Annotated in this window: 50 protein-coding genes and 1 tRNA gene (2 of these 51 only partly in view); 29 read left to right on the forward strand and 22 right to left on the reverse strand. The window is 72.6% G+C overall.

All coding sequences use genetic code 11. The annotated features are described in order from the left end of the window. Together ABZ956_RS14855 and ABZ956_RS14860 are read right to left on the reverse strand one after the other, a co-directional pair. A protein-coding gene (locus ABZ956_RS14855; protein WP_361892276.1) for an ABC transporter permease crosses the window boundary here: on the reverse strand, positions 1-231 show its beginning. 2,289 nt of this gene lie to the left of the window's left edge; only the first 231 of its 2,520 coding nucleotides appear in the window; it begins with the start codon at positions 229-231; its stop codon lies off the left edge, out of view. A 34-nt stretch (positions 232-265) separates the two neighbouring features. Further along, positions 266-1,048: an ABC transporter ATP-binding protein gene (locus tag ABZ956_RS14860; protein WP_361892279.1), complete on the reverse strand. Its 783-nt coding sequence runs from the start codon at positions 1,046-1,048 to the stop codon at positions 266-268. 401 nt (positions 1,049-1,449) lie between these two features. Between ABZ956_RS14860 and ABZ956_RS14865 the strand changes: the two genes are divergently transcribed. Both ABZ956_RS14865 and ABZ956_RS14870 read left to right on the forward strand, forming a co-directional pair. Further along, positions 1,450-1,532 (forward strand) — tRNA-Leu (locus tag ABZ956_RS14865). Positions 1,533-1,808: 276 nt separating this feature from the next. Then, the gene (locus ABZ956_RS14870) at positions 1,809-2,693 is read left to right on the forward strand and encodes a Bax inhibitor-1/YccA family protein (protein WP_361892282.1); all 885 of its coding nucleotides are present in this window, start codon (positions 1,809-1,811) and stop codon (positions 2,691-2,693) included. Positions 2,694-2,799: 106 nt separating this feature from the next. Here ABZ956_RS14870 and ABZ956_RS14875 read toward each other — a convergent pair whose 3' ends face one another. Then, positions 2,800-3,030, reverse strand: a complete 231-nt coding sequence (locus ABZ956_RS14875) for a DUF4287 domain-containing protein (RefSeq protein WP_361892284.1) — start codon at positions 3,028-3,030, stop codon at positions 2,800-2,802. 98 nt (positions 3,031-3,128) lie between these two features. Between ABZ956_RS14875 and ABZ956_RS14880 the strand changes: the two genes are divergently transcribed. Then, entirely contained in the window at positions 3,129-3,455 is a 327-nt protein-coding gene (locus ABZ956_RS14880; protein WP_361892287.1) for a hypothetical protein, read from the forward strand. Between the two features lie 26 nt (positions 3,456-3,481). Here the strand turns inward: ABZ956_RS14880 and ABZ956_RS14885 are convergent, their stop codons facing one another. The 3 genes from ABZ956_RS14885 to ABZ956_RS14895 form a co-directional block, all read right to left on the reverse strand. Next, the gene (locus ABZ956_RS14885) at positions 3,482-4,306 is read right to left on the reverse strand and encodes a hypothetical protein (RefSeq protein WP_361892289.1); all 825 of its coding nucleotides are present in this window, start codon (positions 4,304-4,306) and stop codon (positions 3,482-3,484) included. 252 nt (positions 4,307-4,558) lie between these two features. Next, complete coding sequence (locus tag ABZ956_RS14890) at positions 4,559-5,779, reverse strand: acetyl-CoA C-acetyltransferase (RefSeq protein WP_361892292.1); 1,221 nt, start codon at positions 5,777-5,779, stop codon at positions 4,559-4,561. 146 nt (positions 5,780-5,925) lie between these two features. Then, a complete protein-coding gene (locus tag ABZ956_RS14895) occupies positions 5,926-6,945 on the reverse strand; it encodes an SGNH/GDSL hydrolase family protein (protein WP_361892479.1) in 1,020 nt (339 codons plus the stop codon). Positions 6,946-7,169: 224 nt separating this feature from the next. On the opposite strand from ABZ956_RS14895, the gene ABZ956_RS14900 reads away from it, so the two are divergent. After that, a complete protein-coding gene (locus ABZ956_RS14900; protein ID WP_361892295.1) occupies positions 7,170-8,567 on the forward strand; it encodes a cystathionine beta-synthase in 1,398 nt (465 codons plus the stop codon). 330 nt (positions 8,568-8,897) lie between these two features. Here ABZ956_RS14900 and ABZ956_RS14905 read toward each other — a convergent pair whose 3' ends face one another. Next, positions 8,898-9,338 (reverse strand): hypothetical protein, encoded by a 441-nt coding sequence (locus ABZ956_RS14905; protein ID WP_361892298.1) that lies wholly within the window; start codon positions 9,336-9,338, stop codon positions 8,898-8,900. Between the two features lie 109 nt (positions 9,339-9,447). On the opposite strand from ABZ956_RS14905, the gene ABZ956_RS14910 reads away from it, so the two are divergent. Both ABZ956_RS14910 and ABZ956_RS14915 read left to right on the forward strand, forming a co-directional pair. Then, positions 9,448-10,809, forward strand: coding sequence for an acyl-CoA synthetase (locus ABZ956_RS14910; RefSeq protein WP_361892301.1), 1,362 nt, complete (start codon positions 9,448-9,450; stop codon positions 10,807-10,809). An 87-nt stretch (positions 10,810-10,896) separates the two neighbouring features. Beyond that, complete coding sequence (locus tag ABZ956_RS14915; RefSeq protein WP_361892304.1) at positions 10,897-11,748, forward strand: MurR/RpiR family transcriptional regulator; 852 nt, start codon at positions 10,897-10,899, stop codon at positions 11,746-11,748. A 25-nt stretch (positions 11,749-11,773) separates the two neighbouring features. Here the strand turns inward: ABZ956_RS14915 and ABZ956_RS14920 are convergent, their stop codons facing one another. Next, positions 11,774-13,087, reverse strand: coding sequence for an esterase (locus ABZ956_RS14920; protein ID WP_361892307.1), 1,314 nt, complete (start codon positions 13,085-13,087; stop codon positions 11,774-11,776). Between the two features lie 233 nt (positions 13,088-13,320). Between ABZ956_RS14920 and ABZ956_RS14925 the strand changes: the two genes are divergently transcribed. After that, positions 13,321-13,926, forward strand: coding sequence for a hypothetical protein (locus ABZ956_RS14925; protein ID WP_361892310.1), 606 nt, complete (start codon positions 13,321-13,323; stop codon positions 13,924-13,926). Here ABZ956_RS14925 and ABZ956_RS14930 read toward each other — a convergent pair. Beyond that, complete coding sequence (locus tag ABZ956_RS14930; protein ID WP_361892313.1) at positions 13,904-15,283, reverse strand: diaminopimelate decarboxylase; 1,380 nt, start codon at positions 15,281-15,283, stop codon at positions 13,904-13,906. The genes ABZ956_RS14925 and ABZ956_RS14930 overlap by 23 nt on opposite strands. A 112-nt stretch (positions 15,284-15,395) precedes the next feature. Between ABZ956_RS14930 and hutU the strand changes: the two genes are divergently transcribed. The 4 genes from hutU to hutI all read left to right on the forward strand — a co-directional run bounded on the left by hutU (position 15,396) and on the right by hutI (position 20,909). Next, positions 15,396-17,054 (forward strand): urocanate hydratase, encoded by a 1,659-nt coding sequence (hutU, locus tag ABZ956_RS14935; protein ID WP_361892316.1) that lies wholly within the window; start codon positions 15,396-15,398, stop codon positions 17,052-17,054. A gap of 155 nt (positions 17,055-17,209) precedes the next feature. Then, positions 17,210-18,397: an allantoate amidohydrolase gene (locus ABZ956_RS14940; RefSeq protein WP_361892482.1), complete on the forward strand. Its 1,188-nt coding sequence runs from the start codon at positions 17,210-17,212 to the stop codon at positions 18,395-18,397. After that, positions 18,388-19,722: a formimidoylglutamate deiminase gene (locus ABZ956_RS14945; protein ID WP_361892319.1), complete on the forward strand. Its 1,335-nt coding sequence runs from the start codon at positions 18,388-18,390 to the stop codon at positions 19,720-19,722. The genes ABZ956_RS14940 and ABZ956_RS14945 overlap by 10 nt, the downstream gene beginning before the upstream one ends. A 20-nt stretch (positions 19,723-19,742) precedes the next feature. Then, complete coding sequence (gene hutI, locus ABZ956_RS14950) at positions 19,743-20,909, forward strand: imidazolonepropionase (protein WP_361892322.1); 1,167 nt, start codon at positions 19,743-19,745, stop codon at positions 20,907-20,909. A gap of 87 nt (positions 20,910-20,996) precedes the next feature. On the opposite strand, the gene ABZ956_RS14955 is transcribed toward hutI, so the two are convergent. After that, positions 20,997-21,938, reverse strand: coding sequence for an RNA polymerase sigma factor SigF (locus ABZ956_RS14955; protein WP_361892325.1), 942 nt, complete (start codon positions 21,936-21,938; stop codon positions 20,997-20,999). 260 nt (positions 21,939-22,198) lie between these two features. On the opposite strand from ABZ956_RS14955, the gene ABZ956_RS14960 reads away from it, so the two are divergent. The 5 genes from ABZ956_RS14960 (at position 22,199) to ABZ956_RS14980 (ending at position 26,043) form a co-directional block, all read left to right on the forward strand. Next, complete coding sequence (locus ABZ956_RS14960; protein ID WP_361892327.1) at positions 22,199-22,567, forward strand: STAS domain-containing protein; 369 nt, start codon at positions 22,199-22,201, stop codon at positions 22,565-22,567. Positions 22,568-22,718: 151 nt separating this feature from the next. Continuing rightward, complete coding sequence (locus tag ABZ956_RS14965; protein ID WP_361892330.1) at positions 22,719-23,213, forward strand: ATP-binding protein; 495 nt, start codon at positions 22,719-22,721, stop codon at positions 23,211-23,213. Between the two features lie 130 nt (positions 23,214-23,343). Beyond that, positions 23,344-24,171 carry a peptidase gene (locus ABZ956_RS14970; RefSeq protein WP_361892333.1) on the forward strand — a complete coding sequence of 276 codons (828 nt, stop codon included), beginning with the start codon at positions 23,344-23,346 and terminating at the stop codon, positions 24,169-24,171. A gap of 31 nt (positions 24,172-24,202) precedes the next feature. Further along, the gene (locus tag ABZ956_RS14975; RefSeq protein WP_361892336.1) at positions 24,203-25,045 is read left to right on the forward strand and encodes a hypothetical protein; all 843 of its coding nucleotides are present in this window, start codon (positions 24,203-24,205) and stop codon (positions 25,043-25,045) included. A gap of 38 nt (positions 25,046-25,083) precedes the next feature. Further along, positions 25,084-26,043 (forward strand): neocarzinostatin apoprotein domain-containing protein, encoded by a 960-nt coding sequence (locus ABZ956_RS14980; protein ID WP_361892339.1) that lies wholly within the window; start codon positions 25,084-25,086, stop codon positions 26,041-26,043. Positions 26,044-26,107: 64 nt separating this feature from the next. Here ABZ956_RS14980 and ABZ956_RS14985 read toward each other — a convergent pair whose 3' ends face one another. Then, positions 26,108-27,643 carry an oligopeptide:H+ symporter gene (locus tag ABZ956_RS14985; protein WP_361892342.1) on the reverse strand — a complete coding sequence of 512 codons (1,536 nt, stop codon included), beginning with the start codon at positions 27,641-27,643 and terminating at the stop codon, positions 26,108-26,110. Between the two features lie 469 nt (positions 27,644-28,112). On the opposite strand from ABZ956_RS14985, the gene ABZ956_RS14990 reads away from it, so the two are divergent. Then, the gene (locus ABZ956_RS14990; protein ID WP_361892345.1) at positions 28,113-28,793 is read left to right on the forward strand and encodes a response regulator transcription factor; all 681 of its coding nucleotides are present in this window, start codon (positions 28,113-28,115) and stop codon (positions 28,791-28,793) included. Positions 28,794-28,828: 35 nt separating this feature from the next. After that, complete coding sequence (locus ABZ956_RS14995; protein WP_361892348.1) at positions 28,829-30,073, forward strand: ATP-binding protein; 1,245 nt, start codon at positions 28,829-28,831, stop codon at positions 30,071-30,073. 41 nt (positions 30,074-30,114) lie between these two features. Here ABZ956_RS14995 and ABZ956_RS15000 read toward each other — a convergent pair whose 3' ends face one another. Continuing rightward, complete coding sequence (locus ABZ956_RS15000) at positions 30,115-30,627, reverse strand: GtrA family protein (RefSeq protein WP_361892351.1); 513 nt, start codon at positions 30,625-30,627, stop codon at positions 30,115-30,117. 170 nt (positions 30,628-30,797) lie between these two features. Between ABZ956_RS15000 and ABZ956_RS15005 the strand changes: the two genes are divergently transcribed. The 3 genes from ABZ956_RS15005 to ABZ956_RS15015 are packed head-to-tail and all read left to right on the forward strand — an operon-like array spanning position 30,798 to position 33,702. Beyond that, positions 30,798-31,967 carry a 5-(carboxyamino)imidazole ribonucleotide synthase gene (locus ABZ956_RS15005; RefSeq protein WP_361892354.1) on the forward strand — a complete coding sequence of 390 codons (1,170 nt, stop codon included), beginning with the start codon at positions 30,798-30,800 and terminating at the stop codon, positions 31,965-31,967. Then, a complete protein-coding gene (purE, locus tag ABZ956_RS15010; protein ID WP_361892357.1) occupies positions 31,964-32,491 on the forward strand; it encodes a 5-(carboxyamino)imidazole ribonucleotide mutase in 528 nt (175 codons plus the stop codon). Before ABZ956_RS15005 ends, purE begins: the two co-directional genes overlap by 4 nt. 5 nt (positions 32,492-32,496) lie before the next feature. Further along, positions 32,497-33,702, forward strand: coding sequence for a dipeptidase (locus ABZ956_RS15015; RefSeq protein WP_361892359.1), 1,206 nt, complete (start codon positions 32,497-32,499; stop codon positions 33,700-33,702). A 66-nt stretch (positions 33,703-33,768) separates the two neighbouring features. On the opposite strand, the gene ABZ956_RS15020 is transcribed toward ABZ956_RS15015, so the two are convergent. Continuing rightward, positions 33,769-35,109: a UDP-glucose/GDP-mannose dehydrogenase family protein gene (locus ABZ956_RS15020; RefSeq protein WP_361892485.1), complete on the reverse strand. Its 1,341-nt coding sequence runs from the start codon at positions 35,107-35,109 to the stop codon at positions 33,769-33,771. A 196-nt stretch (positions 35,110-35,305) separates the two neighbouring features. On the opposite strand from ABZ956_RS15020, the gene ABZ956_RS15025 reads away from it, so the two are divergent. Together ABZ956_RS15025 and ABZ956_RS15030 are read left to right on the forward strand one after the other, a co-directional pair. Continuing rightward, complete coding sequence (locus ABZ956_RS15025; RefSeq protein ID WP_361892362.1) at positions 35,306-36,463, forward strand: acyl-CoA dehydrogenase; 1,158 nt, start codon at positions 35,306-35,308, stop codon at positions 36,461-36,463. Between the two features lie 130 nt (positions 36,464-36,593). Continuing rightward, the gene (locus ABZ956_RS15030; RefSeq protein WP_361892365.1) at positions 36,594-37,379 is read left to right on the forward strand and encodes a VOC family protein; all 786 of its coding nucleotides are present in this window, start codon (positions 36,594-36,596) and stop codon (positions 37,377-37,379) included. Positions 37,380-37,401: 22 nt separating this feature from the next. On the opposite strand, the gene ABZ956_RS15035 is transcribed toward ABZ956_RS15030, so the two are convergent. Then, entirely contained in the window at positions 37,402-38,691 is a 1,290-nt protein-coding gene (locus tag ABZ956_RS15035) for an LCP family protein (RefSeq protein WP_361892368.1), read from the reverse strand. Between the two features lie 121 nt (positions 38,692-38,812). On the opposite strand from ABZ956_RS15035, the gene ABZ956_RS15040 reads away from it, so the two are divergent. After that, positions 38,813-39,361, forward strand: a complete 549-nt coding sequence (locus tag ABZ956_RS15040) for an acyl-CoA thioesterase (RefSeq protein ID WP_361892371.1) — start codon at positions 38,813-38,815, stop codon at positions 39,359-39,361. Positions 39,362-39,376: 15 nt separating this feature from the next. On the opposite strand, the gene ABZ956_RS15045 is transcribed toward ABZ956_RS15040, so the two are convergent. After that, positions 39,377-40,870 carry an LCP family protein gene (locus ABZ956_RS15045; RefSeq protein ID WP_361892373.1) on the reverse strand — a complete coding sequence of 498 codons (1,494 nt, stop codon included), beginning with the start codon at positions 40,868-40,870 and terminating at the stop codon, positions 39,377-39,379. Between the two features lie 221 nt (positions 40,871-41,091). Between ABZ956_RS15045 and ABZ956_RS15050 the strand changes: the two genes are divergently transcribed. Next, positions 41,092-42,111, forward strand: a complete 1,020-nt coding sequence (locus ABZ956_RS15050) for a glycosyltransferase family 2 protein (RefSeq protein WP_361892376.1) — start codon at positions 41,092-41,094, stop codon at positions 42,109-42,111. Positions 42,112-42,160: 49 nt separating this feature from the next. Here the strand turns inward: ABZ956_RS15050 and ABZ956_RS15055 are convergent, their stop codons facing one another. The 4 genes from ABZ956_RS15055 to ABZ956_RS15070 form a co-directional block, all read right to left on the reverse strand. Then, on the reverse strand, positions 42,161-43,963 hold the full coding sequence (locus tag ABZ956_RS15055; RefSeq protein ID WP_361892378.1) for an LCP family protein: 1,803 nt from the start codon (positions 43,961-43,963) through the stop codon (positions 42,161-42,163). A gap of 110 nt (positions 43,964-44,073) precedes the next feature. After that, positions 44,074-45,828, reverse strand: coding sequence for an LCP family protein (locus ABZ956_RS15060; protein ID WP_361892381.1), 1,755 nt, complete (start codon positions 45,826-45,828; stop codon positions 44,074-44,076). 273 nt (positions 45,829-46,101) lie between these two features. Beyond that, a complete protein-coding gene (locus ABZ956_RS15065) occupies positions 46,102-47,421 on the reverse strand; it encodes an LCP family protein (protein WP_361892384.1) in 1,320 nt (439 codons plus the stop codon). 102 nt (positions 47,422-47,523) lie between these two features. Next, positions 47,524-48,276 (reverse strand): TIGR03089 family protein, encoded by a 753-nt coding sequence (locus ABZ956_RS15070; RefSeq protein ID WP_361892387.1) that lies wholly within the window; start codon positions 48,274-48,276, stop codon positions 47,524-47,526. A gap of 127 nt (positions 48,277-48,403) precedes the next feature. Between ABZ956_RS15070 and ABZ956_RS15075 the strand changes: the two genes are divergently transcribed. The 3 genes from ABZ956_RS15075 to ABZ956_RS15085 all read left to right on the forward strand — a co-directional run bounded on the left by ABZ956_RS15075 (position 48,404) and on the right by ABZ956_RS15085 (position 52,099). Further along, a complete protein-coding gene (locus ABZ956_RS15075; protein ID WP_361892390.1) occupies positions 48,404-49,990 on the forward strand; it encodes an N-acetylmuramoyl-L-alanine amidase in 1,587 nt (528 codons plus the stop codon). Between the two features lie 83 nt (positions 49,991-50,073). Beyond that, the gene (locus tag ABZ956_RS15080; RefSeq protein ID WP_361892393.1) at positions 50,074-51,165 is read left to right on the forward strand and encodes an NDP-sugar synthase; all 1,092 of its coding nucleotides are present in this window, start codon (positions 50,074-50,076) and stop codon (positions 51,163-51,165) included. A gap of 22 nt (positions 51,166-51,187) precedes the next feature. After that, positions 51,188-52,099 carry a DNA-3-methyladenine glycosylase 2 family protein gene (locus tag ABZ956_RS15085; RefSeq protein WP_361892396.1) on the forward strand — a complete coding sequence of 304 codons (912 nt, stop codon included), beginning with the start codon at positions 51,188-51,190 and terminating at the stop codon, positions 52,097-52,099. 77 nt (positions 52,100-52,176) lie between these two features. On the opposite strand, the gene ABZ956_RS15090 is transcribed toward ABZ956_RS15085, so the two are convergent. From ABZ956_RS15090 to ABZ956_RS15100, 3 genes are read right to left on the reverse strand one after another with little or no spacing between them, the layout of a single operon-like run. Next, complete coding sequence (locus ABZ956_RS15090) at positions 52,177-53,505, reverse strand: coenzyme F420-0:L-glutamate ligase (RefSeq protein ID WP_361892399.1); 1,329 nt, start codon at positions 53,503-53,505, stop codon at positions 52,177-52,179. Beyond that, positions 53,502-54,470: a 2-phospho-L-lactate transferase gene (cofD, locus tag ABZ956_RS15095; RefSeq protein WP_361892402.1), complete on the reverse strand. Its 969-nt coding sequence runs from the start codon at positions 54,468-54,470 to the stop codon at positions 53,502-53,504. Before cofD ends, ABZ956_RS15090 begins: the two co-directional genes overlap by 4 nt. 48 nt (positions 54,471-54,518) lie before the next feature. Further along, positions 54,519-55,058 (reverse strand): cysteine dioxygenase family protein, encoded by a 540-nt coding sequence (locus tag ABZ956_RS15100; protein ID WP_361892405.1) that lies wholly within the window; start codon positions 55,056-55,058, stop codon positions 54,519-54,521. Positions 55,059-55,808: 750 nt separating this feature from the next. On the opposite strand from ABZ956_RS15100, the gene ABZ956_RS15105 reads away from it, so the two are divergent. Further along, positions 55,809-55,950 carry the 5' portion of a WhiB family transcriptional regulator gene (locus tag ABZ956_RS15105; protein ID WP_004952403.1) on the forward strand. 122 nt of this gene lie beyond the right edge of the window, so 142 of the gene's 264 nt are visible here — the first part of the coding sequence; the start codon lies at positions 55,809-55,811; its stop codon lies beyond the right edge, outside the window.

Consider the following 55,950-nt stretch of genomic DNA (forward strand, 5'->3'; position numbering starts at 1 on the left):
GAGCTTGGGGGCCTCGCCGGGGTTGCCCTTGTCGCGATCCTGCTTGTGGGGCTGGATGGCGACGTCGACGTTGTCGTAGCCCTTCTGGGCGCTCTTCTGGTAGGCGTCGGAGATGGTCGAGGTGAAGACCAGGGTGCCGGAGACGAAGGCCACGCCGAGCATGACGGCGAGCACGGTCATCAGCAGCCTGGCCTTGTGCGCGAGCACATTGCGCAGGGCGGTGCGGAACATTGAGGTCAGTCCTGGGGATCGAATCCGGCGGGGATCAGCTCGTGCGGCCCTTGGCGTCGAAACGCTTCATGCGGTCCAGGACGGCGTCGGCGGTGGGCTCGCGCAGCTCGTCGACGATGCGGCCGTCGGCGAGGAAGACGACGCGGTCGGCGTAGGAGGCGGCGACGGGGTCGTGGGTGACCATGACGACGGTCTGGCCGAGCTCGCGCACCGAGTTGCGCAGGAAGCCCAGGACCTCGGCGCCGGAGCGGGAGTCGAGGTTTCCGGTGGGCTCGTCGGCGAACATGATCTCGGGGCGGCCGGCCAGGGCGCGGGCGACGGCCACGCGCTGCTGCTGACCGCCGGAGAGCTGGTTCGGGCGGTGCTTGAGGCGCCCGGAGAGGCCGACGGTGTCGACGACCATGTCCAGCCACTGCTTGTCGGGCTTGCGGCCGGCGATGTCCATGGGGAGCGTGATGTTCTCCAGGGCGTTCAGCGTCGGCAGCAGGTTGAAGGCCTGGAAGATGAAGCCGATCTTGTCGCGGCGCAGCCGGGTCAGCTTCTTGTCGTTCAGCCCGGTCAGCTCGGTGTCGCCGATGCGGGCCGAGCCGCCCGAGACGGAGTCGAGGCCGGCCATGCAGTGCATCAGCGTCGACTTGCCGGAGCCGGAGGGGCCCATGATCGCGGTGAACTCGGCCTGCCGGAAGTCCACGGAGACGGCGTCCAGGGCGACCACCTGGGTCTCGCCCTGTCCGTAGACCTTGGTGAGATCCGTGGCACGGGCGGCCACCGCGGCGGTGCGGACGGCGGCCGGGGCGCCGAAGGGGGTGGTGGTCACAGGGGAGCACTCCTGTCGGGACGATCGGTTCAGGTACGTCCTCCATGCTCCGGTGCGCCACCCCCCGTCCGGATCAGCCGTAGCTCCCGTTCCGGGACATGCTCGGGAGGTATGCGAGGGGGCCGCACTCATCCCTGGGTAGGAGACCGGGTGCTTACCGAGGGCGACGAGATTGCGACAATTCCGCTTGCCGCCGGGGGCGGGGTGGTGAACGGCGGAGATCGGCCCCTGGCATGTGCCAAAGGCGTCATCCCAGCGCTGATGGGCCCTCAGTTGCCAATAAAATAAGACAACCTCGGGTCACCGTTCCGCTGTTTGGGGGTCGCTCCCCGGCTAGGCTCGTCCTGCTCTCTTCGAGGGGAGGAACGCGCGCCTCCCCTGCTGTGCTGCCCGAGAGCCCCGCCCGGATGGTGGAATGCACACACGGCGAGCTTAAACCTCGCTGGCCCTTCGGGCCGTGCCGGTTCAAGTCCGGCTCCGGGCACCTCCTTGCCGTGAGACGGCCGCTCCACGAGGCCGTCGCCGCATGCGGTTCACCCGCTTGCCGCTTGCCGGCTCCGCCTCTTCGGCGGGCCCTTGGCACTTCCTTTGCGCTCTTCTTCTCTTTACCGTCTTCCGAACGGAACCGACTGCCGCCGGTTCGCGTTGTCCGGTACGTGGGCAAGTGAAGAAAAGATCGTCCCGAAGCAGGAGAGCCATTCTTTTGCCTACCTATTACCCTTGACGCCAAGGCCGCGCAGTGTGGCCATGGAGGAGTGAGATGAGGAGCAGCAACCCGGTCTTCTCGCGACGGGGGTTCAGCCGCGGCGACAGCGGCTACGCGGGCTTCGGCGCGGCGCCGCAGGCCGGGGCCGCGGCCCAGGGAAACCCGTACGCGCAGCCGACCAACCCGTACGCCCAGCCCACCAACCCCTACGCGACCAACCCGTACGCCCAGGGCGGTCCGGATCTTCAGCAGGGCTACCCGCAGGCGCCCGCCCAGGCCCCCGCCGGCCGCATGACCATGGACGACGTCGTCGCCCGCACCGGCATCACGCTGGGCACCGTGGTCGTGGCCGCCGGCGCGGCGTGGGCGCTCTCGCTGCCCGTCGGCCTCGGCTTCGCCGCCGGCCTGGTGGCGATGGTGCTGGGCCTGGTCCAGTCGTTCAAGGCCAAGCCCTCCCCGGCGCTGATCCTGGGCTACGCGGTCTTCGAGGGCCTCTTCCTCGGTGTGATCAGCCAGGCGTACAACAACGTCGCGCACGGTGCCCCGATGCAGGCGGTGCTGGGCACGATGGCCGTCTTCGCGGGCGTGCTCATCGCGTACCGGACCCGCATCATCCGGGTGGACCGCCGGTTCACCCGCTTCGTGATCGGCGCCGCGATCGGCTTCCTCCTGCTGATGGTGGCGAACTCCCTGTTCGCCGTCTTCGGCGGCGGTGACGGCCTCGGCTTCCGCAGCGGCGGCCTCGGCATCGCCGTCGGCGTCGTGGGCGTCCTGCTGGGCGCGGCGTTCCTGGCGCTGGACTTCAAGCAGATCGAGGACGGCGTCCGCTACGGCGCCCCCCGCGAGGAGTCCTGGCTGGCGGCCTTCGGCCTGACGCTGTCCCTCGTGTGGATCTACACGGAGATCCTCCGGATCATCGCGATCCTGAATAACGACTAGCGGATCCGATGCGCCCCCGCGGGCGCACGGCGTGGATTTATCCACGACAGGGCCCGGGAAGGCAATGCCTTCCCGGGCCCTGTCCCGTATTTCCGGTGCGCGCCCGCTACCGGAGCTTCCGCGCGGCCCGGCGGAGGTCGTACTCGTGGACGATCGCCTTTGCGTGGCCGTAAGCGAGATTGTGCTCTCCGCGCAGCCAGCTGACCTTCTCCTCGAAGCGGAAGAGAGAGGGTCCTTCCTCGACCGTGCGCAGCCAGTCCGCGACTTCGCGGCCGGTGCAGTGGGGGATTCGGGAGAGCAGCTTCCGGTGGGTCTCGTCGGAGAAGACGTGGGACATCGGCGCCTCCGGACGCGTCGAATGATGGTCCTTCATGTCACCGTGCCCGAGTGTTCAAGCGTTGGCAACAGTCGGTGGGCGGCGCATAGGCTCGAGGCGTGGATGACGTGACGCCTCTTCTGGCCGCTGTGGACACCTTCGCCGACCGGCTGCGGGCCCTGCCGCAGTCCCGACTGAGCCGCGGCGCGGCCGCGGAAGCCCTGGCCCTGGCCCGAGAGTTGGCCGCCTGGACCCAGCGGATCGAGGAGCCGGGGACGACGACGCCGCGGGAGATGCCGGAGGCGGGGATGTTCGCGGTGGCCGACCAAGTGGCGGTGGCCGGTCATGATTTGGCCGAAGCCCTCATCGCCTCGGACGGCGTGACGGAGGGCGTGGCCCGGGGCGTGGAGCTGGTCCAGGCGGCGGCGCGGCGCTGCGGGCTGTAGCGGGGGCCCCAGGGCCCCCGCGGGGCCTACAGCGAGGCGATGACCCGGTCCGCCAGGACGTAGACGGTCTCCGCCTCGCACCGGAACGTCAGGGCGTACGCGCCGGAGACGCCCGAGCCGCCCAGCAGCACGGGTGCCTCCCCGGCCCGCAGCGCCTGCGCGAGGCGCTCGGCGGTCTCGCGGTGGCCCGGGGTCATGCAGACCGTGGTGCCGTCGGCGAAGACGTAGACGTCGAGGGTGCCCAGCGGGCCGGGGCGGACGTCGGCCAGCGGAATGCGGGCCTCGGCCAGCTCCTCGAGGCGCTCGACGGTGCGCTCATGGTCGGTGACGGCCGAGGCCACGGGCGTGAAGTCGGGGTGCGAGGGGTGGCGGCGGCGCGCGGCGGCCAGCTCCGGGGAGTCCGCGGCCTCGGCCTCGAAGTCGGCCGGCGGGAAGTCGGCCAGCGGGTCCAGGCCGGCGAAGTCGGCCTGCCGGGGCAGGTGCAGCCCGCCGTACAGACCCTCGATGAGCGGCTCGTCGACCGGGCCGCCCAGCAGGGAGGGGGCGTCGGCGACGGAGCCGGGCTCGCGGGCCTCCTGCGCGGCCCAGAACGCACGGGCCTCGGCCAGCTCCCGCTCGCGCTCCTCCGCGAGCGCGTCGGCGACGGCTTCGCGTATCTCCGCCAGCTCGGCGACCGGTGCCGTACGCGCGGCCGGCACCGGGGCGTGCGCACGGTCCGCCGTGGCGGCGGCCAGGTCGGCGCGCAGGGCCGTGATCTGGCGGCGCAGACCGCGAGTGCTGTACAGGGCGGCGGCGCCCGCGGCCGTGGCGGTGGCAGCGGCCAGCAGCAGGGCAAGAGACATGGCGCTCACTGACGTACTCCCGGTTGCTATGGATCCCCCGAATTCCTACATCAGCTTTGCGCACGCCTCAGGGGCCCCACAGTGCAATACGTCATGAACCGGACGGGACTTTCGGCCCAGCCGTTGCCCCTTCAACCACTCTGACCTGGGGAAACGAATCTCCCCCGGGACGTTGGTCACATCCTGGGGGAGATTCGGTCACGTTTCGGCAAGGTGGACGATGGTTGCTGCTGGCAGTTGCCCGGCCCGCCGGCTCAGCCTCTAGCTCAGTCGCTCGATCACCATGGCCATGCCCTGACCCCCGCCCACACACATCGTCTCCAGGCCGAACTGCTTGTCGTGGAACTGGAGCGAGTTGATCAGGGTGCCGGTGATGCGGGCGCCCGTCATGCCGAAGGGGTGGCCCACCGCGATGGCGCCGCCGTTGACGTTGAGCTTGTCGATGTCGATGCCCAGGTCGCGGTAGGAGGGGATGACCTGGGCGGCGAAGGCCTCGTTGATCTCGACCAGGTCGATGTCGCCGATGGTCAGGCCGGCCCGTCGCAGGGCCTGGTTGCTGGCCTCCACCGGGCCGTAGCCCATGATCTCGGGGGACAGCGCCGAGACGCCCGTCGAGACGATCCGGGCCAGCGGGGTCAGCCCCAGCTCGCGCGCCTTGGTGTCGGACATGATCACCAAGGCGGCGGCGCCGTCGTTGAGCGGGCAGCAGTTGGCGGCGGTGATCAGACCGTCCGGGCGGAAGGCGGGCTTGAGGCCCTGGACGCCCTCCAGCGTGACGCCCGCGCGGGGGCCGTCGTCCTGGGAGACGACCGTGCCGTCGGGGAGGGTCACCGGGGTGATCTCGCGCTCCCAGAAGCCCTTGGCCAGGGCCTGCTCGGCGAGGTTCTGCGACCGTACGCCGAACTCGTCCATCTCCGCGCGGGTGACGCCCTTGAGGCGGGCCAGGTTCTCGGCCGTCTGGCCCATCGCGATGTACGCGTCCGGTACCAGGCCGTCCTCGCGCGGGTCGTGCCAGCCCTCGCCGCCCTGCTCGGCGCGGGTGGCCGTGCGGGCCTCGGCGTCGGCGAAGAGCGGGTTGTGGGTGCCGGGCATGCCGTCGGAGGAGCCGTTGACCGAGCGCGAGACCATCTCGACACCCGCCGAGATGAAGACGTCGCCCTCGCCCGCCTTGATCGCGTGCAGCGCCATCCGCGAGGTCTGCAGCGACGAGGCGCAGTAGCGGGTGATCGTGGTGGCGGGCAGGTGGTCCATGCCCATCTGCACGGCCACGATGCGGCCCAGGTTGTGGCCCTGCTCGCCGCCGGGCAGGCCGCAGCCGAGCATCAGGTCGTCGATCTCGCGCGGGTCGAGCCCGGGCACCTTGGCGAGCGCCGCCTGGATGATCGTGGCGGTGAGGTCGTCGGGCCGCAGCTCCTTCAGGGAGCCCTTGAAGGCGCGACCGATCGGGGAGCGGGCGGTTGAGACGATCACGGCTTCGGGCATCACGGCTCCAGGGGCGCGGAAGGGCATACTCTCCGGACTCTCCGGGAAGTTACCCGCACGTAGGGCCCGGGTCACGCGCTCACGGCTGTGATGCGGGCCTCTTTACCGGGTTTACCGGCGAAGCGTCCGGTCGGTGTTCCTCCAGGCTAGGTCCGGTCCCGGGCGCGGAAGTGGTTGACCACCGCCTCCGTGTGCGCCGGCAGCCGCCGCCGCTTGCGGTGCTTGAGCAGCGCCCAGCGGCCCCGGGCCGTCGGCGTGACCTCGGTGCCGCCCTCGGCGGCGGCCTCCGCCGCCGCCCGGGCCACCGGCAGGATGCCCTCGCGGCGCGCCGCGTCCGGGCGCTCCTCGTCCTCCGGCCACAGCCCCAGCGCCGCGCACAGCGTGGGCAGCACGGCCATCGCGGCGGTGGCGTAGCCCTCGGCGGAGGGGTGGAAGTTGTCCGGGCCGAACAGCTCGCGGGGGTTCGCCGCGAATTCCGGGCCCAGCAGGTCGCCGAGGGAGACCGTGCGCCCGCCCGCCTCCAGCACCCCTATCGTCTGCGCGGCGGCCAGCTGACGGCTCAGCCGCCGCGCCAGCCAGCGCAGCGGCTGGTACACCGGCTCGATCGTGCCCAAATCCGGGCAGGTGCCCACCACCACCTCGCAGCCCGCGTCGCGCAGCCTGCGCACCGCCTCCGACAGCAGGCGCACCGAGCGCGCGGCCGGCATCCGGTGGGTGACGTCATTGGCCCCGATCATGATCACGCAGACGTCGGGGATGCGCTCCGGGTCCGACAGGATCTGGGTGACCTGCCGCTCCAGGTCGTAGGACTGCGCGCCGGACAGCGCCACGGTGCGCAGCTCCACCGGCCGCTCGGCGACCGCCGCGAGCCCCGAGGCCAGCAGCGCCCCCGGCGTCTGGCGGGGGCGGTGCACGCCCTGGCCGGCGGCCGTGGAGTCGCCCAGGACGCCCAGCCGCAGCGGCGGCCGGCCCAGCCGGTGCACGAAGGCGGAGCCGTAGCGGCCGTCCGCGTGCGGCGGCGTGTCGCCGCGGCCGCCGACCACGCGCCTGGCCAGCGCGACCTCGGTGAGCAGGAGGCCGAGCGCCGCCCCGCCCAGCAGGCCGGCGCCCCCGCCTCCGTATGCCGCCGCTGCCGCGATCCGCCGTGCGACCCTCGCCCTCTGCATGGACATCGGCCGGCCTCCTCGACGCCAGGAAACTCGTTGATAAGCCGCTTCACAAATACTTCATCAAAGGTTCACGAAGCCTGTCCGCCCTTGGCGGGCCGTGCTATCAGCAGGTTGCCCCGGGGACCGCCGCGCGCAACGCGCCACTAGTGCAGTCGGACGCGCAATAGGCTGGGCATACGGGTACGCGACGACCGCTAGTGCCCCTGACCGCGGAGATCACCGTGCAGTATCACGATTCGATGATTGAGCTCGTCGGCAACACCCCGCTCGTCAAGCTCAACAGCGTGACCGATGGCATCCAGGCCACCGTGCTTGCCAAGGTCGAGTACTTCAACCCCGGCGGTTCCGTGAAGGACCGGATCGCCCTGCGGATGATCGAAGCCGCGGAGAAGTCGGGTGAGCTCAAGCCGGGCGGCACCATCGTCGAGCCGACCTCCGGCAACACGGGCGTGGGCCTGGCCATCGTGGCCCAGCAGAAGGGCTACAAGTGCATCTTCGTGTGCCCGGACAAGGTCTCCACTGACAAGATCAACGTGCTGCGCGCCTACGGCGCCGAGGTCGTGGTCTGCCCCACCGCGGTCGACCCGGAGCACCCGGACTCGTACTACAACGTCTCCGACAAGCTCGTGCGCGAGACGCCCAACGCCTGGAAGCCGAACCAGTACAGCAACCCCAACAACCCGCTCTCGCACTACCACTCCACCGGTCCGGAGCTGTGGGAGCAGACCGAGGGGAAGATCACCCACTTCGTGGCGGGCGTCGGCACCGGCGGCACGATCAGCGGCACCGGCCGCTACCTCAAGGAGGTCAGCGACGGCCGCGTCAAGATCGTCGGCTCGGACCCCGAGGGCTCGGTCTACAGCGGCGGCTCCGGCCGTCCGTACCTGATCGAGGGCGTCGGTGAGGACTTCTGGCCGGAGTGCTACGACGGCTCGGTCATCGACGAGATCATCGCGGTCTCCGACAAGGACGCCTTCCAGATGACGCGCCGCCTCGCCAAGGAGGAGGGCCTGCTCGTCGGCGGCTCCTGCGGCATGGCGGTCGTCAGCGCCCTGCGCGCGGCCGAGAGCCTCGGCCCGGACGACGTGGTCGTCGTCCTGCTGCCCGACAGCGGCCGCGGCTACCTGAGCAAGATCTTCAACGACGAGTGGATGGCCGACTACGGCTTCCTGGAGGAGGCCGGCGACTCCGCGCGCGTCTCCGACGTCCTGCGCCGCAAGGACGGCGGCCTGCCCTCGCTGGTGCACATGCACCCCGAGGAGACCGTCGGCGAGGCGATCCAGGTGCTGCGCGAGTACGGCGTCTCCCAGATGCCGATCGTCAAGCCGGGCGCCGGCCACCCCGACGTCATGGCCGCCGAGGTCATCGGCTCGGTCGTCGAACGCGACCTGCTGGACGCGCTGTTCGCCCAGCGCGCCTCGCTGGAGGACCCGCTGGAGAAGCACATGAGCCTGCCGCTGCCGCAGGTCGGCTCCGGTGAGCCCGTCGCCGACCTGATGGCCGTCCTCGGCACCGCGGACGCCGCCATCGTGCTGGTCGAGGGCAAGCCCACGGGCGTGGTGAGCCGTCAGGACCTGCTGGCCTTCCTCGCCGAGGGCGGCAACGGCGCGGCCAGGTAACCGCCCTTCCGCCGGCCGCCGTACGACGGCCGGCGGCCCGTCGAAAGACGCACACGGGCGTCACGTGCGCGCAGCATCCGCTTAACACGCGCCCGGCATAGTGAGGGAAGCCGGCGCGGGGGACACCTCCCGGGCCGGCATCCCGAGTGCGGCGGCAGGAAACTCCGGAGCGGCTCCCGGACTTCCACGGCCGTCCGGACGCGGCACCGGCACCCGGTACCCCCGGAGCCGGCCGGGTCCGTCGCGGGGACCGCCGCCGTCCCGACCCCGGCTCCGGCCGGGGTGCGGCGGCCCCCGCTGAACTCCCCCCGCTGAACTCCCGCCGGTGCCCTAGTCCCGGTCCCCGTCCCGCCCGCGCGCACCCTGCCCCCAGGGCAGCCCGCCCGCCGCGTGAGCCGCGTTGACGACGTTCACGGCCACGATCCCCGCCCAGGTCACCAGCAGGCCCGGCAGCTGCGCGTTGACCGCGCCGATCGCCGACAGCGGGACGGCGAGCACCAGCGACACCGCGGCGAAGCCGAAGCGCTCCCCGAAGCTCCCCGGGCCCGGCCCGCCGGGCGGGCGGACGCCACGGGCCGCGTTCATCTGACGCTCTGCCAGATGCCGGCGCACCTGCCGGTCCGCCGTGGCGCCCAGGGTCTGTTCCATGCGGTGCTCCACCTTCTCCAGGAAGGAGTCGATGAGCTCCGACTCGTACTCCGCGCCCAGTTCCTTGCGGGTCTGCAGAGTCGCGTCGAGGTCCTTCTTCAGATCGGGGTCCCGGGCCATCATGCCTTCGACGGTACGGTCGCCCAAGGCCCCGCGTCGGTGGGGCCAGCACCCGTATTCGCAGAGGGGGTGCCCCCCGGTCGCCGGGCGCACCCGTGGAAGGAGCACCTCCATGTCCGTACCCCTGCTGTCCGCCCTCGCCGCGCCGGACGCGGCCGACCGGCCGGACGCGCTGACCGTCGCCGGGCGGTCCTGCTCGCGGGAGGAACTCCTGGGCGCCGCGGGCGCGGTGGCCGCGCGGATCGCGGGGGCCGCGTCCGTGGCCGTGCGCGCCGAGGCCACGCCCGAGACCGTCGTGGCCGTGGTCGGCGGGCTGCTGGCCGGGGTGCCGGTCGTGCCGCTGCCGCCGGACGCCGGGCCCGCCGAGCGCGAGCACATCCTGCGCGACTCCGGCGCCCAGCTGGTGCTCGGCGAGGACGTGCCGGTGGACGTGCGGGAGCGCGGCGCGTGGTCCGGGCCCGAGGCGGACGCGAAGGCGACCGCGTTCGTGCTCTACACCTCCGGTACGACCGGGGCGCCCAAGGGCGCGCTCATCCCGCGCGGCGCCGTGGCCGCGGGCCTGGACGGGCTCGCGGACGCCTGGGGATGGACGGCCGAGGACACGCTCGTGCACGGGCTGCCGCTCTTCCACGTCCACGGCCTCGTCCTGGGCGTGCTGGGCGCCCTGCGCACCGGATGCCGGCTGGTGCACACCGGCCGCCCCACCCCCGAGGCGTACGCGGCGGCCGGTGGCAGCCTCTACTTCGGGGTGCCGACCGTGTGGTCGCGCGTGGTGCGCGAGCCGTCCGCCGCGCGGGCGCTGAGCGGGGCGCGGCTGCTGGTGTCGGGCAGCGCGGCGCTGCCCGCGCCCGTCTTCCGCGACCTGGAGGCGCTCACCGGGCAGCGGCCCGTCGAGCGCTACGGCATGACCGAGACCCTGATCACCCTCTCCACCCGGGCCGACGGCGACCGCCGCCAGGGCTCGGTGGGCGTGCCGCTGCGGGGCGTACGGACCCGGGTGGTGGCCACCGGCGAGGAGGGCGGCATCGGGGAGCTGGAGGTGGCCGGTCCGACGCTGTTCTCCGGGTACCTGGGCCGGCCGGAGGCGACGGCGGCCTCGTTCACGGCCGACGGCTGGTTCCGCACGGGCGACATCGCCTCCCTCGACGCCGACGGCACCCACCGCATCGTGGGCCGGGCCTCCACCGACCTGATCAAGTCCGGCGGCTACCGCATCGGGGCGGGCGAGGTGGAGAACGCGCTGCTGGACCATCCGGCGGTCAGCGAGGCGGCCGTGGTCGGGGTGGCGCACGAGGACCTGGGGCAGGAGGTCGTCGCCTATGTGGTGGCCGACGGGGTCGGCGAGCGGGAGCTCATCGACTTCGTCGCCGGGCACCTCTCCGTGCACAAGCGTCCGCGGCGCATCCGCTTCCTCGACGCACTGCCGCGCAACGCGATGGGCAAGCCGCAGAAGAAGCTGCTGCCGCCGCTGTGAGCGCCGGCCGCGTCGCGTACCCTGCATAATTTCATGCAGGGCCCGGATCAAATGAATGATCAAGGGTGGAACGGTCAAGGAGGGCCGATGAGCGAGACCGGGGGCGAGCCGGAAGCCATCGCGCGGCTGCAGAAGCTCTTCGAGGGACACCGGCTGACGCCCACACAGCGCCGCATCGCGCACTGCATGGTCCGGCGCGCCGCCGACGCGCCCTTCCTGTCCAGCGTGGAGCTCGCCGACCTCGCCGGGGTCAGCCAGCCCTCCGTCACCCGCTTCGCGGTCGCCCTCGGCTTCGACGGCTACCCCGCGCTGCGCCGGCACCTGCGCGACGTGGTCCCCGCCGCCGAGGCGCCGGCCGACAGCTCGTACAACGAGTACCAGCAGGCCGTCCACGCCGAGATCGACAACCTCCGCCATCTCGCCTCGCTGCTCTCCGACCCCGAGCCCGTCACCCGCGCCGGCCGGCTGCTGGCCGCCTCACGGCCGCTGCCCGTCCTGGGCCTGCGGGCCGCCGCCGCCCAGGCGGGCGGCTTCGCCTACTTCGCGCGCAAGGTCCACCCCGACGTGCGGCTCCTGAACGAGGGCGGCACGCTCCTCGTCGACCGCGTCGACGCCGCCGTGCGGGCGGGCGCGAGCGCGCTGCTGTGCTTCGCGCTGCCGCGCCACCCGCGCGAGGTCGTCGACGCTCTGGAGTACGCCCGCGGGGCGGGGCTGACGGTCGTCACGGTCGCCGACTCCACGTTCGCCCCCGTCGCCCGCCACAGCGACCTGCTGCTGCCGGCGGCGGTCGGCACGGGCCTGGCCTTCGACACGGCGTGCGCGCCGATGCTGCTGGGCCGGGTGCTGCTGGAGGCGATGTGCGACGCGCTGCCGGACGCGCAGGCGCGGCTGGAGGAGTTCGACGTGAAGGCGGCGGCGCGGGGCCTGTTCGTGGAGTGAGCCCGCGCCGCCGCCCCCGTCCGGCCTAGCGGGCGTGGCGCATCTCCGGGAAGCGCTGCGAGGGGCCGTCCAGCAGGTGGTCGTCCCGGCCCCGCAGGAAGCGGTCGAAGAACGACGCCACGTACGCCCGTGTGGCCGCCACCGCCCGCCGCGGCTCCACGGTCCCGACGTTCTTGCGTACCGTCTCCCACGGCAGCGCCCCCTGCCGTGCCAACTGCGGCAGCAGGGGAGCCGCGTCGGTGTAGGTGCCGTGCTGCGAGCCGGTCAGGGTGACGTTGCCGCGCCAGCCGCGCGAGTGCTCCCACAGGGCCTTCCAGGACGGCTGCCGGTCGTACGGGCCGGAGTCCGCCGCGTCCGTGCCCATCAGCAGGAACGGCCGGTCCACGCCGTCGCGGGCCGCCGTGCCCAGGCGGCTTCCGCTGCTGTCCGGGGCGGGGAACTCCATCGTGCCGTCCATGTTGACGGCGGCCTTGACGCGGCGGTCGTCGTGCATCGTCTGCACGGCCGCGAAGCCGCCCGCCGAGTGGCCCACCATGCCCACGCGCCGCAGGTCCATGGCGTCCGCCAGGTGCGGCGGCAGGGCCGGGCGGCGCCCGGCGGAGCCGAGCGTGTCCAGCACGAAGCGGGCGTCCTCCACCCGGGCCCGCATCGCCGTGCGCAGCACCGCGTCGATGTCGGTACCGGGTTTCGCGGCGAGCTCCGGCAGAACGGACGTCGCGAGGCGGCCGCCGGACAGGGCGACCTCCGAGGAGTCGTAGGTGTGGTCGACGGTGACGACCACATAGCCGCGCGAGGCCAGGTCCTCCACGAGCGAGGTGTTCCACGTCCGGGGGTCGCCCAGGCCCGCCGAGTACAGCACCACCGGGCGCGTTCCCGCCCCACGGGCGGCGGGGGCGTCCACGCGCGCGTGCGTACGCGTGGACGCCCAGTCCGCGGCGCCGGCGGGTACGCCGTAGTTGAGGGCGCCGGCGCCGGTCGCGGAGCCGAAGTGGCCGGCCGCGCGGGCCTCCATGTGGGGCGCGGTGCGCTGGGCCGTGCCCGCCTCGCCGCCGGCCGCCGGGTACCAGAAGCTGACGCCCACCTCGCGGTGGCCGCGCCCGGGGTGCCAGGGGTCCTCGCGGGAGGCGTCGACCAGGTGCCGGGTGGTGGTGCCGACGGCGTACGGGCCGGTGGGCGCGGGCAGGGTCGCATGAGCAGGGGCGGCGGGGGCGGCGGGGGCTGCCGGGTCCGCCGTGGCGGCCTCCGAGTGCGGGGCGAACGCGCCCAGCAGGCCGGTCAGCGCCAGCGCGCCCCCGGCCACCAACGCCCTTCTGCGCAGTCCCCGTTCGTTCACCGGCATCCTCGGCTCCTCCCACCGCTGTGCTGATGCGACGACCCTAGGGACCGGCCGTGCCCGCCCGCGACATACGCAGGAGCCAACCCGCACCTGATACCTGGGTATGACTGCCATTGGATCGGTGGTGCCCGGTGGTGCCCGGTGATGCCCCGTGGGAGCCCGGGCGTCTCTCAGCCGGTCCTCAGATTCGTCGGCTAGCGTGCCCGGCGCGAGCCCGAGAAACGAGGAGGTCTGACGTGGGGCGCGGAGCGTATGCGCTGGCGCGGGTCGCCGTGGTGGTCAGAGCACCGGCCGGCCCGCTGTGGTGGCTGGGGGTGCTGAGTGCAGGCACCGGAGCCCTGGTGCCCGGGCTCACCGGGCGCCGGATCGGCCTGCTGGCCGGGGCGGCGTTGTTCGTCGTCGCCGGGGCCGTGGCCTTCGCCGCGCGGCGCGGGCGGTACGTGGAGCTGGCGCGCGGCGCCTCGCGCGCGGGCCGGTCCGTCTTCCTGCAGGACCGGGCGGTGACCGCGCGCAACTGGCGGCGTGGGCGGCGCTGGTGGCTGGCGGCCGCCTTCCTCGCCGCCGTCGGCTCCTGTTTCGCGGTGCCGGCCGCGGCCGGGCTGGCCATGGCCGGGGCCGGGGTGGGCCTGTGGGCCAAGGCGCTGTGGCTCGGCGGCCTGGAGCGCCGGAGCGAGGCGCTGCTGTGGGTGCGCACGGAGTGGGCGCAGGGCAGCCCCGCCGCCAAGGCCGTACCCGGCTACCGGAGCACGGGGCTCGCCGCGGGCGACGCCCTGCCGGGCGGTGCCCGGCGCCGGGGCGGCGCGACGCCGCGGGGCGGGGTCACGGTCGGCGCAGCGCGCTGAGGTCCCCGGCGTGGGAGCCGCCGCCGCTCTCGGCGACGAGCTCCTCGACGGTCTGGGGCGGGCGTACGGTCGCGAAGCGCACGTCCTGTTGGTGCACGGCGAAGCCGTAAACGCCCGGGCGCGGGAGCGTGTTGTACGCGTAGTGGTGCGAGAAGTAGTACGCGCCCGTGTCGAGCAGGGCGATGTGGTCCCCGGCCTCGATGCGGGGCAGCAGGCGGTCGACGGCGGCCAGGTCGCCCGCGAAGCAGCACGGCCCGGCGATGTCCTGCGCCACGGGGGAGGCGTGCTTGGGCCGCCCGTCGGCGTCGAAGACCGCCACCCGCAGGGGCCACGACTCGGGCGCGAAGACCGTGCGCACCGCCACCTGCGCTCCCGCGTGGGTCACCGCGATCCGGCGGCCGCCGGCGGACTTGGTGTACTCCACCCGGGCCAGGATCGTTCCGCTCTTGGCCAGCAGTGACCGGCCGAACTCGGTGACCAGGCCGTAGCGCCCGTCGAACAGGGCCGGGACGGTGGCGGCCAGCAGCCGGGCGTAGTCGCGGTGGGTGGGGGCGACGTCGTCGGAGGCGAAGTTCACCGGGAGGCCGCCGCCGATGTCGACGGTGTCGATCCGGCGCCCCTGGCCGCCGGCGGCCAGGTGGGCCCGGTTGACCTCCTCGGCCAGCTCGACGACCTCCCGCACCCCGGCGGCCATCAGCTCCAGCGGGCAGCCCTGCGACCCGACGTGCGCGTGGACGCGGGTCAGCCACGGCCGCCGGAGGTACGCCTCCACCAGCCAGGCGCGCGCCCCCTCGTCCCGCAGGGCCACGCCGAACTTCGACGTCGCGGTGGCCGTGCTGAGGGCGCCGATGGTGCCGCCACCGACCTGGGGGTTGATCCGCAGGCCGACCGGCGAGGTACTGGGCGCCTCCTCGAGGAGGGCGTCCAGCCGCGCCAGCTCCTCCCGGCTGTCGACGTTGACGGTGATGCCGGCGGCGAGCGCCTCGCGCAGTTCGGCGGTGGTCTTCGCCGGCGAGTCCAGCACGGTGCGCGCGGCCGGTACGCCCGCCGCCCGGGTCAGCGCCAGCTCGCCGGGGCTCGCGACCTCGGCACCCAGCCCTTCGGCGGCGAGCAGCCGCAGCACCGGCACCAGCGGGGTCGCCTTCACGGCGAACGCGTGCAGGATCTCCGCCCCGCCGCCCACCTCCGCGAACGCCGCCCGCAGCGCCCCCGCCGCCGCGCGGATGCGTCGCACGTCCAGCAGCGCGACAACGGGCTGCCGCGCGCTGACCACCTGCTGCCGCACGGCCGCCCGCACGGCCGCCTCCCGCCGAGCGGCGCTCGCGGCGCCTTCCTGCCCACGTTCGTCGAGGCCCATGTGACTACTCCACCACTGCGCGGGCGCGGTGTCCGCCGACAAGCTGTTGACTAGCGGTATTCAGCGGCCCAGACTGTGCAATGTTCCATTCAGAGCCAGGGAGGCAGGGCCCATGTCAGGACCGCGACCCGTGCGAGCGCCGCGAGGCACCGAGCTGAGCGCCCGGGGTTGGCAGCAGGAAGCCGCGCTGCGGATGCTGCAGAACAACCTCGACCCGGAGGTGGCCGAGCACCCCGACAAGCTCGTCGTCTACGGCGGCACGGGCAAGGCCGCCCGCGACTGGCGGTCCTTCGACGCGATGGTCCGCACCCTGCGCAACCTCAAGCAGGACGAGACCATGCTGGTCCAGTCCGGCCGGCCCGTCGGCGTGATGCAGACCCACGAGTGGGCCCCGCGCGTCCTGATCGCCAACTCCAACCTCGTCGGCGACTGGGCCAACTGGGAGGAGTTCCGGCGCCTGGAGCAGCTCGGCCTGACCATGTACGGGCAGATGACCGCCGGTTCCTGGATCTACATCGGCACGCAGGGCATCCTGCAGGGCACGTACGAGACCTTCGCCGCCGTCGCCGCCAAGAAGTTCGGCGGCACCCTCGCCGGGACGATCACCCTCACCGCCGGCCTCGGCGGCATGGGCGGCGCCCAGCCGCTGGCCGTCACCATGAACGACGGCGTCGCCCTGTGCATCGACTGCGACCCGCGCGCCATCGAGCGCCGCATCGAGCACCGCTACCTCGACGTGAAGGCCGACTCCCTCGACCACGCCCTGCAGCTGGCCGTCGAGGCGCGCGACGCCCGCCGCCCGCTGTCCATCGGCGTCCTGGGCAACGCGGCCGAGCTCGTCCCGCAGCTGCTCGCCATGAACGCCCCCATCGACATCGTGACGGACCAGACGTCCGCCCACGACCCGCTGGCCTACCTCCCCATCGGCGTCGACTTCGACGAGATGGCCTCCTACGCCGCCGAGAAGCCCGCCGACTTCACCGTCCGGGCCCGCGAATCGATGGCCCGCCACGTCGAGGCCATGGTCGGCTTCCAGGACGCGGGCGCAGAGGTCTTCGACTACGGCAACTCCATCCGCGGCGAGGCCCAGCTGGCCGGCTACACCCGCGCCTTCGACTTCCCCGGCTTCGTCCCCGCCTACATCCGCCCCCTCTTCTGCGAGGGCAAGGGCCCCTTCCGCTGGGCGGCCCTCTCCGGCGACCCGAAGGACATCGCGGCGACCGACCGCGCGATCCTCGACCTCTTCCCCGAGAACGAGTCCCTCGCCCGCTGGATCAAGATGGCCGGCGAGCGCGTCCACTTCCAGGGCCTCCCGGCCCGCATCTGCTGGCTCGGCTACGGCGAGCGCGACCGCGCGGGCGAGCGCTTCAACGACATGGTGGCGAGCGGCGAGCTCTCCGCCCCCGTCGTCATCGGCCGCGACCACCTCGACTGCGGCTCGGTGGCCTCCCCCTACCGCGAGACCGAGGCCATGCTCGACGGCTCCGACGCGATCGCGGACTGGCCGCTGCTCAACGCCATGGTCAACGTGGCCTCGGGCGCCTCATGGGTCTCGCTCCACCACGGCGGCGGCGTCGGCATGGGCCGCTCCATCCACGCCGGCCAGGTCACGGTCGCCGACGGGACGGCGCTGGCGGGCGAGAAGATCCGCCGCGTGCTGACGAACGACCCGGGGATGGGCGTGATCCGGCACGTGGATGCCGGGTACGACATCGCGGAGTCGGTGGCCGAGGACCGCGGGGTCCGCATCCCGATGCGGGAGGACTCGTGAGCGAGGCTGCGGGCAATCGTCCCGCTGGGCGGGACGGGTGGGCGCAGCCGGGTGCCCACGGTGGGGCGGACGCGCCGTCGCCGGGTGCGGGTTCCGGCGTGCCCACCCGTTCCGCCCCGGCGGAACGACTGCCCACGCCTTCCTCGTTCCACGAGATGTGGCGGGACCTCCTTCCCATCGGTCGTAACCAAGGAAGCGGTGGATACCGCCGCTTCGCCTGGACCGGTGCCGACGCCGACTGTCGCGAGTGGTTCAAGGCGCAGGCCGAGAGCCGCGGTCTCGGCTACGAGCTCGACCGCAACGGCAACCAGTGGGCCTGGCTCGGCGACCCCGCCGCCGGTGACGCCGTCGTCACCGGCTCCCACCTGGACTCCGTCCCCGACGGCGGCGCCTTCGACGGCCCCCTCGGCGTCGTGTCGTCCTTCGCCGCGCTGGACGAGCTGCGCTCGCGCGGCGCGAAGCCGGCCCGGCCCCTGGCTATCGTCAACTTCGGCGACGAGGAAGGCGCCCGCTTCGGCCTGGCCTGCGTCGGCTCCCGGCTGACCGCCGGACAGCTGACCGTGGACAAGGCCCACGCCCTGCGCGACGCCGACGGGATCTCCCTCCCGCAGGCCATGGAGCGCGCCGGCTACGACCCGGAGGCCATCGGGGCCGACCCCGAACGCCTCGCCCGCATCGGGGCGTTCGTGGAGCTCCACGTCGAGCAGGGCCGCGCCCTCGCCGGCACGGACCACGCGGTCGGCGTCGCCTCCGCCATCTGGCCGCACGGCCGCTGGCGGTTCGACTTCCACGGCGAGGCCAACCACGCCGGCACCACCCGCGTCGAGGACCGCCGCGACCCGATGCTGACCTACGCCAACACGGTGCTCGCCGCCCGCAAGAAGGCCCGCCTCGCCGGCGCCCTGGCCACCTTCGGGAAGGTCAGCGTCGAGCCCAACGGCGTCAACGCCATCGCCTCCCTCGTGCGCGGCTGGCTCGACTCGCGCGCCGCCGACGAGGAGACCCTCGCCGCCGTCGTCGCCGGGATCGAACAGGCCGCCCTCGAGCGCGGGGAACGCGACGGCGTCGACGTCCGCGTCACCCGGGAGTCCTTCACCCCGGTCGTGGAGTTCGCCCACGACCTCCGCGACGAACTGGCCGAGCTGCTGGGCGGCGTGCCCGTGCTGCCCACGGGCGCGGGACACGACGCCGGTATCCTCTCCGGCGTCATCCCCACCGCCATGCTGTTCGTGCGCAACCCCACCGGCGTCTCGCACTCGCCCGCCGAAACGGCGTCCGAGGACGACTGCGTCGCCGGGGTGCGCGCACTCGCCGACGTACTGGAGGGCCTCGCGTGCAGGTGACCTACTGGGCCGAGCACGCCTGGCTCGGCACCCACGTCGAGCCGGGGGTGGCCGTCGACGTGACCGACGGGCGGATCACGGCCGTGCGCACCGACGTCCCGGCCCCGCCGCCGGGCGCGGTGAGCCTGCGCGGCCTGACCCTGCCCGGCCTGGCGAACAGCCACAGCCACGCCTTCCACCGCGCCCTGCGCGGCCGCACCCAGGTCGGCGCGGGGACCTTCTGGACGTGGCGCGAGGTGATGTACAGCGTCGCCGACCGGCTCACCCCCGACAGCTACCACGCGCTCGCCCGGGCCGCCTACGCCGAGATGGCCCTCGCCGGCATCACCTGCGTCGGTGAGTTCCACTACGTCCACCACGCCCCCGGCGGCACCCCCTACGCCGACCCCAACGCCATGGGCGAGGCCCTGATCGCGGCCGCCGCCGAGGCCGGCATCCGCATCACCCTCCTCGACACCGCCTACCTCTCCTCCGGTTTCGGCGAGCCCCCCAACCACCACCAGCTCCGCTTCTGCGACGGCACGGCCGACGCCTGGGCCGAGCGCGCGGACGCCCTCAAGCCGGCCGCCCACGCCCGCGTCGGCGCCGCCGTGCACTCCGTGCGGGCCGTGCCCGCCGACCAGCTGGGGACCGTCGCCGGCTGGGCCGCGGACCGCGAGGCGCCCCTGCACGTCCACCTCTCCGAGCAGACCGCCGAGAACGAGGCATGCCTCGCGGCCCACGGCCGCACCCCCACCCGGCTGCTCGCCGACCACGGCGTGCTCGGCCCCCGCACCTCCGCCGTCCACGCCACGCACCTGACCGACGACGACATCGGCCTCCTCGGCGGCGCGAGCACGACGATCTGCATGTGCCCCACCACCGAACGGGACCTTGCCGACGGCATCGGCCCCGCCGTCCGCCTCCAGCAGGCGGGCAGCCCGCTGTCCCTGGGCAGCGACAGCCACGCCGTGATCGACCTGCTCGAAGAGGCCCGCGCCATGGAGCTCGACGAGCGGCTGCGCACCCGCACGCGAGGCCACTGGACGGCCGCCGCCCTGCTGCGCGCCGCCACCGCCGACGGCCACGCCTCGCTGGGCTGGGCCGACGCGGGCCGCATCGAGCCCGGCGCGCTCGCCGACCTCACGACCGTCGCGCTGGACTCCGTCCGTACCGCCGGGCCGTCCCCGCGGCTCGGGGCCGAGACGGCCGTATTCGCCGCGACCAGCGCGGACATCCGCCATACGGTGGTCGGCGGCCGGCACGTCGTACGGGACGGGGTCCACCAGCTCGTACCGGACGTGCCCCGGGCCCTGGCCGACTCCATCGCCGCCCTGCGCGGCTGACGCCGACGACCGGAGAAAGCATGAGCACGGCGATCATCAACATCAGCAGTCTCGTCACCAACGACCCCTCCCTCGGTGAAGGCCCCCTCGGCCTGATCCAGGACGCGGCGGTCGTCATCGACGGCGACCGCGTCGCGTGGATCGGTGAGACCAGCAAAGCACCCGCCACTGACAACGCGGTCGACGCCGAAGGCCGCGCGGGCCTCCCCGGCTTCGTGGACTCCCACTCCCACCTGGTCTTCGCGGGCGACCGCACGGCCGAGTTCAACGCCCGCATGTCCGGGCGGGCCTACAGCGCGGGCGGCATCCGCACCACGGTGGCGGCGACCCGGTCCGCGACCGACGCCGAGCTCGAGGCGAACCTCACCCGCTATCTCGCCGAGGCCCTGCGCCAGGGCACCACGACCTTCGAGACGAAGTCGGGCTACGGCCTGACCACCCACGACGAGGCCCGTGCCCTGCGCATCGCCGCCGCCCACACCGAGGAGGTCACCTACCTCGGCGCGCACGTCGTCGCCCCGGAGTTCGCCGACGACCCGGACGGCTACGTCGCCCTCGTCACCGGCGAGATGCTCCAGGCGTGCGCCCCGTACGCCCGCTGGGTGGATGTGTTCTGCGAGAAGGGCGCCTTCGACGGCGACCAGGCCCGTGCGGTCCTGGAGGCCGGCAAGCGGCACGGTCTGCTCCCGCGCGTCCACGCCAACCAGCTGGGCCACGGCCCCGGCGTCCAGCTCGCGGTGGAGGTGGGCGCGGCCTCCGCCGACCACTGCACCCACCTGAGCGACGCGGACGTCGACGCCCTGGCGAACGGCCGGACGGTCGCCACGCTCCTGCCGGGCGCCGAGTTCTCCACCCGCGCCCAGTGGCCGGACGCCCGCCGGCTGCTGGACGCCGGCGCCACGGTCGCGCTGTCCACGGACTGCAACCCGGGCTCGTCCTTCACCAGCTCGATGCCCTTCTGCGTGGCCCTGGCCGTACGGGACATGGGCATGACCCCGGACGAGGCCGTCTGGTCCGCCACCGCCGGCGGTGCCGCCGCCCTGCGGCGCACCGACATCGGCCGGTTGACCCCGGGTGCCCGTGCCGACCTCGTCCTCCTGGACGCCCCCTCGCACGTCCACCTCGCCTACCGCCCCGGAGTGCCGCTGGTCTCCGCCGTCTGGCAGCGGGGCGTACGGGCGCTCTGAGCGCCCGTCAGGGACCGTACGACCAGTGCGCCGCACGGAGAAGGTCCGTGCGGCGCACTGGTCACGAGGGAGGCTGGGTGCCCCGGCCTACTCCTCGCTCATCAGGCCCCGGCGCAGCCGCACCAGGGTGCGGGACAGCAGCCGCGATACGTGCATCTGGGAGATGCCCAGCTCGTCTCCGATCTCGGACTGCGTCATGTTCGCCACGAAGCGCAGGGAGAGTATCCGCCGGTCACGTGGGTGGAGTTCGGCGATCAGCGGCTTGAGGGACTCGACGTACTCGATGCCCTCGAGGCTGTGGTCCTCGTAACCTATGCGGTCCGACAGCGAGCCCTCCGGCTCGTCCTCGTCGGCCTGGGCGTCCAGCGAGCTCGCGGTGTACGCGTTGCTCGCGGCCATGCCCTCGACGACCTCGTCCTCCGCGATGCCCAGCCGTGCGGCCAGTTCGGCCACGGTGGGGGAGCGGTCGAGCTGCTGTGCCAGCTCGTCGCCGGCCCGGGCCAGGTCGAGCCGCAGCTCCTGGAGGCGGCGGGGCACGCGCACCGACCAACTGGTGTCGCGGAAGAAGCGCTTGATCTCGCCGATGATCGTCGGCATCGCGAACGTGGGGAACTCGACGCCCCGGCTGAGCTCGAACCGGTCGATGGCCTTGATCAGGCCGATCGTGCCGACCTGGATGATGTCCTCCATCGGCTCGCTGCGGGTGCGGAACCGGGAGGCCGCGAACTTCACCAGTGCGAGGTTCAGCTCGACCAGGGTGTTGCGGACGTACGCGTATTCGTGTGTGCCCTCCTCGAGCGCGGAAAGGCGCGCGAAGAGCGTCTTGGACAGAGCACGCGCGTCGACCGCTCCCACCTCGTCGTACGGGGGGATCTCGGGGAGCCCGGAGAGTCCGGGGTCGCCGTGCTCGGGCGGGGTTGTCGACGAGGCGGTCTCCCGGTCCTCGGGGGTGCGGGCCGCGGGGACCGCGCACGAGGTGCACGAGGTACTTGAGGTGGGGGAATGCTTTTCGTCGAGCCGGGGTGACATGGTCTCCTCCATCATTCTCGGCATATGGCTGCCGATGCCGTGACCCTTTTGCTGCGGTTTGCGGCGCCTCCGAGGCCGTCCGTGGTGGATGTGTCTCTACTAGCCCTACCGGTCTTTACCTTCATATGGCAAGTACCGTTTGTCCGGTTCTGCCGGAAATGGCGGAAGTTCGGCTTCCGGACGCCCGTAGAGAAGGCGTAGGGTTTTGCCTGCGCCACGCGGGTACGCCACGAAGGCACGTAAGGCACGAAGGGAAGCGCATGGATCGCGGGATGGTCGGCAATCCGAGCAGGGGTCGGCTGGTTGTGGAGGTCCGGCGTCACGGGGCGAGCTCGATCGTGTCGCCGGCGGGTGAGCTCGATCACCATACGGCCGAGTTGTTGCGTGAGCCACTCGAAGGCTGCGTCCGCGACGGCGACGCCCGCGTGATCGTCGACTGCTCGCGGCTGGACTTCTGCGACTCCACCGGCCTGAACGTGCTCCTGGGCGCCCGGCTGAAGGCCGAGGCCGCGGGAGGCGCCATCCACCTCGCCGCCATGGGCCCCATGGTCGCCCGGGTCTTCGAGATCACCGGCGCCGGAGCCGTATTCACCGTGCACGACACGCTCGACGCGGCGCTCGCCGACTGAGCCTGTCCGAAATCTCCCCCTTCTCCGTTGCCTGTGTCACAGGCGCCGGGTCGAATTCGTGGGTGTTCTCACGATTCCGCCGGGCAGGAGACAGCTGAATCCGTTGTAGATGTTCGTGTTCGTTTCGGTGAATCGGTGAGGTGAAGCGCTGATGAGCACCCCCCGGGCGTGCCCACCGCCGGACGGTTCCGGTCCGGACGCCCCCGGCGCCACCCCCGCCGGCTCACCGCCGTCGGGCGGGCAGACGCGCAGGCTGCGCCTGGTCGGGGTCGGCGGCGCTGTGCCGCTCTCCCGTGACTTCACCCGGCAGGCCCTCCAGGACTGGGGCTGGCTGCCCGCGGCCACGGCCGACCACCGGGCCGCCGCCGAGGACGTCCTGCTCGTCGTCTCCGAGCTCGTCACCAACGCCTGCCTGCACGCCGACGGCCCCGAGGAGCTGCGGGTCAGCCGCACCGGCAAGGTGCTGCGGCTGGAGGTCGCCGACCTCGGCACCGGTACGCCCGCGCCCCGCACCCCGCACCGCGCGGGGCGGCCCGGCGGGCACGGCATGTTCATCGTGCAGCGGCTCTGCCTGGACTGGGGCGTCGTACGGCACGGCAGCGCCGTCGGCAAGACGGTCTGGGCGGAGCTGGCCGCTCCGTCCTAGCGCGCGCCCATGGCGAGCGCGGCGTGTTCTGTGTCTTCCCTCTCCACCGTCCCGGGCGTACTGTCGGCGCCCGATCTGATGTGTCGTCAGTAACTTTCGGCTGCGGCACCGGACGAGAGGGGAACCCCAGGTGTCCCACATTCCACGTCACCCCGTGCGCCGCGTCGGTGCGCTCGTGGTCTCGGCGGCTCTGGCCGGTGGCACGATCCTGCTGGTCGCACCGGCCGCGCAGGCCGAGACCGTCGACGTCAACTACCAGTGCAAGACCCCGATCGGGGACAAGAGCGCCGTCTCGCCCATCGACATCAAGGCCGTGCCGAGCGGCGACGCGTACAAACTCACCATGTCCTTCCAAAAGGGCGTCTCCTCCAGCCCCATCGAACTCGGCAAGGGCGCGATGAAGCCAAGCGCCGTCATCAAGCTCGGCGGCGCGGACAGCGGCACGGTGGCGGTCTCCGGCCCCGCCAACGACCAGCCGATACCCCCGAACACCCCCATCAAGATCAGCGACTTGTCGGGTACGTATACACCGAAGAAGAGCGGCCAGGTCACCTTCACGGCCTCGACCCTCACCATCCTCGCCCTCGGCACCACGACCACCTGCACCCCCACCAACAACCCCAAGCCGTCGCTGACCCTCGACGTCAAGGGCCCCGGCGGCACCACCGGCGGCTCCAGCAGCGGCACGACCAGCGGCACGACCGGCGGCTCCACGGCGGGAACGACGGGTGGTTCGTCGACGACCGGCGGGTCCACCACGGGCGGCACCACCGGAGGAACGACCGGCAGCACGGTCAGCACCGGCTCCGGCGGCTCGGCCGCCACCGGCGGCGGCCAGCTGCCGCAGACCGGCCCCTCCGACTCCGCCGTCGCCCTCGGCACCCTCGGCGGCACGGTGCTCCTCGCCGGCGTCGCGGGCACCCTCTGGCTCACCCGCAGGAGCCGCACCACCGGCTGACCCCGCACACCCCACGCCCAGGGAGCCGCCGATGACGTCCCGCGCCCGCACCGCCGCCCTGTGCGCCGCCCTGGCGCTGCTCGCCCTCCCCACGGCACCCACTGCCCCCGCTGTCGCCGCCCCGGGGCCCTGGACGGCGGTGCCCGCGCCCGGCGGCAGGAAGGGGCCGACGGCGGAGGACCGGTCCGCCTTCTACCTGGAGGGCGCACCCGGCACGGTCTTCGAGGACAAGCTGTCCCTGGTCAACCCCGGCGACCGGCCCCGCACGATCGAACTGCGCGGCACCGGCCCGTGGATCTCCCTCGCCGCGGCCCGGGTGAGCGTGCCGCCCCGCACGCGCGCGGACGTGCCCCTCACCGTGAGCGTGCCGGCGGGGCTGGGGCCCGGCGACCACGCCGCCGCCGTGGTCGCGTCGGGGGAGGGCCGGCTGGTGCGGGTGCCGATGGCGGTACGGGTCAGCGGCGCGGCGCTCTCCGCGCTCTCGGTCGAACGGGTGCGGGTCACCGGTACGGGCGGGGCGGCCGTCATCCGGTACTCCCTGGTCAACCGGGGCAACACCACCCTCGCCCCGCGCCTGGCCGTGCGGGCCGAGGGGCTGTTCGGCGAGCTCCTGCGCCGGCCGGCCACGAACGTGCCCGCCGAGCTGCCGCCGGGCCGGAGCGTGCGGCTGACGGAGAAGTGGCCGGACGCCCCGCGCCTGGACCGGGTCAGGGTCAGCGTCACGGCCACGGCTCCCGACGGCGTCCACGCCTCCGCCTCCGGCTCGTACACGCCGCTGCCGTGGCTCGCCCCGTCCCTGGCCGTGCTCGGCGGCCTCGCCGTGGCGGGCGTGGCCGTACGCCTCGTACGACGGCGGCGCGGGGCCCGGCCGTGAAGGGCGGCGGGGGCGCGGGGGCCCGGGCGGCCGTGCTCATGACCGCGCTCGCCCTGCTGCTCACGCTGCTCGCCCCACCCGCCTCAGCAGCGCCATCAGCCTCGGCCGCCTCGCCCCCGACGGCCACCGTGGACCGTTCCGACGCCCCCAAGGGCGCGAGCGTCACTGTCAGCGGCAGGGGCTGGCGGCCCGGCGCCCTGCTCACTCTCCTCGTGTGCGGCCAGAACATGATCGGCGGCACCAACGCCTGCGCCAACGCCGACGGCCGTACCGTCACGACGGCCGCCGACGGTACGTTCCGCCGGGTCCTTCCGGTCGCCGCGCCGCCCAAGCCCTGCCCGTGCGTGGTGCACGTCGCGACCGTCACCGGCGACCCGGCGGCGGCCGACGCGGCGCTCTCCGTCACGGGCCACCCCGTCGCGCCCCTGCCCCGGGAGAGCGGCGGCGAGCGGCTGAGCGTGCTCGACGCCCGGCTGGAGGGTTCCGGTTCCCTCCTGACGTGGTTCGGCGCCCCGCCCGGCCGCCGCCTGGTCATGACGGTCGCCAACCTCGGCTCGACCCCGGCCGCCGACCCCGTCTTCCGGCTCGGCACCGCGCACGGCGTGCTCGCCCCGTCCTGGGAGGAGCGCCCCTGGCGTGGCACCGTGGCCGCCGGGCGCAAGGAGCGCGTCGCGCTGGACGTGGAGCTGGCGGCGGGCGCGTACGGGGACTACCTGGTCTCGCTCGCCTACGGCGACAAGGTGCTCGTCGAGCTGCCCTGGGACGTACGCCGCCCCTGGGGCGTGACGCTCTTCTGGATCCTGCTGTGCGTGGTCGTGCCCCTGGCGGTCTTCCGGGCCGGCATGGCGGTCGTGGACCGCGTGCGGCCGCGTCCGCCCGCCGGGCCCCGTACGCCGGAGCGCGAGGGCCCCGCGGCGGGCGCGCTGCCCTGGTTCACGCCGGAAGCCGACCCGCGGGGCGCCGGCGCCCCGGCACCGCGCGAGCCCGGCCCCGGATGACGCGAAGGGCCCCCGGCGCGTCGTACGCGCCGGGGGCCCTTCGGTTGTCCGTGTGCGGACAGCGTCAGCGGACGTCGCCCATGAGGGCTTCGATCTTCTTGCGGTACATCCACACCGCGAGGCCGGCCAGCGTCGCGGCCGCCGCCTGCGCAAGGATCACGCCGATGCCGTTGAGGTCGACACCCGACTCCGACAGCAGGGTCATGGTGCAGTCGCCCGCCGTCACCGCGAGGAACCAGACACCCATCATCTGGCTCGCGTACTTCTGCGGCGCCATCTTCGTGGTGAGCGACAGACCGACCGGGGAGAGGCACAGCTCGCCCATGGTCTGGATCATGTAGATCATCAGCAGCCAGGCGGGGGTGACCTTCGTGCCGTCCGAGGCCATCGCCATCGGGATGGCGAAGACGAAGAACGAGGCACCGATGCCGACCATGGCCATCGAGAACTTCACCGTGGTGGTGGGCTCGCGGTCACGGCGGGCCAGCCAGAGCCACATCGACGCGAAGATCGGGGCGATGGCCATGACCCACAGCGGGTTGACCGACTGGAACCAGGTCGACGGGAAGTCGATGCCGAAGACGTTGTCCGCGGTCTTCTTCTCGGCGAAGGTCGACATCGTCGAGCCGGCCTGGTCGAAGATCATCCAGAACACGGCCGCGGCGACGAAGAACCAGATGTAGCCGCTGACCTTGGTCTGCTCGCCCGCGGACAGTTCCTTGTCGCGCTTGATGCGGGTCAGGACCAGGACCGGGATGGCCACGCCGAGCAGGGCGAGCGGGATGGTGGCCCACTTCTGCGAGAAGTGGCCGGTGCCCGCGACGACGCCGTAGAAGGCGGCGGCGATGGCGAACCACATCAGGGCCTTCATGAGCGTCGACTTGCGCTCGGCGGCCGTCAGCGGCTTCGGGACGACGCTGCTGGTGGGGCTGAGGTGGCGGGTGCCCAGCAGGAAGATGACCAGGCCGAGGCCCATGCCGAGCGCGGCGATCGAGAAGCCGAGGTGCCAGTTGACCTTCTGGCCGACCGTGCCGATGACGAGCGGCGCGGCGAAGGCGCCGATGTTGACGCCGATGTAGAAGATCGTGAAGCCGCCGTCGCGGCGCGGGTCCTGCGGGCCGTCGTAGAGGTGGCCGACCATCGTGGAGATGTTGGCCTTCAGCAGACCCGAGCCGATCGCGACCAGCGCGAGGCCGAAGAAGAAGGTCGGCTTGCCGGGGATGGCCAGGGCCAGGTGACCGGCCATGATGATGCCCGCAGCGATGGCGACCGTCTTGCGCGGACCCCAGACGCGGTCGCCGAACCAGCCGCCGGGCATGGCGAGGAGGTAGACCATTCCCACGTAGGCGGAGTAGATGGCCACCGAGCTGGCCTCGGGCATCGCCAGGCCGCCGCCCTGACTGTCCGGCTTGGCGTCGGGGCCGCCGGCGATCAGGTAGACGACGAGGAGTGCCCTCATGCCGTAGTAGGAGAAGCGCTCCCACATCTCGGTCAAGAAGAGGGGGGCAAGGCCGCGGGGGTGGCCGAAGAAGGTCTTGCCGCCGCTGGCCGGAGAGGTCTTCTCCTGCTCGGCCGCGCCCTTCGTCAGGCTGGACGCCATGGTCATTCCTAGGGTGGTCGGGACGCGCTGTGGAGCAGGTGCGCGCCCGGGTGGGGGTTGGCCGGCACCGGCTACTGCGCCACCCGCCCCCACGTCCGAGGGGTTCGGCCTCCCGGGGTCGGGGGGCCGGCAGGGCGGCCGTACGCCGGGATCCACGCCCCCGCGCACCATCGCGCGGCGGACCCGACCGACAGGTCAATCACTGTGACAAGACTGGCGGTACCAGCCCTGCGCACAACAGAGACCTTCGGCGCATGGAAATGATCCGAAGGTCCTCCGGTAGTGCTACAGACGTCTGGTCACCATACGTCACACCCCGCCCGCATATGAAAGGAGTTGAGACATGGATCACAGCCGAAGCAGGAACCGTCCACACATATTCGAGGGTGATAGCACTTTCGGGGAAGTGTTGCCCCGGGGGGAACCCGCTACACCTTGGACGTGAGCCGGGGCGGACTACCATCTGTGCATGACCCGAGTACTGCTCGCCGAGGATGACGCCTCCATCTCGGAGCCGCTCGCACGCGCCCTGCGCCGCGAAGGGTACGAAGTGGAGGTACGCCAGGACGGTCCGACGGCGCTGGACGCCGGCCTTCAGGGAGGGGTGGACCTGCTGGTCCTCGACCTCGGGCTGCCCGGCATGGACGGTCTGGAGGTCTGCCGCCGGCTGCGCACCGAAGGGCACGGCTTCCCCGTGCTGGTACTCACCGCGCGCGCCGACGAGGTGGACACCGTCGTCGGCCTGGACGCCGGTGCCGACGACTACGTCACCAAGCCCTTCCGCCTGGCCGAGCTGCTCGCGCGCGTACGGGCCCTGCTGCGCCGCGGCGCCGCCGAGAGCCACCAGCAGCCGCCCGCCACCCACGGCGTGCGCATCGACGTCGAGTCGCACCGCGCCTGGATGGGCGAGGAGGAACTCCAGCTCACCGCGAAGGAGTTCGACCTGCTGCGGGTCCTGGTGCGCGACGCCGGCCGGGTCGTCACGCGCGACCAGCTGATGCGCGAGGTCTGGGACACCACGTGGTGGTCCTCCACCAAGACCCTGGACATGCACATCTCCTGGCTCCGCAAGAAGCTCGGGGACGACGCGGCCAACCCGCGCTACATCGCCACCGTTCGCGGTGTCGGCTTCCGCTTCGAGAAGAGCTGAACGACCGCACTCCCGAAGACCGAAAGACAGGCACCGTGCGCCGCCGACTGATCAACTCCACGCTCGCCGTCGTGCTTGTCGTGATCGCCGTGTTCGGCATCTCGCTCGTCATCGTCGAGACCCGCACGATCGAGAGCAGTGCCCAGGAGAGCGTGCAGTCCGAGGCCGTGCGCCTGGTGAGCATCGTCGACAGCCGGCTGCTGGGCGGGGAGCGGGTGGAGTCGGGGGTGCTGCGCGAGCAGATCACCCCCGAGCGCTACGCCCGCATCGACATCCCCGGCCGCACCGCCATCGAGATCGGCCGCCGGCCCGAGGGCGGCGTGATCACCGCGACGCAGAAGGGCGAGCACGGCGAGACCGTCCTGGTCGAGGAGTCCCGCGACACCGTCAGCCGCGAGGTCGGCCGCACGCTGCTGGTGATCCTCGCCGTGGCGCTGCTCGCCGTCGTCGCCGCCGTCTTCCTGGCCGTACGCCAGGCCAACCGCCTCACCGCGCCGCTGACCGACCTCGCCGAGACGGCGGAGCGGCTGGGCTCGGGCGACCCGCGCCCCCGGCACCGCCGCTACGGGGTGCCCGAGCTGGACCGGGTGGCCGACGTCCTGGACGCCAGCGCCGAGCGGATCGCCCGGATGCTCACCGCCGAGCGGCGGCTGGCCGCCGACGCCTCGCACCAGCTGCGGACGCCGCTGACGGCGCTGTCGATGCGGCTGGAGGAGATCACGCTCACCGACGAGCCGGAGACGGTCAAGGAGGAGGCGACGATCGCCCTCGCCCAGGTGGAGCGGCTCACCGACGTCGTCCAGCGGCTGCTGACCAACTCCCGCGACCCGCAGACGGGTTCCGCGGTCAGCTTCGACCTCGACGAGGTCGTCAAGCAGCAGATCGAGGAGTGGCGGCCCGCGACCCGCACGGCGGGCCGGGCGCTGGTGCGCTCGGGCAAGCAGGGGCTGCGCGCGGTGGGCACGCCCGGCGCGGTCTCGCAGGTACTGGCGACGCTGATCGAGAACTCGCTGATGCACGGGGACGGCACGGTGGCGATCCGTACGCGCGTCACCGGCAACCAGGCGGTGGTGGAGGTCTCCGACGAGGGGCCGGGCGTGCCGGCCGACCTGGGCTCGCGGGTCTTCGAGCGGACGGTCAGCGGCCGCAACTCCACGGGGCTGGGGCTGGCGGTCGCCCGCGACCTGGCCGAGGCGGACGGCGGGCGGCTGGAGCTCCTTCAGCAGCAGCCGCCCGTGTTCGCGCTGTTCCTGAGCAGGGAAGCCGACCCGCACGACTGAGGCGGGGGCCGGCCCTGACGGGGTCTGCGGGCCGTGTGGGGCTACTTGCCGGCGTCCACGCGCTGCGGCGCGGGCGCCGCCGCGAGGAACGATTCAGCGGTCTGCACGGCCGCGCGGGCGGGCAGGGCCCGGAAGACCCAGGTGCGGTAGGACCAGAAGCGGAAGACGGTCCCGAGGCCGAGGCCGACGACGTTCTTCGCGATGTTGTCGGCGAGCGGCGTGGTCAGGCCCAGGCCGTAGTGCGACAGGGCCAGGACGCCGTTCTCGATGACGAGGCCGATGCCGCTGAACAGCAGGAACAGGGACAGCTCGCGGCTGCGCCGGTTTCTGTCGCCGTGGCGATACGTCCAGTAGCGGTTGCCGATGTAGTTGGTGCCGATGGCGACGGCGGTCGCGATGACGCCGGAACGCACCACGGCCAGACCGAGGCCGTGGACGCAGAGGTTGAAGACGATGAAGTTGACCACGAATCCGATCGCGCCGACGGCGCCGAATTTCGCGATCTCGCGGGCCAGCCGCTCCAGCCGGGAACGCACTGTGCGCGGTTGAGTCATGTCCTTCATGCTAACCAGCGGCCGCGGACGGCGACCGGGAGAGTCGGTGAATGACCGGCGAACGGGCACTTTCCGGTACCGATCGGGCCTGAATCGAAGGGGTCTGCGACGCCTTCCGGTCACCGGAGCGATGGCCTCCGGAATTGGAGGATCCTCCAGGGGCGGTAGGGATGGTTCGTGCGTACGGATACTCTGGGGGCGTGACGTTCCCGGTAGTCGGCATGGTCGGCGGCGGCCAGCTCGCCCGTATGACCCACGAGGCGGGTATCCCCCTCGGCATCAGGTTCAAGCTGCTCAGTGACACCCCGCAGGACTCGGCGGCCCAGGTGGTGAGCGACGTCGTCATCGGCGACTATCGCGACCTGGCGACCCTTCGTGCTTTCGCACAAGGATGCGATGTGATCACCTTCGATCACGAGCATGTCCCGACCGAGCACCTACGGGCCCTGGAGGCGGACGGCATCCCCGTCCGCCCCGGGCCCGACGCGTTGGTGCACGCCCAGGACAAGGGCGTGATGCGGGCGAAGCTCACGGAGATCGGGGTGCCGTGCCCACGGCACCGGATCGTGGCCGACCCGGCCGACGTGGTGCGCTTCGCGGAAGAAGGCGACGGCTTCCCCGTCGTCCTCAAGACCGTGCGCGGTGGTTACGACGGCAAGGGCGTGTGGGTGGTCCGCGACGCCGAGGGCGCCGGGGAACCGTTCCGCGCCGGGGTGCCCGTGCTCGCCGAGGAGAAGGTCGACTTCGTCCGCGAGCTCGCCGCCAACGTCGTCCGCTCCCCGCACGGCCAGGCCGTCTCCTACCCCGTGGTCGAGTCCGTCCAGGTCGACGGGGTCTGCGACACGGTCATCGCCCCCGCCCCGGGCCTGTCCGAGGAGCTCTCCGCGCACGCGCAGCAGCTGGCCCTGAAGGTGGCCAAGGAGCTGGGCGTGGTCGGCCACCTGGCCGTCGAGCTGTTCGAGACCGCCGACGGCAGGGTGCTCGTCAACGAGCTGGCGATGCGCCCGCACAACTCCGGCCACTGGACCCAGGACGGCGCGGTCACCTCGCAGTTCGCCAACCACGTCCGGGCCGTCCTCGACCTGCCGCTCGGCGACCCGCGCCCGCGCGCCACGTGGACGGTCATGGCCAACGTGCTCGGCGGCGACTACCCCGACATGTATTCCGCCTACCTCCATTGCATGGCACGGGACCCGGGCCTGAAGATCCATATGTATGGCAAGGACGTCAAGCCCGGCCGCAAGGTCGGACACGTCAACACCTACGGCGACGATCTGGCGGATGTGCGCGAGCGCGCGAGCCACGCCGCCGGATACCTGCGAGGAACGATCACGGAATGACTGGTTCCCCCGTCGTCGGCATCGTCATGGGCTCGGACTCCGACTGGCCCGTCATGGAAGCCGCTGCCAAGGCCCTGGACGAGTTCGAGGTCCCCTACGAGGTCGACGTCGTCTCCGCGCACCGGATGCCGCGCGAGATGGTCACGTACGGGGAACAGGCCGCCGACCGCGGCCTCAAGGCCATCATCGCGGGGGCGGGCGGCGCGGCCCACCTCCCCGGCATGCTGGCCTCCGTGACGCCGCTGCCGGTGATCGGGGTGCCCGTACCGCTGAAGTACCTGGACGGCATGGACTCCCTGCTGTCCATCGTGCAGATGCCCGCCGGGGTGCCGGTCGCCACCGTCTCCGTCGCCGGCGCCCGCAACGCCGGACTGCTGGCGGTCCGGATGCTCGCCGCGCACGACAGCGAACTCCTCGGCCGGATGCGCCACTTCCAGGACGAGCTCAACGAGCAGGCCACCGACAAGGGCCGGCGGCTGCGCGCCAAGGTCCAGGGCGCCACGGGCTTCGGATTCGGGAAGTGAGTGCCGTGAGCGCCACGGACCACCTCGCCCGAGCCCGGGAGCTCCTCGCCGCGCACCCCGTCGTCGACGGGCACAACGACCTCCCCTGGGCGCTGCGCGAGCAGGTCCGCTACGACCTCGACCGGCGCGACCTCGCCGCCGACCAGAGCGCCACGGGCCTGCACACCGACCTGCCGCGGCTGCGCGCGGGCGGCGTGGGGGCCCAGTTCTGGTCCGTCTACGTCCGCAGCGACATGGCCGGCGACGACGCCGTCAGCGCCACGCTCGAGCAGATCGACGTCGTACGGCAGCTGGTCGAGCGCCACCCGGCGGACCTGCGCCTGGCACTGACCGCCGACGACATGGAGGCGGCGCGGGCCGAGGGCCGCATCGCCTCGCTGATGGGCGCCGAGGGCGGCCACAGCATCAACTGCTCGCTGGCCACGCTGCGCGCCCTGTACCAGCTGGGCGTGCGCTATATGACGCTCACCCACAACGACAACATCCCGTGGGCGGACTCGGCGACCGACGTGCCCGCGGCCGGCGGCCTGACGCGCTTCGGCGAAGAGGTCGTCCGCGAGATGAACCGCGTCGGCATGCTGGTCGACCTCTCGCACGTCGCGCCCGGCACGATGCGGGACGCGCTGCGGGTCAGCGAGGCGCCGGTGATCTTCTCGCACTCCTCCGCGCGCGCCGTCTGCGACCACCCGCGCAACGTCCCCGACGACGTGCTCGGCTCCCTCGCCGCGAACGGCGGCGTGGCCATGGTGACGTTCGTGCCGAAGTTCATCCTGCCGGAGGCGGTCGACTGGACCCGGGCTGCGGACGAGAACATGCGCGCCCACGGCCTGCACCACCTCGACACCACCGCCGGCGCCATGGCCGTGCACCGCGCCTTCGAGGCGGAGCATCCGCGTCCGCGCGCCACGGCCGCGACGGTCGCCGACCACCTCGACCACATGCGCGAGGTCGCGGGCATCGACCACATCGGCATCGGCGGCGACTACGACGGCACGGCGTTCACCCCGGAGGACCTGCCGGACGTCGCCGGCTACCCCCACCTGATCGCGGAACTGCTGCGGCGCGGCTGGTCCGACGCGGACCTGGCGAAGCTCACCTGGCAGAACGCGGTGCGGGTGCTGCGGGCCGCGGAGGACGTGGCCCGGGGCCTCGCCACGGTGCGCGGTCCCTCGGTCGCGACGATCGAGCAGCTGGACGGTACCGGCGCCTGAGAGGTGCCCCGGTCCCCCCCAGCGGTGGCTGGGGGAGGGACCGGGGTCCGGGGCGGAGCCCCGGTACTACGCCTGCGGGCGGCCCATCGCGCGGTACGACCAGCCCGCGGCACGCCATACCGCCGGGTCGAGCGCGTTTCGGCCGTCAAGGATGCGGGGCACCGCCACGACCTCCTTCAGCGGGGCCGGGTCCAGCTCCCGGAACTCGGCCCACTCGGTCAGGTGCAGCACCACGTGCGCCCCCCGGCACGCCTCGAGCGCGCTCGGCGCGTAGGCGAGGGTGGGGAAGAGCCGGCTGGCGTTGTCCATGCCCTTGGGGTCGTAGACCGTCACCTGGCCGCCCTGGAGGTGGATCTGGCCGGCGACGTTGAGCGCGGGCGAGTCCCGTACGTCGTCGGAGTCCGGCTTGAACGTCGCGCCCAGCACCGCGACGCGCTGCCCGAGGAAGCTGCCGCCCACGGTCTCGCGGGCCAGCTCGACCATGTGGGCGCGGCGGCGCATGTTGATGGAGTCGACCTCGCGGAGGAAGGTCAGGGCCTGGTCGGCGCCCAGCTCGCCGGCGCGGGCCATGAAGGCGCGGATGTCCTTCGGCAGGCAGCCGCCGCCGAAGCCGACGCCGGCCCGCAGGAACTTCTTGCCGATGCGCTCGTCGTGGCCGATCGCCTCGGCCAGCTTCACCACGTCGCCGTCGGCGGCCTCGCAGACCTCGGCCATGGCGTTGATGAACGAGATCTTCGTGGCGAGGAAGGAGTTGGCGGCCGTCTTGACCAGTTCGGCGGTGGGGTAGTCGGCGACCACGAACGGCGAGCCCTCGCTCACCGGCGTCGCGTAGACCTCGCGCAGCACCTTCTCGCCGCGCTCGCCGGCGACGCCCACGACGATGCGGTCCGGGTGCAGGGTGTCCTCGACGGCGAAGCCCTCGCGCAGGAACTCCGGGTTCCAGGCCAGCTCGACGTCGGAGCCCGCCGGGGCCAGGGTGGCCAGCAGCTCCGCGAGCCGGGCGGCGCTGCCGACCGGCACGGTCGACTTGCCGACCACCAGCGCGGGGCGGCGCAGCAGCGGGGCCAGCGAGGCGAAGGCGCTCTCGACGTAGGACATGTCGCAGGCGTACTCGCCGTGCTTCTGCGGGGTGTTCACGCAGACGAAGTGCACGTCGCCGAAGTCGGCGACCTCCTGCCAGGACGTCGTGAAGCGCAGCCGCCCGGTCGAGCCCTCGAGCCCGGCGACGTGCTTGCGCAGCAGCTCCTCCAGCCCGGGCTCGTACATCGGGACCTCGCCGCGCGAGAGCGTCTCGATCTTCTCGGGCACCACGTCCAGTCCCAGCACCTCGAACCCGAGTTCGGCCATGGCCGCGGCGTGCGTGGCGCCCAGGTAACCGGTGCCGATCACGGTGATCTTGAGGGCCATGCGGTACTCCATGTGCTGACTCGTGGTGCTGGCTGTGCCCACCTGCCGGATTGCGTTGCCCGAGCATAGTCGGGCCATGGTCGGGAAGGCTCCAGGGGAGATCTCCCGCTGTCGGCAAGCTCACGTATCGGCCCCGCGGGGGGCGCCCCTAGAATCGGGGTTACTAAACGGTAGTTAACTCTCTGGGGAGTACGCCTTGGCGGGAAACAAGGACTTCGATCTGTACCGGCCGTCCGAGGAGCACGACGAGCTCCGCAAGGTCGTGCGCTCGCTCGCCGAGGCGAAGATCGGGCCGTTCGCCGCCGAGGTCGACGAGGAGGGCCGCTTCCCGCAGGAGGCGCTCGACGCGCTCGTCGCGGCCGACCTGCACGCCGTGCACGTCCCGGAGGAGTTCGGCGGTGCGGGCGCGGACGCGCTCGCGACCGTCATCGTGATCGAGGAGGTCGCACGGGTGTGCGCCTCCTCCTCCCTCATCCCGGCGGTCAACAAGCTCGGCTCGCTGCCGGTCGTGCTGTCCGGCTCGCAGGAGCTGAAGAAGCAGTACCTGACCCCGCTCGCCAAGGGCGACGCGATGTTCTCGTACTGCCTGAGCGAGCCCGACGCGGGCTCCGACGCCGCCGGCATGAAGACCAAGGCCGTCCGCGACGGCGACCACTGGATCCTCAACGGCGTCAAGCGCTGGATCACCAACGCCGGCGTCAGCGACTACTACACGGTCATGGCCGTCACCGACCCGGAGAAGCGCAGCAAGGGCATCTCCGCCTTCGTCGTCGAGAAGTCGGACGAGGGCGTCTCCTTCGGCGCCCCCGAGAAGAAGCTCGGCATCAAGGGCTCGCCGACCCGCGAGGTCTACCTCGACAACGTCCGCATCCCCGCCGACCGCATGATCGGCGAGGAGGGCACCGGCTTCGCCACGGCCATGAAGACCCTGGACCACACCCGCATCACCATCGCGGCCCAGGCCCTCGGCATCGCCCAGGGCGCCCTCGACTACGCCAAGGGCTACGTCCAGGAGCGCAAGCAGTTCGGCAAGCCGATCGCCGACTTCCAGGGCGTCCAGTTCATGCTCGCCGACATGGCCATGAAGCTGGAGGCGGCCCGCCAGCTCACCTACGCCGCCGCGGCGAAGTCCGAGCGCGTCGATGCCGACCTGACCTTCTTCGGCGCCGCCGCCAAGTGCTACGCCTCCGACGCCGCCATGGAGATCACCACGGACGCCGTCCAGCTCCTCGGCGGCTACGGCTACACCCGTGACTACCCCGTCGAGCGCATGATGCGCGACGCGAAGATCACGCAGATCTACGAGGGCACCAACCAGATCCAGCGCATCGTGATGGCGCGCAACCTCCCGTAACCCTTTCCGCGCGCGAACGGCCCCCCGCGTCCACCGCGGGGGGCCGTTCGCCGTTTCCGGTGGCGGCGCGGCCGGGCGCGGGTGAAGGTGGGTCACGGGGGTGTCCGTACTGCCAGGGAGGCGACGCGTCATGCCCGAGGTAACCGAGCCCTACGTTCCCGGTACGCCCTGCTGGGTGGATCTCGTGGTCCCCGACCAGCGGGAGGCACTCGACCTCTACCGGGACCTGTTCGGCTGGCAGGGGGAGCCCGGGCCGCCGGAGACCGGGGGGTACGCGGTGTGCACCCTGAACGGCAAGGCCGTGGCGGGGATCATGACCTCGATGGCCCAGGAGGGCGGGTCCAAGCCGCCGCCCGCGTGGACCACCTACCTGGCCGTCCCCGACGCCGACGAGGCCGTGCGCAAGGTCAGGGAGAACGGTGGTACGCCGCTGATGGACCCGATGGACGTCCTCCAGCTGGGCCGGATGGCCGTCGTCGCGGACTCCACGGGCGCGGTGTTCGGGCTGTGGCAGGCGGGGGAGTTCTCCGGCGCCGAAGTGGTCAACGAGCCCGGCTCGGTGGTGTGGAACGAGCTGAACACCGCCGACCCGGAGGCGGCGGCCACCTTCTACGAGGAGGCCCTGGGGCTGACGGCCACCACCATGAAGGAGGCGCCGGGGTACTTCTCCCTCAAGGCCGCCGACCGGGCGGTCGGCGGCATGCAGGACCTGGAGAACGCGCCCCCCGGCTCGCCCTCCCACTGGCTGACGTACTTCTCCGTCGACGACACCGACAGCACCGTCGACGCCCTGACCAGGGCCGGCGGCTCGGTGCTCAAGCCGCCGGCCGACATGGTGGCGGGCCGGATGGCCGTGGTGCAGGACCCGCAGGGCGCGGTCTTCGCCCTCATCACCCCGACCCCGATGACGTCGTAGCCCGGCCGCGCCCCCGCGGGCGTCACTTGTCGGTGACGGTGACCTTCTGGTCCTTCTTCAGCTGCTCGAAGAGCTGCTTGGCCTTCACCGTGTCCCACTTGACGGCCACGCCGTCGCTGCGCGTGGGGAAGTTGGGGTTGGCGATCGGCACCGTCATCTGCTGCCCGTCGCCGCCCGTGACGCCCTTCATCGCCCAGAACATGTCCATCAGGTCCCACAGCCCCATGTCCTTGTCGACGATGAGCGTGTCGAGGCCGGAGCCGATGACGGGGTAGAGGCGGAACGGGTTGAGGATCGTGGCCGGGGAGGCCGCCTGCTTGGCGAGCGTGTTCAGGAACTTCTGCTGATTGCGCATCCGGCCCAGGTCCTGGTCGGCCTCCTGGTGGCGCTGGCGGACGAACGCCAGCGACTGGGCGCCGTCCAGCTCCTGGCAGCCCGCCTTGAAGTCCGCGCCCGAGTCCCGGTCCTTCAGCGGCTTGTCCAGGCACATCTCCACACCGCCGAGCGCGTCCACGAGGTTGCGGAAGCCGCCGAAGCCGATCTCCGCGTAGTGGTCGATGCGCAGCCCGGTGTTGTACTCGATGGTCTGCGCCAGCAGCTCCGGGCCGCCGTCCGCGTACGCCTGGTTGAGCTTGTGCGTGGCGGCGGGGAACTTCTTGCCCGACTGCTTCCCCGTGAAGGCGGGGATCGTGACGTAGGAGTCGCGCGGCAGGCTCAGCATCGTGGTGCCGTTGTCACCCGTGTGCAGGATCATCATCGAGTCGGTGCGCTTGCCGTCCGCCGACCCGGTGTGCAGGTCCTTCTTGTCCTGGTCGGACAGGCCCTCGCGGCTGTCGGAACCGACGATCAGGTAATTGGTGCCCTCACCCGCCGGCGGCCGCTCCTGGACCTTGCTCAGGTCGACCTCGCGGCGCAGCTTGCCGTCGGCCCAGAAGTACGTGCCGATGGAGACGGCCAGCAGCGCGGTGACGAAGACGATCGCGCCGATCTTGATGCGCTTGCGCCAGTTCGGCGCACCGGTGCGCGGCCCGCGGGCGCGACCGCCGCCGGCCCCGGAGCCACCGCCCGGACCGGCGGGGGAGCCGGCGCCGGGACCGTAGACCTGACCGGCGCTGTAGCCGTCGTGGTCCCGGGGGCCGGGGTGGCCCTGCGGGGGGTGGGAGTCGTAGCCCTGGGGCGGGCGGTACTGCGGCGGCGGGCTGTCGCGCCGGATGTGCGGCAGGGCGCGGGCACTCTCCGGCTCGGCGCTGGTGCTGCCGCGACCGTACCGCTCGCGGCGGTCGTGGGTCCGCCCTTCGGGCCAATCGTTCATGGGTTTGAGTGTGCCTGGCGGGACGCTCCCGCTCACAGGGGATGCACGGGATCGGGGCAGTGCTGTTGCAGAGCTGATGCAAATCCCGCCCGGCGTGGCGGCCCCGCATACAGTGGAGGACATGAGCAATGAGGACCGGAGCCCGGAGTCGGACATACCCGGGAAGCCGACGTCGGCTGCCCGCACGACGCTCTCCCACATCATGACCGGCAGCGACACCAATCTGCTGGGCACCGTCCACGGCGGCGTGATCATGAAACTGGTGGACGACGTCGCCGGCGCCGTCGCCGGACGGCACTCCGGCGGCCCCGCGGTCACCGCCTCCATGGACGAGATGGCCTTCCTGGAGCCGGTCCGGGTGGGCGACCTCGTCCATGTGAAGGCGCAATGCAACTGGACCGGCAGGTCCTCCATGGAGATCGGCGTGCGGGTGCTCGCCGAGCGGTGGAACGAGTCGACCCCCGCCGTCCAGGTCGGCAGCGCCTATCTGGTCTTCGCCGCGGTCGACGAGGACGGCAAGCCCCGGCGCGTGCCGCCGGTGCTGCCCGAGACGGACAAGGACCGGCGGCGCTACCAGGAGGCGCAGATCCGCCGCACGCACCGGCTCGCCCGGCGCCGCGCGATCATGGAGCTGCGCGAGCAGCGCGCCGCCGAGGGCTTCGAGGACTGACCCCCGCCCCGCCGGCTACGCGCTCTCCGGGCAGACCACCTGGTCGCCCGTGACCACCGGGATGCCCCCGCTCCGCGGGTGCGGCGGTTCCTGCGCCCGTACCGGGTGCACCCCGGCGAAGTCCGCCCCCAGCGTCACCCGCATCATCGGCCCCTGTCCGGGCACCGCGCGCAGCCGCGCGCCGGGCAGCGCGGCGGCCACCGAGCGCACCGAGCGGTCCCAACGCGGGTCGTAGGCGATCACCGTGTGCTCCGCGGTGGGGTGCCGGGCGTCGGTGGGCAGGCCCGTGGTGGCGAAGCCCGTGGCGCGCAGCGCCTGGTCGGCCGTGCGGGCCAGGCCGTCGCGGCCGCTGCCGTTGAGGACCTGGACGCGCACCTGCTCGGGGGCCACCTCGACGACCGTGGGGGGCTGCTCGCCCGCCCTGGCCGGCGGCTTGGCGTCGGCCGCCCGGTGCGGGGCGCGCGGGGCGGCGTTGACGGGGCGGTCCTCGCGCAGGGCCCTGAAGAGCCTGGCCGCCTCCGCCTCGTCCCACTTCACCGTCGAGCCGACGTGCGGCACGGGGAAGTTCGCGACGGCGATCGGCACGGAGGTGAACTCCGCCGAGGCGGGCGTCAGGTTCCGCATGGCCTGGCCGAGCCCGATGAGCTCGTCGGTGCCGAAACCCCGGTCGGCGCGGACCGAGCCGATGACGGCGGAGGCGACGTCCTGGAACTTCACCGGGTTCAGCAGCACCCCGCCGCTGGCCGCCTTGTGCACGAGGGAGGCGAGGAACCGTTGCTGCCGCTGCATCCGGCCCAGGTCCGCCGCCCCGTCCAGGTGCCGGGAGCGTACGTACTGCAGGGCCTGCCCGCCGTCGAGGTTGCTGGTGCCGGCCGGCAGGTCGAGCCCGGTGTAGGCGTCCTTCAGCGGCCGCACCGTGCACACCTGCACGCCGCCCACCGCGTCGACGGTCTGCATGAAGCTGGTGAAGTCGACCTCCATGTAGTGATCGACGTGCACCCCGGTCAGGCGCTCCACCGAGCGCACGGTCAGCCCGGGGCCGCCCTCCGCGTACGCCGCGTTGAGCTTGACGGCATGGGCGGGGCGGATCCTGCCGGTCTCGTCCCTGCGCTCGGGGATCTCGGTGTAGGTGTCGCGCGGCAGGCCGACCACGGTGGCCCGGTCGCGGTCGGCGGAGAGGTGGACGAGCATCACCGTGTCCGTGCAGTGGCAGGGGGCGCCGCCCAGGCGGTAGCGCCGCCGCTCCTCCTCGGTGATCTTGTCGCGGCCGTCGGTGCCGACGAGCAGCACGTTCATGCCCCGGCCGCCGCCGGGCCGGTCGGAGAGCCCCTCGAAGGCGTCCACGCGGCCGATGCCGTCCCCCAGCCCGGTGACCACCGCGTGCCCGATGCCGCCCGTGCCCAGCACCGCCACCGCCGCGCCCGTGGCCAGCCGCTTGCCCCAGTGCGCACGCCGGGAGGGCCGGTGCCGGGTCGTGCGCTGACGGGAGGAGCGGGCCGGTGCGGTCACTTCGAGACCTCCGCGACGAGCGGTCGGAACACGGGGGAGACAACTGCGCAGAAAGTGCGAACACCGTAGGCCCATACGATGAACTGTCTGCGGCCCCACGCCGTCCACAGCGCCCCGGCCACCCGGGCGGGGCGGGACCCTGTCCCCCATTGGCGGTAACGTGACGGACGTTTCCACCGACCGCCGGGGGGTGCCCCCGACCGCCGTCCCCCCGAGGAACCATGCCCGATCAGCAGCTGCCCGCCGTTTCCGTGATCATGCCGGTGCTCAATGAAGAGCGGCATCTGCGCACCTCCGTGCGACACATCCTGGAGCAGGAGTATGCCGGTGAGCTGGAGGTGGTCATCGCCCTCGGACCGTCCACCGACCGCACCGACGAGATCGCCGCGGAGCTGGTCCGGGAGGACTCCCGGGTCCATACCGTGCCGAATCCGACGGGTCGCACCCCTGCCGCCCTGAACGCGGCGATCAAGGCATCGCGTCACCCGATCGTGGTACGCGTCGACGGCCACGGCATGCTCTCCCCGGACTACATCGCCACCGCCGTGCGGCTCATGGACGAGACCGGCGCCCAGAACGTGGGCGGCATCATGCACGCCGAGGGCGAGAACGACTGGGAGCGGGCCGTCGCGGCCGCCATGACCTCGAAGATCGGCGTGGGCAACGCGGCGTTCCACACGGGCGGCGCGGCGGGCCCCGCCGAGACCGTGTACCTGGGCGTCTTCCGGCGCGAGGTGCTCGAGCGGCAGGGCGGGTACAACGAGGAGTTCATCCGCGCCCAGGACTGGGAGCTGAACTTCCGCATCCGTGAGGCCGGCGGCCTGATCTGGTTCTCGCCGGAGCTCAAGGTCTCCTACCGGCCCCGGCCCAATGTCCGGGCCCTGGCCAAGCAGTACAAGAACTACGGGCGCTGGCGGCACGTCGTCGCCCGCTACCACCAGGGCTCGATCAACCTGCGCTACCTGGCGGCCCCGGCCGCCGTCCTCGCCATCGCGGCGGGCGTGGTGGTCGGCGTGGCCCTCACGCCGTGGGGCCTGATCGTGCCGGCCGGGTACCTGGCGGCCATCACGGCCGGCTCGGTGCCCGCGGGCAAGGGGCTGCCCGCCGGGGCGCGGCTGCGCATCCCCCTGGCGCTGGCGACGATGCACATGTCGTGGGGCTTCGGCTTCCTCACCAGCCCGCGCTCGCTCGCCAGGAAGGTCATCGCCAGCCGCCGGCCGGCGGTCCGGGCGGAGCGGTAGAAAAGGAACCGCCCGGGGGCGGGCCCCCGGGCGGCACGGTCGTCCGGCGCTAGAAGCGGTTGAGCGTGTTGACCTTCATGCAGGCCGACCTGTCGTCGCCGTTGAGGGGGTCGGAGCTCTCGGGGGCCTTGTTGTCCCCCTTGCCGTCGGCCTTCTTCTCGCCGCCCTTGCCGTCCTTGGCGTCCTTGGCGTCCTTGCCGTCGTTCCCGCCCGGCGCGGCGGACGGGCCGGCGGCCGGCTCGTCGCCCTCGGGCTTGGGGTAGGCCGTGCCCTTGCGCCAGTCCCCGCCGACGACCAGCGTGATCTGCTGGACCTCGGGGGAGTGGCGCACCGCGCTCTCCGGCAGCCCGAGGGCCTTGGCCACCGCCAGGGCGTCACCGCGCTGCGTGGCCCTCGGATAGGTGATCGTGGTGTCCGCCTGGGCCCGGGGCGTGGAGTCCGAGGTGGCCTTGGCGAAGCCCTCCTTGACGAGGAAGGCGGCGATGTCCGAGCCGCGGCCGGTGGCCGGGGGCTCCACGGCGGTGCCGGTGCCGTTGAACACCGTGACCGCGATCTCCGACTTACGGGTGACCGGGACGGTGGGCGGCGGGCTCTTGTCGTCCTTCTTCTTGTCCTTGCCGTCCAGCGCGATGTCGTTGCGGACGAGCGAGAACAGCTTGTCGGAGTCGCCCGGCTTGGGCACCACGTGCGCGTCCGGGTTCTGCGGGTCCGTCGCCCACGGCATGGTCGTCATGGTGATCCGGCTCGAGGGCACCCGCTTGATGTCGTTGCCGAGCTCGTAGAGGGCCTTGACCGAGCCGAGGTCCTTGTCGACGGTGAGCGCCCTGGTGGCCGCCTCGGCGAGGCCGGTGAGCTGGCCGGGGTCGGTGAGCTTGGTGCCGGCCTTCAGCTGGCGCACCATCGCGTTCATGTACATGTGCTGGGCGTGGGTGCGGCCGATGTCGCTGCCGTCCTCGAAGCCGTGCCGGGTGCGCAGCCACTGCAGGGCCTGCTTGCCCTTGATGGTGTGCGTGCCCTTGGTCAGCCGCAGGCCGGACTTGTCGTCGTAGACGTTGGCGTCCACGCAGACCGGCACCCCGCCGACCGCGTCCGCCATGTTCACCACCCCGGCGAAGTCGATCATCATGAAGTGGTCGATGGGGATGCCGGTGAGCTCCTCCCACGTGGCGACCGTGCAGCCGGGGCCGCCGTTGCCCAGGCTGGTGTTGATGATCTGCCGGTCGGTGCCCTTGTAGACCTTGCCGCTCTCGGGGTCGGTGCACTTGGGGATGGTCACCCGGGTGTCGCGCGGGACGCTGATGACCGACATGTTGCTGCGGTCGGCGGAGACGTGCACCAGCATCTGGACGTCGGCGAGCGGGGGGCGGTCGGCGTCGTCGCGGGCGCCGCCGAGGGCGACGTTCTCCTTGCTGCCCCGGCTGTCGGAGCCCAGGATCAGGATGTTCAGCGGGCGCTGGCCCTCGGCGTTGGCGGCGCTGCGGTCGAGCTGCTTGTCGCCGAGGTTGAGCTTGTTCTTCTTGATGTTGCTGTTGAGGTGCTCGTAGTAGAAGTACCCCGCGGCGGAGACCCCCAGGATGAGGAGGGAGAGGCCGAGCGCGGTCCAGCGGGCTATGCGCCCGATGCGGCGGCGGCGCGCGCCGCCGCCGGATATGGAGCCCGACCCGCCGCCGGACCCCGCGCCCTCGGACTCCTTGGCGCCCTGGCCCTCCTCGGAGCCGTCCGCCCCGGACGCGGCGGAGCTCTTCGCGGCCTGCGCGTCCTTCGCACCCTTCGAGCCCTTGGACTCCCCGGATTCCCCGGACTGCTGGGCCTCGTCGGCCCGTTCCCCCCGCACGCCGCTGCTCTGCCGCATCGGGCCTCCCCTGAATGGTGCGTCCGGCCCGATGGGCAGGCGTGATGTAACCGAAGTCGTACCTGATGAGTATTACTGGCTAATGAGATGCGAAAGGCCGTTCGTGGGGTTCACTTCGCGCAGATGTTGTTATCGTCCGCTTCGACCTTCTGGATCCCCTCGGGCGCCTTGTCCGGGGCCGAGACCGGGGTGCCGGCGCCCTTGAAGTCCGCGCCGAGCGTGAGCTTCATCTCCGCCGTGGGCGCCGCGTCGCCCGAGCCCTGCTTCAGGGCGTCCGCGGGCAGCCCCATCGCCTCCGCGAGCCGACGGGCCTGGTCGGCCTGGTTGGGGGCGAACTCCAGGACGGTCTTGTCCTTCTTCCCGCCCGTGGCGTTGCCGCCGTTGCTGGTGCGGACCATGCCCTTGGAGTTCTGCATCCAGCTGACGGTCTCACCCGCGGCACCGACCTTGCCGCTGCCGTTGAACACCTTGACCCGTACGTTCGCGGGCTCGGCCTTCGGGCCCTCCAGCAGCGCCGCCTGCTTGGCGTCGGCCTGCTCCTGGGCCTTCTTCTCCTTCTCCTTCACCTCGGTGAGGGAGACGTCCTGGCGGACCATGGCGAAGAGGGGCTCGGCCTTCGCCTTGTCCAGAACGACCGTCTTGTGCACCTTGCCCTCGGCGGGGTTGTCGATGACGGGCACGGTCGCGAAGGTGATGTTCTTCAGGTTGACCTTGCTGAGCTCCTTGGCCAGGGCGGTCAGCTTGGACACGGAGCCTATGCCGGTGTCGACGGTGAGCGAGTTGGTCGCGGCGTCGGCGAGGTTGTAGAGCTTCTTGGGGTTGGTGAGGGTGTCGCCGGCCTTCATCTTCCGGATCATCGAGCTCAGGAACTGCTGCTGCAGCTCGATCCGGCTGAGGTCGCCGCCGAAGCCCACGGAGTGCCGGGTCCGCACGAACGCCAGGGCCTGCTCGCCCTCGACCGTGTGCCGCCCCTTGCCCAGCTTCAGGTGCGAGTCGGGGTCGTTGATGTCCTTGGCCAGGCACACCTCGACGCCGCCGACCGCCGAGGACAGCTTCTTGACGGCGTTGAAGTCGGCCATCATGAAGTGGGTGACCTTCAGGCCCGTCAGCTGCTCGACCGTCCGCCAGGTGCAGCCCGGGTCACGCTCCTCCTGGCCCAGGCTCTCGTTGAAGCGGACGCCCTTGGAGCCGGGGATGGTCCTGGTGGTGCCGCCCTTCTTGGTGGGGCAGGCCGGGATGTCCGTGATCATGTCGCGCGGGATGGACAGCGCGGTGGCGTTCGTGCGGTCCTCGGAGACATGGAACAGCAGCGTGGTGTCGGCGTGCCCGACGCTGCCGTCGTCGCCGTAGCCGGTGTTGCCGTCGCCCGAGCGCTTGTCGGTGCCGATGATCAGGATGTTGACCGGGCCCTTGGTGACGGCGTCGTTGTTGATGCCGACGTCGACCTTGTCGATGTTGTTGTTGAAGTGCTGGTAGAGCAGGTAGCCGCCGACCGAGGTGACGACCAGCACCACGCCGACCGTGCCCCCGGTCCACATCAGGGCCTTCTTCTTCACGGACTTCTTCGGCTTCGGCTTGCGCCGGCCCGTGGTCGCCTTGGCCGCGCCGGCCCGCCGGGTGCCACCGGTGCCGCGCTGTCCGGGCACGCTGCGCCCGCCGCCCGGCTTCGGCTTCTGCCGGGGCGATGCCGAAGGTCTGGCGGCGGCCCTGGGAGCGGAAGGCGTCGCGGCGGTGCCGGTCGCGGACGGCGCCACCGGTTCCCCGTCATGGTCAAGGCGCAGCTCGTAGCTGCCCGTTTTGGGATCGAACACCCACTGGTCGGCGGGGTCGATGCCGCCCGCTCGCCCACGGCCTTGCGCGTCCACGGTCGCTTGAATCCTCCGTCGGTGCCACGCGGCGCCTACCCCCCTGAGGCGCTCGAATGTCGTCTGTGCAGTGCGCGGTCAGCCGGCCGTGCGCACCGGATCGCTCACACTATCCGCCCAGTTCAGCGTCGAGCGACACCGGTGACAAATTGCACTCCCCTACAACTGGGCAATCTGCCCAATCCCTTCGCGGGGACGGATGTTGCAACGAACATCGGCACGAAAAGGTTTCTGCACCTTTTGCCGATTTTATTGGCGTTCTTTATGCGCGGGTCAGTCGCAGACGCCGCGTGCCGCGGTGGTGCCTTCGTAGGTGGGCGGCGTGGTGGGGAGGGGGGAACCGGAGCCGGAAGGAGAGGGGGTCGGGGGCGGGGCCGTGGCCGGCGAGGGCGGCGCCGGGGACTCGTAGTCCCCTTGCGGCCCTTCGCCGCTCTCCGGCTCCTCGGGCTCCGGCTCGATCGCGGGCCGGCGGCCGCCCGGCTTGCTGTCGGCCGGCCGGACGTGCGCGCTCACCGACACCGGCCGGTCCATGCGCAGCTGTTGGAAGAGCTGGTCCGCGTCCGGCTGCACGAGCTCGTCGCGGGCGCTGTTGTACGGGTACGGGCGGCGCGGCACCGTCAGGAACTGGACGCGCTCGGTGGGGATGTCCCGTACGGTCCGCACGAGGTTGTACATCTTCTTGAGAGTGTCGAGCCCGGCGTCCGTGGTCAGGGACTTGGTCGCCGCGTCGAGCACCGGGTAGAGCCGCGCCGGGTTGAGCAGCACGCCCTCGCTCTGCATCTCCCGCACCAGCGAGCCCAGGAACTCCTGCTGTCGCCCCATCCGTTCGGTGTCGCTGCCGTCCCCCAGGCTGTAGCGGGCCCGGACGAATCCGAGCGCTTCCTCGCCGTGCAGCACCTGACGGCCGGCGTTCAGCCGCAAGTGGGCCTCGCGGTCGTCCACGGGCCGCTTCAGGCACACTTCGACGCCGTCGATCGCGTCCACCAGCTGCTTGAACCCACTGAAGTCCAGCACGATGTGATGGTCGATCCGGATCCGGGTGATGTTCTCCACGGTCCGGATGGTGCACGCGGTGCCCGCGAGCTCGTAGGCCCAGTTGAACTGCGCGAACCGCTCATTGGTGTAGCTGCCGTCGGGCCGCCGGCAGCTGGGGATCTTCGCCATCAGGTCGCGGGGGAGGCTGACGGCGGTGGCGCTGTTCCGGTCGGCGGCCACGTGCAGCAGGATCGTGGTGTCCGAGCGCTGGCCGCCGCCGTCCTCGCCGTACTTGCCGTTGCCGGGGCCGCTGCGGGTGTCGGAGCCGATGATCAGAATGTTCTGGGCGCCGCTGACCAGCGCGCTGGGGCGCTCCTTCTCCCAGCGGCGCAGCTCCTCGGCGGTCTCGGTGTCGGTGGTGATGTTGCTGTCGAGCCGCTCGTAGAGCACCCAGCCGATCCCGGCGACCGTGAGCAGCAGGACCGCCGCGCCCACCACCAGCCGGCGCAGCCACAGCCGGCGCCGCCCCGTGCGCCGTCCCGGCGCGGGCGGTCGGCCGGGCGGGCCCCCGGCGAAGGGGCCGCCCGGCCGGCCGGGGCTGCCAGGGCGGTAGGTCACGGCTGCGCTGCGTCCCTCCTGCGCTCGGTCGGCGGCGTGCGCGCTGCGGCGCGTGTACGCACGTACTGCCGATCATCGCCCGGGTGCGGCGCTCCGGCAGCGTCAGAGGGCCGTCACGGTGACGCGCTCGCTCTCGCGGCGCTTGTCCAGGCCGCCGCCGGAGAGGCGGTCGAGGTTGCGGCACAGCACGACGGAGCCGCCCGCGGCGAGCGGGGCGTAGAGCCCGGCGGACAGGCCCTCCCAGTTGTCGTACGGCAGCCCCGACAGCAGCCGCGAGCCCGGGCCGAGGCCGTGCTGGTGGGCGTCGGTGCGGGCCTTGTCCACCAGCTGCGCGCCCGTCAGCTCCAGGCCGCCCACGACGAGCGCGGGCGCGTGGGGGTCCACGGGTACGAACGGGGCGAACCGGTCGCCCTGGGCGGGCACCTCGACGGCGTAGTCGGCGAACCCGGCCGGCGGCTGCGGGAAGCGGCCGCCCAGGGGGCGCAGGGCGAGCGCGACGCGCTCACCGGAGCAGGCGCGCGCTTCCTCCAGCGTGTCCGGCCCGCTGACGACCAGATCGGCGCCGGCCGCGTCGCCCCCCACCTCGGCGACGACGCCGACGGAGGAGCAGGCCAGCAGCCAGACGGCGGTCTGCCAGTGCGCGGGCAGCAGCAGGGCGAGCCGGTCGCCGGGCGCGGCGGCGAGGTCGCCCTGGAGCAGATTGGCGGTCTTCGCCACCCAATTGGCGAAGGTGGCCACGGACAGTTCCACGCGCTCGCCGGTGGCGTCGTCGTAGAAGGTCACGAGCGGGCGGGCCGGGTCCGCGGCGAGCGCGGAACGCAGCAGGTCGGCAGGGGTGCGATCGGTGGCGTTCATCGGCGTCAGGGTACGCGGCGGGGGCCGCGGCGGTCAGCCGCGCGACCGGGTCCCGGGGCCCGCGGGCCCGACTCGCCGTCAGTTTAGGAATGGACATATTTGTCCAGTTATGCCCAGGATTTCAGGCATGCGTGGAATTCTTGTCTCCTCGACGGTCACCGCCTGCGCCGCCGCGCTGACCCTGCCGCTCCTCGCCGCCCCCTCCGGAGCCTCTCCCGGCGCCACCGACGGAGCCTCAGGTCGCGCTTCCGCCACGCCGTCCGTCGCCAGCAAGCACGCGGTGCCGGGCGCCACCCACTCGCTGCGCCTCGTGCCGCTCGGCCCCACGCGCCGGGTCGCCGGGCACCTGCGGCGCAGCGGGGCACAGGGGCTGCCGCCCCGCGTGGTCGCCCCCTTCTCGCTGGTCGGCATCGTCTGGGACGACGCCACCACCGAGCTGCACGGCCGGGCACAGGTGCGTACGCGCGCGGCGGGCACCACGACCTGGTCGGGCTGGCAGGACGTCCACACGCACGTCGACGACCGCCCCGACCTCGACTCGCCCGAGGCCCGCCGCGGCAGCCTGCGCGGCTCCACCGCCCCCCTGTGGGTGGGCGCCTCGGACGGCGTCCAGGTCCGGGTCAGGCCCGACGCCACGGCCGGCCGGACCTCCGACAAGCAGGCCCTGCCCTCCGGGCTGCGCGTCGAGCTGGTCGACCCCGGCAAGGACCCCGCCCCCCACGGCCGGAAGCGGGCGGCGCGCCGGCACGCGCCGGCGCCCTCCGAGGAGGAGACGGCGAGCTCGGCCGTCAACCGCCCGCTGGCGCCGCTGGGCGCGCTCGAGATCCCGGCGGCGGACAAGGCGGAGTCGGAGAAGGACATCGAGGCCACGCGCGTGGAGACCACGGGCGTCCCCGACGGCCGGTCGACGGGCGACACGGACCCCGAGGGCGTCCTGGACAACGAGACCCCGGAGGCGTCCGACGAGTCCTCCCCCGAGGCGCCGCCCGAGTCCTCCCCGGAAGCCACCCCCGCCATCACCCCGGAGGCGTCCCCGGAGGCATCGCCGGAGACGGCTCCCGGGACCGGCGGCGACCTCACGGACGCCGCCGAGCCCCCCGCGGTCCACTACGTCGGCCCGCGCCCGCGCATCGTCACCCGGGCCGGCTGGGGCGCCGACGAATCGATCCGCGAGCGGGGCTTCCCGTACTCCAGGACCGTGCGCGCCGCCTTCGTCCACCACACGGCCTCCGGCAACAGCTACCGCTGTGCGCAGTCCGCCTCCGTCATCCGCGGTATCTACCGCTACCACGTGGTGAGCAGCGGCTGGCGGGACCTCGGGTACAACTTCCTCATCGACAAATGCGGCACGGTGTACGAGGGCCGGGCAGGCGGTGTGGCGAAACCCGTCAGAGGCGCCCATACTCTCGGTTTCAACACCAACAGCATGGGCATCGCCGTGCTCGGATCCTTCGGGAGGAGCGACCCGCCGACCGCAGTGGTGAACGCTCTGGCCCGGCTGACCGCCTGGAAGCTCGGCCTCTACGACGTCAACCCGCTCGGGACCGCGTCCCTGGTCTCCGGCGGCGGAAACCTCTACAAGAAGGGCACCTCTGTCAGGCTCAAGGTCATCTCCGGACACCGCGACGGCTACGCCACCGCCTGCCCGGGTGACCGCCTCTACAACCGGCTCGGCGCCGTCCGCGCCGCGGCGGCCCGGCTCCAGGGCCGCTGACCGGGCGGAGCGGAGCCTCACGTTCTGCATACACTGGCCGCCGATCACGGCCCGGCCCCAGCAGGAAAGCAGAGACAGACACCTTGACTTCTTCGTCAGAAGCGATCCTCCTGGTCGGCGGCAAGGGAACCCGGCTGCGCCCGCTCACGGTGCACACGCCCAAGCCGATGGTTCCGGCGGCGGGCGTCCCGTTCCTCACCCACCAGCTCGCGCGGGCCCGTGCCGCAGGGATCGAGCACATCGTGCTCGCCACGTCCTACCTGGCGGAGGTCTTCGAGCCGTACTTCGGCGACGGCTCCGCCCTGGGCCTGCACCTGGAGTACGTCACCGAGGTCGAGCCCCTCGGCACGGGCGGCGCGATCCGCAACGTCGCCTCCCGCCTCCACTCGGCCCCCGACGAGCCGGTGCTGATCTTCAACGGCGACATCCTCACGGGCCTGGACATCGAGGCGCTCGTGCGGACCCACCGCACCAGTGGGGCGGACGTCTCCCTCCACCTGACCCGGGTCGAGGACCCGAGGGCCTTCGGCCTGGTGCCCACGGACGCCACCGGCAGGGTCACGGCCTTCCTGGAGAAGCCCCAGACGCCCGAGGAGATCGTTACCGACCAGATCAACGCCGGCGCGTACGTCTTCAACCGCTCCGTGATCGACACGATCCCGGCGGGCCGCCCCGTCTCCGTGGAACGCGAGACGTTCCCCGGCCTCCTGGCGGCCGGCGCCCACCTCCAGGGCATGGTCGACTCCACCTACTGGCTGGACCTCGGCACCCCCCAGGCCTTCGTGCGCGGCTCCGCCGACCTGGTCCTGGGCCGCGCGCCGTCCCCGGCGGTCCCCGGCCGCTGCGGCGACCGGCTGGTCCTCGACGGCGCCGACGTGGCCCCCGACGCCAAGCTCATGGGCGGCACGGTCATCGGCGCCGGGGCCCGCGTCGAGCCGGGCGCGCGCGTCGACGGCAGCACCGTCCTGGACGGCGCGGTCATCGAGGCCGGGGCCCACGTCCGCGACTCCCTCGTCGGCGCGGGCGCCCGCATCGGCGCCCGTACGGTCCTGGACGGCGCGGTCATCGGCGACAACGCCCACGTCGGCCCCGACAACGAACTGCGCGCGGGCGCCCGCGTCTGGTGCGACGCACAGATCCCGCAGGGCGCGATCCGCTTCTCGTCGGACCAGTAGGCCCAGGACGTACCCTGGCCGAATGGCCACCCGCACCTGGGTACCGCCCGGCGGCGGCCCGTACGACCTGCGACGCACCCTGGGCGTCCTGGCACGCGGCCCCGGCGACCCGGCCTACCGCACGACACCGGACGGCTCCCTCTGGCGTGCCTCACGCACCCCCGAGGGCCCGGGCACGCTGCGCCTGACGGCGCACGACGGCCAGGTCCACGCCGAGGCGTGGGGCCCGGGCGCCGACTGGCTCCTGGAACACCTGCCCACCCTCCTCGGCGAGTCGGACGCCCCGGCGGCCTTCACCCCCCGCCACCGCCTGGTCCACGAGGCGCACCGCCGCAACCCGGGCCTGCGGCTGGCCCGTACCGGGCTGGTCCTGGAGTCGCTGATCCCCTCGATCCTCGAGCAGAAGGTCACCAGCGACGAGGCGTACCGCGCCTGGCGCCTGCTGCTCCAACGCCACGGCGAACAGGCGCCGGGCCCGGCCCCCGGGGGCCTGCGCGTGATGCCGGACCCGGGAACCTGGGCGCTGATCCCCTCCTGGGAGTGGCACAAGGCGGGCGTGGACGCCAAGCGCTCGGCGACGATCATCCGCGCGGCCCGCGCGGCGGCACGCCTGGAGGAGACCGCGACGATGGACGGGCCCCAGGCGTCGGCCCGCCTCCAGCTGATCCCGGGCATAGGCCCGTGGACGGCGGCGGAGACCCTCCAACGCACCCACGGCGCGGCGGACGCGGTGACGGTCGGGGACCTCCACCTGCCGCGGATCGTCGGCTACGCCCTGACCGGATTCCGCGGGGCGGACGACGCGGCGATGCTGGACCTGCTGGCGCCGTACGAGGGCCAGCGGTACCGGGCGTGCCGCCTGATCCTGCTGAGCGGCGTCACCCTGCCACGGCGGGCTCCCCGCTTCTCGGTGCGCAACTTCAGCCACATGTGAGGGGGCCGGGTGCGGGCCGGTGGTCGGTTTGTGCCCACCCGTTCCGCCCTGCGGAACGATTGCCCACAAACCGCCGGCTAGCGCACCGCGATGAACGCCGACGCGTCCCGCGGGGCCCGGTCCGGGGGAGGGGCGGCAGGGCGGCCGACCGCGATCGCGCCCATCGGGTCCCATCCCTCCGGGAGGGCCAGGACCTCCCGTACCACCTCACGGCAGAACATCGTCGACGAAACCCAGGCCGACCCCAGCCGCTCACCCGCCAGCGCCACCAGGAAGTTCTGCACGGCGGCCCCCGCCGCCACCACGAACATCTCCCGCTCCGCCGCCGACCGCCGCGCGTCGGGGTACGTGTGCGACCCCTCCATCACCAGGCACGGCACCACCAGGTACGGCGCCTTCCGCAGCACATCGCCCCGCCGCACCCGCTTGGCGATGCTCTCCTCCGAGCGCCCGTCCGCCCGCAGGTCCGCGATCCACGCGTCCCGCATGGCGTCCAGCAACTGTCCCCGCGCCGCCTCGGACTCGAGCAGCACGAACCGCCACGGCGTCGTGTGGTGCGGCGCCGGCGCCGTCACGGCGGCGGCCACGGCCCGCCGCACCGCCCCCGGATCGACCGGGTCGTCGGTGAACTCCCGTACCGTCCGCCGCAGCGATACCGCTTCGCGCACCGCCTCCGACGTCCCCAGCCGGAACATGTCGTCCTCGGCGGGGCGCACCAGCCACCGTGCGCCCACCTCCTCCTCTTCCCGCGCGCCGGCCACGACGTGCTCCAGGCCCCGCACCACGGCCACCGGCAGGCCGGCGGCCTTGCCCTTGACCAGGTCGCCGGCCGCGGCCAGCTCGTCGACGGTCGCCACGACGGTGGCGACGAGCGGGTTGCCGTACGCGTCCACGCCCCCGCGCAGGTCGTCGGCGACCCGCACCCCGGCCGCGCCGAGCGCGAAGTCCGTGACGCCCTTGCGCCAGGGCCGCCCGGCGGTGTCGGTGATGACGACGCCCACGTCCACGCGGAGGGTGTCCCGCAGGCCGTCCCGGATCCGCCGCGCGGAGGCGTCGGGGTCCTCGGGCAGCAGCAGCACGGTACCGGCGGCGGTGTTGGAGGCGTCGACGCCGGCGGCGGCCATGACCAGGCCCAGCCGGTTCTCGACGATGCGCAGCGGACCGCGCCGGGCCACGAGCCGCACCGACTCGGCGTCGATCGCGGCCTCGCGGTCCGCGGCGGCGAGGATGCGCCCCTCGGCCTTGCTGACGATCTTGGAGGTGACGACCAGGACGTCACCGTCGACGAGACCGGGCGTCCCGTCCGCGCCGGCGGCCGCCGCGATGATCTTGACGAGGTCGTCGCCGGGCCGCACCTCGGGAATGCCGGGCAGCGCCCAGACCCGGTAGGAGGGAAGCGTGCTCACCGCCGTACCTCCTCGGCGAGCGCCAGCGCCTCGCGGGCCATGGCGGCCGTCGCCTCGACGTCGGTCATCATCAGCGGTACGGCCCGGCACCGGATCCCGGCGTCCTCGACCTCGGCCACGGCGCCCGCGTCGACGGAGTCGACCAGCCACCCGTCGAGCAGCCCGGAGCCGTAGTGCCGGGCGACGGCCGCGGCCGTGGCCTCGACGCCGACGGCGGCGAGCACCTTGTCGGCCATGCCCCGCACGGGCGAGCCGCCGACGATGGGGGAGAGCCCGACGACGGGGGCCCCGGCGTCCGCGACGGCCTCCCGGATGCCCGGCACGCCCAGGATGGTGCCGACGCTGACGACGGGGTTCGACGGCGGGAAGAGGATGACGTCCGCCTCGGCGATGGCCTCCAGCACGCCGGGCGCCGGCTTGGCCTGCTCCGCGCCGACCGGGATGATCGCGTGGGCCGGCACGGAGGCGTGCATCCGGACCCAGTACTCCTGGAAGTGCACGGCCTTGCGTCCGCCGTCGCCTTCCGGGTCGTCGATCAGTACGTGCGTCTCGACGCGGTCGTCGCTCATCGGCAGCAGCCGCACCCCGGGCCGCCACCGCGCGCACAGCGCCTCGGTGACGGCGCTGAGCGGGTAGCCGGCGCCGAGCATCTGCGTACGGACGATGTGGGTGGCGAAGTCGCGGTCGCCGAGCCCGAACCATTCTGGGCCGACGCCGTAGGCGGCCAGCTCCTCCTTGACGGCGAAGGTCTCCTCCGCCCGCCCCCACCCCTGTTCCTCGTGGATGCCACCGCCGAGCGTGTACATCACGGTGTCGAGGTCGGGGCAGACCTTGAGCCCGAACAGGTGGATGTCGTCACCGGTGTTGCCGATGACGGTGATCTCCGCGTCGGGGACTGCTGACATGAGGCCACGGAGGAAGCGGGCGCCCCCGATCCCGCCGGCCAGAACCACAATGCGCTGCATGCTTGCAGTCTGTCAGCAGCGGCCCCCGGCTCCGCAGAAGGGCCCGCTCTAGCGGGCGTCGCCCACCGTGCCGCAGTGCGCGTGCGGCGTCCGCACAGGCGAGGCGACTCCCTGATACGCGTCCGGCCGGTGCATGGGCATCTCGGTCAGCCCGGGGAAGTAGACGTGCAGGCTCACGGCGGGCTCGAGAGAGTCGTTGACGATCTCGTGGACGTAGCCCGGCGCGAAGACCCGCTGCGCGCCGGCGCCCAGCGCGCGCGACGGGCGCCGCCCGTCGCCGGTGCGCTCGGTCAGCTCGCCCCGCAGGACGGTCAGCACGCCGGAGGAGCGGCCGTGGTCGTGCAGTCCGCTGCCCTGCCCGGGGACCCAGCTGAGCAGCCAGACCTCGTAGCCGGGGCCGGTGCGCAGCCGGTGGTACCAGCGGCTGGCGGCGTCGTAGCGCACGAGCGGGGCCCAGGCGGCGGTGTCGGCGGCCAGGGAGCGGGCCAGGCCGGCGAACTCGGCGACGGTGGCGGGGTGGGCGGCGGGCGGCGGCATCAGGTGCGGGACGGCGAGCGGGTCGCCGGCGATCTGGACGTCGCTGTTCATGTGGGTGGGTTCCTCGGCGGTGTGCGGGCGGCGGCACGGGGCTGGCGGGAGCCGTGCCGGGCGGGAGCAGACAGGAAGGGGGCGGCATGGGGGCACGTACGCACCGGCGACGGGCGCGAGCCCGGCGGTGACGGCAGAACCGGAAGGCCCCGGAGGGGCGGAGGATCAGCTGGAGCGGAAGCGTCGCGGCATCAACAGCTGGAACAGCGACAGCGCGCCTGGACAGCACAGCGGGACCCGTAGGCACGGGTCAGGCTGAGAGTCCCCATGGCAGAGGCCAGGGGAAGCGAGGTCGCTGGCATGCGAACAAGGAGACCGGCTCGATGCGCCTGTGTCAACCGAGTGTCCGTTTTGGTGCCGTTTTCTCACTCGTCCGGTTAATGAGTGGGGCAAAAGGTTTGTGTCTCGGAGTGTGCGGACAGTGGGGCGGCGAGCGGAGTCGTAAACATCGTTCTGTCCCCGTGTGGGCGGGGATGGCCCAGAGCCCACTGCAACGGCTCTGCCACGCGTCGCGTCCTCTTCTGTGAGCGGGAGGGACGGGACGCTTGTGGCGAGTGAGAGAAGTGTCCACTCTTGTGGCGGTTTGGCAACTTTCCGCTCAGCCTTGGTTCCGCAGAGTGAATAAGGGGCCCAATAGCAGATCCCGGCTTGACTGCCCCGGATCGGCGCACTTGTAATTTCACTCGTGTCGTTCTGCCGCATCCGACGCGCGGCAGCACACGGGGACGCAATGACAGACGAGGGGCGCACATGACCGAGCTGTTCCAGCAACTGCTGGTCGAGGAGGCGGACGAGGAGCTCGGCTGGCAGGAGCGCGCGTTGTGCGCTCAGACCGACCCCGAGTCCTTCTTTCCCGAAAAGGGCGGATCCACACGTGAGGCGAAGAAGGTCT

This window comes from Streptomyces sp. NPDC046261 (assembly GCF_040646235.1).
GTDB lineage: Bacteria > Actinomycetota > Actinomycetes > Streptomycetales > Streptomycetaceae > Streptomyces.

What these genes read in the sequence shown, in the direction of transcription:
- ABZ956_RS15100 (WP_361892405.1), bottom strand. Translation starts at nt 55,058, where the DNA reads ATGAACAGCGACGTCCAGATCGCCGGCGACCCGCTCGCCGTCCCGCAC.
- ABZ956_RS14875 (WP_361892284.1), bottom strand. Translation starts at nt 3,030, where the DNA reads ATGTCCCACGTCTTCTCCGACGAGACCCACCGGAAGCTGCTCTCCCGA.
- ABZ956_RS14990 (WP_361892345.1), top strand. Translation starts at nt 28,113, where the DNA reads ATGACCCGAGTACTGCTCGCCGAGGATGACGCCTCCATCTCGGAGCCG.
- ABZ956_RS15055 (WP_361892378.1), bottom strand. Translation starts at nt 43,963, where the DNA reads ATGCGGCAGAGCAGCGGCGTGCGGGGGGAACGGGCCGACGAGGCCCAG.
- ABZ956_RS15075 (WP_361892390.1), top strand. Translation starts at nt 48,404, where the DNA reads ATGCGTGGAATTCTTGTCTCCTCGACGGTCACCGCCTGCGCCGCCGCG.
- ABZ956_RS14985 (WP_361892342.1), bottom strand. Translation starts at nt 27,643, where the DNA reads ATGGCGTCCAGCCTGACGAAGGGCGCGGCCGAGCAGGAGAAGACCTCT.
- purE (WP_361892357.1), top strand. Translation starts at nt 31,964, where the DNA reads ATGACTGGTTCCCCCGTCGTCGGCATCGTCATGGGCTCGGACTCCGAC.
- cofD (WP_361892402.1), bottom strand. Translation starts at nt 54,470, where the DNA reads ATGCAGCGCATTGTGGTTCTGGCCGGCGGGATCGGGGGCGCCCGCTTC.
- ABZ956_RS14980 (WP_361892339.1), top strand. Translation starts at nt 25,084, where the DNA reads ATGACCGCGCTCGCCCTGCTGCTCACGCTGCTCGCCCCACCCGCCTCA.
- ABZ956_RS14915 (WP_361892304.1), top strand. Translation starts at nt 10,897, where the DNA reads ATGAGCGAGACCGGGGGCGAGCCGGAAGCCATCGCGCGGCTGCAGAAG.
- ABZ956_RS14870 (WP_361892282.1), top strand. Translation starts at nt 1,809, where the DNA reads ATGAGGAGCAGCAACCCGGTCTTCTCGCGACGGGGGTTCAGCCGCGGC.
- ABZ956_RS14910 (WP_361892301.1), top strand. Translation starts at nt 9,448, where the DNA reads ATGTCCGTACCCCTGCTGTCCGCCCTCGCCGCGCCGGACGCGGCCGAC.
- ABZ956_RS15005 (WP_361892354.1), top strand. Translation starts at nt 30,798, where the DNA reads ATGGTTCGTGCGTACGGATACTCTGGGGGCGTGACGTTCCCGGTAGTC.
- ABZ956_RS14960 (WP_361892327.1), top strand. Translation starts at nt 22,199, where the DNA reads ATGGATCGCGGGATGGTCGGCAATCCGAGCAGGGGTCGGCTGGTTGTG.
- ABZ956_RS15070 (WP_361892387.1), bottom strand. Translation starts at nt 48,276, where the DNA reads ATGAACGCCACCGATCGCACCCCTGCCGACCTGCTGCGTTCCGCGCTC.
- ABZ956_RS14895 (WP_361892479.1), bottom strand. Translation starts at nt 6,945, where the DNA reads ATGCAGAGGGCGAGGGTCGCACGGCGGATCGCGGCAGCGGCGGCATAC.
- ABZ956_RS15050 (WP_361892376.1), top strand. Translation starts at nt 41,092, where the DNA reads ATGCCCGATCAGCAGCTGCCCGCCGTTTCCGTGATCATGCCGGTGCTC.
- ABZ956_RS14940 (WP_361892482.1), top strand. Translation starts at nt 17,210, where the DNA reads ATGTGGCGGGACCTCCTTCCCATCGGTCGTAACCAAGGAAGCGGTGGA.
- ABZ956_RS14890 (WP_361892292.1), bottom strand. Translation starts at nt 5,779, where the DNA reads ATGCCCGAAGCCGTGATCGTCTCAACCGCCCGCTCCCCGATCGGTCGC.
- ABZ956_RS15085 (WP_361892396.1), top strand. Translation starts at nt 51,188, where the DNA reads ATGGCCACCCGCACCTGGGTACCGCCCGGCGGCGGCCCGTACGACCTG.
- ABZ956_RS15030 (WP_361892365.1), top strand. Translation starts at nt 36,594, where the DNA reads ATGCCCGAGGTAACCGAGCCCTACGTTCCCGGTACGCCCTGCTGGGTG.
- ABZ956_RS14930 (WP_361892313.1), bottom strand. Translation starts at nt 15,283, where the DNA reads ATGGGCCTCGACGAACGTGGGCAGGAAGGCGCCGCGAGCGCCGCTCGG.
- ABZ956_RS14905 (WP_361892298.1), bottom strand. Translation starts at nt 9,338, where the DNA reads ATGATGGCCCGGGACCCCGATCTGAAGAAGGACCTCGACGCGACTCTG.
- ABZ956_RS14955 (WP_361892325.1), bottom strand. Translation starts at nt 21,938, where the DNA reads ATGTCACCCCGGCTCGACGAAAAGCATTCCCCCACCTCAAGTACCTCG.
- ABZ956_RS15020 (WP_361892485.1), bottom strand. Translation starts at nt 35,109, where the DNA reads ATGGCCCTCAAGATCACCGTGATCGGCACCGGTTACCTGGGCGCCACG.
- ABZ956_RS14975 (WP_361892336.1), top strand. Translation starts at nt 24,203, where the DNA reads ATGACGTCCCGCGCCCGCACCGCCGCCCTGTGCGCCGCCCTGGCGCTG.
- ABZ956_RS14965 (WP_361892330.1), top strand. Translation starts at nt 22,719, where the DNA reads ATGAGCACCCCCCGGGCGTGCCCACCGCCGGACGGTTCCGGTCCGGAC.
- hutI (WP_361892322.1), top strand. Translation starts at nt 19,743, where the DNA reads ATGAGCACGGCGATCATCAACATCAGCAGTCTCGTCACCAACGACCCC.
- ABZ956_RS15000 (WP_361892351.1), bottom strand. Translation starts at nt 30,627, where the DNA reads ATGACTCAACCGCGCACAGTGCGTTCCCGGCTGGAGCGGCTGGCCCGC.
- hutU (WP_361892316.1), top strand. Translation starts at nt 15,396, where the DNA reads ATGTCAGGACCGCGACCCGTGCGAGCGCCGCGAGGCACCGAGCTGAGC.
- ABZ956_RS14920 (WP_361892307.1), bottom strand. Translation starts at nt 13,087, where the DNA reads ATGCCGGTGAACGAACGGGGACTGCGCAGAAGGGCGTTGGTGGCCGGG.
- ABZ956_RS15035 (WP_361892368.1), bottom strand. Translation starts at nt 38,691, where the DNA reads ATGAACGATTGGCCCGAAGGGCGGACCCACGACCGCCGCGAGCGGTAC.
- ABZ956_RS15040 (WP_361892371.1), top strand. Translation starts at nt 38,813, where the DNA reads ATGAGCAATGAGGACCGGAGCCCGGAGTCGGACATACCCGGGAAGCCG.